The organism is Streptomyces sp. NPDC014995, assembly GCF_043080745.1.
In the GTDB taxonomy this organism is placed as follows: Bacteria; Actinomycetota; Actinomycetes; order Streptomycetales; family Streptomycetaceae; genus Streptomyces.
Map to the genome: position 1 here is coordinate 227,276 of NZ_JBIBVX010000014.1, position 57,671 is coordinate 284,946.

Annotated in this window: 44 protein-coding genes and 1 pseudogene (1 of these 45 cut by a window edge); 17 read left to right on the top strand and 28 right to left on the bottom strand. The window is 70.5% G+C overall.

What is annotated here, in order from left to right; translation table 11 throughout:
- A protein-coding gene (locus tag ACF1A1_RS27630; RefSeq protein WP_392003642.1) for an alpha-glucuronidase crosses the window boundary here: on the top strand, positions 1–458 show its 3' portion. It extends 1,579 nt beyond the left edge of the window; the window shows 458 of its 2,037 coding nt (coding positions 1,580–2,037); its start codon lies beyond the left edge, outside the window; the stop codon is at positions 456–458.
- Here ACF1A1_RS27630 and ACF1A1_RS27635 read toward each other — a convergent pair.
- Genes ACF1A1_RS27635 through ACF1A1_RS27660 form a run of 6 tightly spaced genes read right to left on the bottom strand, consistent with a single transcriptional unit; the run spans position 452 to position 8,233 of the window.
- A complete protein-coding gene (locus tag ACF1A1_RS27635; RefSeq protein ID WP_392003643.1) occupies positions 452–2,470 on the bottom strand; it encodes a beta-galactosidase in 2,019 nt (672 codons plus the stop codon). The genes ACF1A1_RS27630 and ACF1A1_RS27635 overlap by 7 nt on opposite strands.
- The gene (locus tag ACF1A1_RS27640; protein ID WP_392003645.1) at positions 2,467–3,150 is read right to left on the bottom strand and encodes a hypothetical protein; all 684 of its coding nucleotides are present in this window, start codon (positions 3,148–3,150) and stop codon (positions 2,467–2,469) included. The genes ACF1A1_RS27635 and ACF1A1_RS27640 overlap by 4 nt, the downstream gene beginning before the upstream one ends.
- Positions 3,147–4,658, bottom strand: coding sequence for a xylan 1,4-beta-xylosidase (locus ACF1A1_RS27645; RefSeq protein ID WP_392003647.1), 1,512 nt, complete (start codon positions 4,656–4,658; stop codon positions 3,147–3,149). The genes ACF1A1_RS27640 and ACF1A1_RS27645 overlap by 4 nt, the downstream gene beginning before the upstream one ends.
- The gene (locus ACF1A1_RS27650) at positions 4,655–6,310 is read right to left on the bottom strand and encodes an extracellular solute-binding protein (RefSeq protein ID WP_392003649.1); all 1,656 of its coding nucleotides are present in this window, start codon (positions 6,308–6,310) and stop codon (positions 4,655–4,657) included. Before ACF1A1_RS27650 ends, ACF1A1_RS27645 begins: the two co-directional genes overlap by 4 nt.
- Positions 6,311–6,368: 58 nt before the next feature.
- The gene (locus ACF1A1_RS27655; protein WP_392003651.1) at positions 6,369–7,250 is read right to left on the bottom strand and encodes a carbohydrate ABC transporter permease; all 882 of its coding nucleotides are present in this window, start codon (positions 7,248–7,250) and stop codon (positions 6,369–6,371) included.
- Positions 7,244–8,233: an ABC transporter permease gene (locus ACF1A1_RS27660; RefSeq protein WP_392003653.1), complete on the bottom strand. Its 990-nt coding sequence runs from the start codon at positions 8,231–8,233 to the stop codon at positions 7,244–7,246. The genes ACF1A1_RS27655 and ACF1A1_RS27660 overlap by 7 nt, the downstream gene beginning before the upstream one ends.
- Positions 8,234–8,513: 280 nt before the next feature.
- On the opposite strand from ACF1A1_RS27660, the gene ACF1A1_RS27665 reads away from it, so the two are divergent.
- Entirely contained in the window at positions 8,514–9,518 is a 1,005-nt protein-coding gene (locus tag ACF1A1_RS27665; protein WP_392003655.1) for an acetylxylan esterase, read from the top strand.
- 196 nt (positions 9,519–9,714) lie between these two features.
- On the opposite strand, the gene ACF1A1_RS27670 is transcribed toward ACF1A1_RS27665, so the two are convergent.
- Together ACF1A1_RS27670 and acnA are read right to left on the bottom strand one after the other, a co-directional pair.
- The gene (locus tag ACF1A1_RS27670) at positions 9,715–10,773 is read right to left on the bottom strand and encodes a lytic polysaccharide monooxygenase (protein ID WP_392003657.1); all 1,059 of its coding nucleotides are present in this window, start codon (positions 10,771–10,773) and stop codon (positions 9,715–9,717) included.
- A gap of 442 nt (positions 10,774–11,215) precedes the next feature.
- A complete protein-coding gene (gene acnA, locus ACF1A1_RS27675; RefSeq protein ID WP_392003659.1) occupies positions 11,216–13,933 on the bottom strand; it encodes an aconitate hydratase AcnA in 2,718 nt (905 codons plus the stop codon).
- A 546-nt stretch (positions 13,934–14,479) separates the two neighbouring features.
- Here acnA and ACF1A1_RS27680 point away from each other — a divergent pair.
- Together ACF1A1_RS27680 and ACF1A1_RS27685 are read left to right on the top strand one after the other, a co-directional pair.
- Positions 14,480–14,680, top strand: coding sequence for a DUF4236 domain-containing protein (locus ACF1A1_RS27680; protein WP_392003661.1), 201 nt, complete (start codon positions 14,480–14,482; stop codon positions 14,678–14,680).
- 64 nt (positions 14,681–14,744) lie between these two features.
- Complete coding sequence (locus tag ACF1A1_RS27685; protein ID WP_392003663.1) at positions 14,745–16,274, top strand: helix-turn-helix domain-containing protein; 1,530 nt, start codon at positions 14,745–14,747, stop codon at positions 16,272–16,274.
- Positions 16,275–16,417: 143 nt separating this feature from the next.
- Here the strand turns inward: ACF1A1_RS27685 and ACF1A1_RS27690 are convergent, their stop codons facing one another.
- Together ACF1A1_RS27690 and ACF1A1_RS27695 are read right to left on the bottom strand one after the other, a co-directional pair.
- Positions 16,418–16,621 (bottom strand): hypothetical protein, encoded by a 204-nt coding sequence (locus tag ACF1A1_RS27690; RefSeq protein ID WP_392003665.1) that lies wholly within the window; start codon positions 16,619–16,621, stop codon positions 16,418–16,420.
- Between the two features lie 119 nt (positions 16,622–16,740).
- Positions 16,741–17,137: pseudogene (locus tag ACF1A1_RS27695) on the bottom strand (transposase); the annotation flags it as partial.
- A gap of 155 nt (positions 17,138–17,292) precedes the next feature.
- On the opposite strand from ACF1A1_RS27695, the gene ACF1A1_RS27700 reads away from it, so the two are divergent.
- Positions 17,293–17,838, top strand: a complete 546-nt coding sequence (locus tag ACF1A1_RS27700; RefSeq protein WP_392003667.1) for a MarR family winged helix-turn-helix transcriptional regulator — start codon at positions 17,293–17,295, stop codon at positions 17,836–17,838.
- Entirely contained in the window at positions 17,831–18,679 is an 849-nt protein-coding gene (locus ACF1A1_RS27705; RefSeq protein ID WP_392003669.1) for a GRP family sugar transporter, read from the top strand. Before ACF1A1_RS27700 ends, ACF1A1_RS27705 begins: the two co-directional genes overlap by 8 nt.
- A 39-nt stretch (positions 18,680–18,718) precedes the next feature.
- Here ACF1A1_RS27705 and ACF1A1_RS27710 read toward each other — a convergent pair whose 3' ends face one another.
- From ACF1A1_RS27710 to ACF1A1_RS27735, 6 genes are all read right to left on the bottom strand, one after another.
- On the bottom strand, positions 18,719–20,155 hold the full coding sequence (locus ACF1A1_RS27710; RefSeq protein ID WP_392003671.1) for a gamma-aminobutyraldehyde dehydrogenase: 1,437 nt from the start codon (positions 20,153–20,155) through the stop codon (positions 18,719–18,721).
- A 5-nt stretch (positions 20,156–20,160) separates the two neighbouring features.
- Positions 20,161–21,063 carry an ectoine hydroxylase gene (thpD, locus tag ACF1A1_RS27715; protein WP_392003673.1) on the bottom strand — a complete coding sequence of 301 codons (903 nt, stop codon included), beginning with the start codon at positions 21,061–21,063 and terminating at the stop codon, positions 20,161–20,163.
- A gap of 18 nt (positions 21,064–21,081) precedes the next feature.
- Positions 21,082–23,061 carry a primary-amine oxidase gene (locus ACF1A1_RS27720; RefSeq protein ID WP_392003675.1) on the bottom strand — a complete coding sequence of 660 codons (1,980 nt, stop codon included), beginning with the start codon at positions 23,059–23,061 and terminating at the stop codon, positions 21,082–21,084.
- Positions 23,062–23,128: 67 nt separating this feature from the next.
- Positions 23,129–23,923: a thioesterase II family protein gene (locus tag ACF1A1_RS27725; RefSeq protein WP_392003677.1), complete on the bottom strand. Its 795-nt coding sequence runs from the start codon at positions 23,921–23,923 to the stop codon at positions 23,129–23,131.
- Positions 23,916–26,879: an amino acid adenylation domain-containing protein gene (locus tag ACF1A1_RS27730; protein ID WP_392003679.1), complete on the bottom strand. Its 2,964-nt coding sequence runs from the start codon at positions 26,877–26,879 to the stop codon at positions 23,916–23,918. The genes ACF1A1_RS27725 and ACF1A1_RS27730 overlap by 8 nt, the downstream gene beginning before the upstream one ends.
- Position 26,880: 1 nt before the next feature.
- Positions 26,881–27,972, bottom strand: coding sequence for an acyl-CoA dehydrogenase family protein (locus tag ACF1A1_RS27735; RefSeq protein ID WP_392003759.1), 1,092 nt, complete (start codon positions 27,970–27,972; stop codon positions 26,881–26,883).
- Between the two features lie 740 nt (positions 27,973–28,712).
- Here ACF1A1_RS27735 and ACF1A1_RS27740 point away from each other — a divergent pair.
- The 4 genes from ACF1A1_RS27740 to ACF1A1_RS27755 all read left to right on the top strand — a co-directional run bounded on the left by ACF1A1_RS27740 (position 28,713) and on the right by ACF1A1_RS27755 (position 33,269).
- Complete coding sequence (locus tag ACF1A1_RS27740) at positions 28,713–29,984, top strand: arginine deiminase family protein (RefSeq protein ID WP_392003681.1); 1,272 nt, start codon at positions 28,713–28,715, stop codon at positions 29,982–29,984.
- Positions 29,985–30,096: 112 nt separating this feature from the next.
- Positions 30,097–30,951 (top strand): class I SAM-dependent methyltransferase, encoded by an 855-nt coding sequence (locus ACF1A1_RS27745; protein ID WP_392003683.1) that lies wholly within the window; start codon positions 30,097–30,099, stop codon positions 30,949–30,951.
- Positions 30,952–31,752: 801 nt separating this feature from the next.
- Positions 31,753–32,121 carry a hypothetical protein gene (locus ACF1A1_RS27750; RefSeq protein ID WP_392003685.1) on the top strand — a complete coding sequence of 123 codons (369 nt, stop codon included), beginning with the start codon at positions 31,753–31,755 and terminating at the stop codon, positions 32,119–32,121.
- A complete protein-coding gene (locus ACF1A1_RS27755) occupies positions 32,118–33,269 on the top strand; it encodes a hypothetical protein (protein ID WP_392003687.1) in 1,152 nt (383 codons plus the stop codon). The genes ACF1A1_RS27750 and ACF1A1_RS27755 overlap by 4 nt, the downstream gene beginning before the upstream one ends.
- Positions 33,270–33,314: 45 nt before the next feature.
- Here the strand turns inward: ACF1A1_RS27755 and ACF1A1_RS27760 are convergent, their stop codons facing one another.
- Together ACF1A1_RS27760 and ACF1A1_RS27765 are read right to left on the bottom strand one after the other, a co-directional pair.
- Positions 33,315–34,862, bottom strand: a complete 1,548-nt coding sequence (locus ACF1A1_RS27760) for a serine/threonine-protein kinase (RefSeq protein ID WP_392003689.1) — start codon at positions 34,860–34,862, stop codon at positions 33,315–33,317.
- The gene (locus tag ACF1A1_RS27765) at positions 34,859–35,656 is read right to left on the bottom strand and encodes a serine/threonine protein kinase (protein WP_392003691.1); all 798 of its coding nucleotides are present in this window, start codon (positions 35,654–35,656) and stop codon (positions 34,859–34,861) included. Before ACF1A1_RS27765 ends, ACF1A1_RS27760 begins: the two co-directional genes overlap by 4 nt.
- A gap of 545 nt (positions 35,657–36,201) precedes the next feature.
- Between ACF1A1_RS27765 and ACF1A1_RS27770 the strand changes: the two genes are divergently transcribed.
- On the top strand, positions 36,202–36,771 hold the full coding sequence (locus tag ACF1A1_RS27770) for a hypothetical protein (RefSeq protein WP_392003693.1): 570 nt from the start codon (positions 36,202–36,204) through the stop codon (positions 36,769–36,771).
- Between the two features lie 48 nt (positions 36,772–36,819).
- Here the strand turns inward: ACF1A1_RS27770 and ACF1A1_RS27775 are convergent, their stop codons facing one another.
- Positions 36,820–38,415 (bottom strand): SulP family inorganic anion transporter, encoded by a 1,596-nt coding sequence (locus ACF1A1_RS27775; RefSeq protein WP_392003695.1) that lies wholly within the window; start codon positions 38,413–38,415, stop codon positions 36,820–36,822.
- A 360-nt stretch (positions 38,416–38,775) separates the two neighbouring features.
- Here ACF1A1_RS27775 and ACF1A1_RS27780 point away from each other — a divergent pair, with 360 nt between their 5' ends.
- Entirely contained in the window at positions 38,776–38,964 is a 189-nt protein-coding gene (locus ACF1A1_RS27780) for a DUF5999 family protein (RefSeq protein WP_392003697.1), read from the top strand.
- On the opposite strand, the gene ACF1A1_RS27785 is transcribed toward ACF1A1_RS27780, so the two are convergent.
- Positions 38,965–39,366, bottom strand: a complete 402-nt coding sequence (locus tag ACF1A1_RS27785) for a RidA family protein (protein WP_392003699.1) — start codon at positions 39,364–39,366, stop codon at positions 38,965–38,967.
- The gene (locus ACF1A1_RS27790; protein WP_392003701.1) at positions 39,363–40,493 is read right to left on the bottom strand and encodes an acyl-CoA dehydrogenase family protein; all 1,131 of its coding nucleotides are present in this window, start codon (positions 40,491–40,493) and stop codon (positions 39,363–39,365) included. The genes ACF1A1_RS27785 and ACF1A1_RS27790 overlap by 4 nt, the downstream gene beginning before the upstream one ends.
- A gap of 170 nt (positions 40,494–40,663) precedes the next feature.
- On the opposite strand from ACF1A1_RS27790, the gene ACF1A1_RS27795 reads away from it, so the two are divergent.
- Together ACF1A1_RS27795 and ACF1A1_RS27800 are read left to right on the top strand one after the other, a co-directional pair.
- Entirely contained in the window at positions 40,664–42,280 is a 1,617-nt protein-coding gene (locus ACF1A1_RS27795) for an AMP-binding protein (protein ID WP_392003703.1), read from the top strand.
- Positions 42,281–42,295: 15 nt separating this feature from the next.
- The gene (locus tag ACF1A1_RS27800; protein WP_392003705.1) at positions 42,296–43,120 is read left to right on the top strand and encodes a PaaX family transcriptional regulator C-terminal domain-containing protein; all 825 of its coding nucleotides are present in this window, start codon (positions 42,296–42,298) and stop codon (positions 43,118–43,120) included.
- 12 nt (positions 43,121–43,132) lie between these two features.
- Here ACF1A1_RS27800 and ACF1A1_RS27805 read toward each other — a convergent pair whose 3' ends face one another.
- A complete protein-coding gene (locus ACF1A1_RS27805; protein ID WP_392003760.1) occupies positions 43,133–45,394 on the bottom strand; it encodes a bifunctional salicylyl-CoA 5-hydroxylase/oxidoreductase in 2,262 nt (753 codons plus the stop codon).
- 170 nt (positions 45,395–45,564) lie between these two features.
- Positions 45,565–46,392 (bottom strand): enoyl-CoA hydratase family protein, encoded by an 828-nt coding sequence (locus ACF1A1_RS27810; RefSeq protein ID WP_392003707.1) that lies wholly within the window; start codon positions 46,390–46,392, stop codon positions 45,565–45,567.
- Between the two features lie 318 nt (positions 46,393–46,710).
- On the opposite strand from ACF1A1_RS27810, the gene ACF1A1_RS27815 reads away from it, so the two are divergent.
- Entirely contained in the window at positions 46,711–47,169 is a 459-nt protein-coding gene (locus ACF1A1_RS27815; RefSeq protein WP_392003709.1) for an ATP-binding protein, read from the top strand.
- On the opposite strand, the gene ACF1A1_RS27820 is transcribed toward ACF1A1_RS27815, so the two are convergent.
- The 3 genes from ACF1A1_RS27820 to ACF1A1_RS27830 form a co-directional block, all read right to left on the bottom strand.
- Positions 47,123–48,556, bottom strand: coding sequence for an amino acid permease (locus ACF1A1_RS27820; protein WP_392003711.1), 1,434 nt, complete (start codon positions 48,554–48,556; stop codon positions 47,123–47,125). The two genes, ACF1A1_RS27815 and ACF1A1_RS27820, sit on opposite strands and share 47 nt — an antisense overlap.
- A 142-nt stretch (positions 48,557–48,698) precedes the next feature.
- Positions 48,699–49,706 carry an ornithine carbamoyltransferase gene (gene argF, locus ACF1A1_RS27825; protein ID WP_392003713.1) on the bottom strand — a complete coding sequence of 336 codons (1,008 nt, stop codon included), beginning with the start codon at positions 49,704–49,706 and terminating at the stop codon, positions 48,699–48,701.
- Between the two features lie 97 nt (positions 49,707–49,803).
- Positions 49,804–51,027, bottom strand: coding sequence for an arginine deiminase (locus tag ACF1A1_RS27830; protein ID WP_392003715.1), 1,224 nt, complete (start codon positions 51,025–51,027; stop codon positions 49,804–49,806).
- A gap of 136 nt (positions 51,028–51,163) precedes the next feature.
- Between ACF1A1_RS27830 and ACF1A1_RS27835 the strand changes: the two genes are divergently transcribed.
- Together ACF1A1_RS27835 and ACF1A1_RS27840 are read left to right on the top strand one after the other, a co-directional pair.
- Positions 51,164–52,333, top strand: a complete 1,170-nt coding sequence (locus tag ACF1A1_RS27835; RefSeq protein ID WP_392003717.1) for an SPFH domain-containing protein — start codon at positions 51,164–51,166, stop codon at positions 52,331–52,333.
- On the top strand, positions 52,330–53,250 hold the full coding sequence (locus ACF1A1_RS27840; protein ID WP_392003719.1) for a hypothetical protein: 921 nt from the start codon (positions 52,330–52,332) through the stop codon (positions 53,248–53,250). The genes ACF1A1_RS27835 and ACF1A1_RS27840 overlap by 4 nt, the downstream gene beginning before the upstream one ends.
- Positions 53,251–53,495: 245 nt before the next feature.
- On the opposite strand, the gene ACF1A1_RS27845 is transcribed toward ACF1A1_RS27840, so the two are convergent.
- Complete coding sequence (locus ACF1A1_RS27845) at positions 53,496–56,090, bottom strand: polynucleotide kinase-phosphatase (protein WP_392003721.1); 2,595 nt, start codon at positions 56,088–56,090, stop codon at positions 53,496–53,498.
- The gene (locus tag ACF1A1_RS27850) at positions 56,087–57,571 is read right to left on the bottom strand and encodes a 3' terminal RNA ribose 2'-O-methyltransferase Hen1 (RefSeq protein WP_392003723.1); all 1,485 of its coding nucleotides are present in this window, start codon (positions 57,569–57,571) and stop codon (positions 56,087–56,089) included. Before ACF1A1_RS27850 ends, ACF1A1_RS27845 begins: the two co-directional genes overlap by 4 nt.
- Between the last annotated feature and the right edge of the window lie 100 nt (positions 57,572–57,671).

Sequence of the window (57,671 nt, forward strand, 5' to 3'; positions counted from 1 at the left end):
ACTACGGGCCGAGCGTGGACGGCTACGAGTACAGCCCGTGGGGGACGTACCACTTCGCGGACCGGGACGGGATCGGGGTCGACCGGAGCGCGGCGACCGGCACGGGGTACGCGGCGCAGTACGCGGGGCCGTGGGCCGAGCTGTACGAGTCGCCGGCCACCTGCCCCGACGAGCTGCTGCTGTTCTTCCACCATGTGCCGTACGGGCATGTGCTGCACAGCGGGAAGACCGTGGTCCAGCACATCTACGACACGCACTTCGAGGGGGTGGCGGAGGTGGAGGAGGCCCGGGAGCTGTGGGCCTCGCTCGCGGACCTCGTCGGCCCGGCACGCCACGCGCGGGGGACGGAGCGGTACGAGGAGCAGCTCCGGTGTGCCCGGGAGTGGCGCGACCAGGTCAACAGCTACGTCCTGCGCAAGTCGGGGGTGCCCGACGAGCACGGGCGGACCATCTACTGAAGGCGCAGGACGGCCACGCCCAGCGGGTCGAGGGTGAGGGGCTCGCCCCGTTCGACGCGCTTGCCGGTGAGGAGGTCGGTGGCGTCGGCGTGGGCGGTGAGGCCTGCCGCTTCGGGCGCGTGGTTGAGGAGGAACAGCAGCCGGGTGCCGTCGGGGGTGACGCGGGTGGCCGTCTCGACGGCGGGGTGCCCGGCGTGGGGGCCGAGCAGGTCGTGGCGGGCGAGGACGCGGCGTACGACGTGGTCGACGCCGGGCTGGTCGAGGGCGGTGGCCACGTACCAGGCCTCCCCCGCGCCGACGGCGTGCCGGGTGACGGCCGGGGTGCCGGCGTAGAAGTCGGCGCCGTACGTCCCGACGGGCTCGGCGCCGCGCGGCTGGACGATCTCGAAGACCAGGCGGGCCGTGGTGCGCAGCTCCCCCAGGTCGACGGGCTGGACGACCTCCTCGGGGCGGGCGTCCCACTCGTCGACGCGGATGCCGAGCAGCGGGGCGAGCGGGCCGGGCACGTCGGTGAGGAAGGCGCGGTCGTGGACGTCGCAGCGGGCGGTGAGGAAGGTGGCGAGGAGGGTGCCGCCGCGGCGGACGAGGGCCTCCAGGCGGTCGGCGAGGCCGTCCTCGAGCAGGTGGAGGACGGGGGCGAGGACCACGTCGTAGGGGGTGAGGTCGGCGGTGACCGGGACGACGTCCACGTCGGCGCCAGCCGCGCGGGCGGCCCGGTAGTAGGCGTGGACGACGTCCGGGTAGCGGACCAGTCGGGAGGGGCCGTCGGAGATCTCCAGGGCCCACCAGCTGTCCCAGTCGAAGAGGAGGGCGGTGCGGGCGGGGGTGCGGGCGCCGAGGGAGACGGCCCCGAACCCGGCCAGCTCGGCTCCGATCGCCGCCACCTCGCGGAAGACGCGGGTGTCGTCGCGGCCCGCGTGGCCGATGACGGCGCCGTGGTACTTCTCGCAGGCGCCGCGTGAGGCGCGCATCTGGAAGTAGAGGGCGGCGTCGGCGCCGTGGGCGATCGCCTGCCAGGTGGCGAGCCGCAGGTCGCCCGGCCCGCGCAGGGGGTTGACGTCGCGGCAGGCGGTGGTGGACGGGGTCTGCTCCATCAGCCAGAAGGGGGCGCCGTCCTTCAGGCCGCGCATCAGGTCGTGGCCGAGGGCGGCGCGGGTCGGCGGGGCGTCGAGGGGCGGATAGCTGTCCCAGGAGGCGAAGTCGAGGTGGGGAGCCCAGCGGTGGTAGTCGAGCGGGCGGTACAGGCCCATGAAGTTGGTGGTGACCGGGGTCTGGGGGTCGTGGACGCGCAGGGCCTCCTTCTCGGCGGTGAAGCAGCCGAGCAGGGCGTCCGTCATGAACCGCTGGTAGTCGAGGGTGATGCCCTGGAAGGCGGTGTGGTCGGGGCCGCGCCAGTGCTCGGTGAGGGCGCTCGGCGGCTCGATCTGGTCCCAGTCGGTGTAGCGGTGCGACCAGAAGGTCGTCCACCAGGCGTCGTTGAGGGCGTCGAGGGTGCCGTGCCGCTCGCGCAGCCAGCCCCGGAAGGCCTCGGCGCACAGCTCGCAGTAGCAGGCGCCGCCGTACTCGTTGTTGACGTGCCAGGCGAGCAGCGCCGGGTGTTCGGCGTAGCGTTCGGCGAGCCGGCCGGCCATCGCCGTGGCCAGGCGGCGGTACGCCGGTGAGCTGGGGCAGAAGGTGTGGCGCTGGCCGTAGCGGTGGCGGCGGCCCTCGAAGTCGGTGCGGTTGACCTCGGGGTGCCGCTTCGCCAGCCAGGGCGGGAGGGCGGCGGTGCCGGTGGCCAGGCAGACCCGGCGGCCCTCGGCCGAGGCGCGGTCGAGGATGCGGTCCAGGACGGTGAAGTCGTACGTGTCCGGGGCGGGTTGGGTCAGGGACCAGGAGAAGACGCCGACGGTGAGGGTGTCGATGCCGGCCCGGGTGAACAGGCGGTGGTCGTCGTCCCACACCTCCTGCGGCCACTGCTCGGGGTTGTAGTCGCCGCCGTACGGGACCTTCGGGGTGCGCGGCGCGGTCATGCGGTGAAGTCCTCCCGGGTCTCGGCGATCACCGGTCGGGCGGCGTGCAGCAGGGACAGCAGCAGTGGGGCGGCGAGCAGGGCGGGCAGGGCCTCGGTCAGCAGGGCGGTCATGGCGCCGGCCAGGACGAGCAGGGAGGCGGCGGCGAGGGTGGCGCGGCCGTGCCGCAGCAGGAAGTACCCGGCGAGGCGGGCGGTGTCGCGGGCGCGGAAGGCGAAGAGGGAGGTGAGGACGAGGGCATGGGCGCCCCACAGGAGGCAGGCGACGCCGATCACCCCGAGGAGCACCGCCCACCAGCCGGGCAGTTCGGTGGCGGCGAAGTGGGTGAGGGTGAAGGCGATCACGGTCAGCCACGCCAGCAGGGGCGTCCACAGCTTCAGCGCGGGGAGCGCGTTGAGGCGCAGGCCGCGCCGGTAGACGCGGGCCGGGTGCAGGTCGGTGAGGTCGTGGCTGCGGTGGTGCAGGGCGTAGACGGCGGCGGAGGCGGCCGGGCCGAGCGGGAGCAGGCAGAGGGCGGCGAGGGGCAGGTTGGCGGGGTCGGGGCCGAGCAGGAGCAGTCCCGCGAGGCCGGGGGCCGCGGTGGCCAGGAACAGGGCCTCGACGGTGAGGAGGGTGTGCACGAGGGCGGCGGCCCGGGAGAGGGTGCCGGTGCCGAAGTCCGCGGTCCGTACGGCGCTCATGGGACCTCCCTGCCGAGCAGCCGTCGTTCGTCCCACCAGGGCGGTGTCTCGTCGGTGAGCGGGACGAGCTCGACGAGGGTGACCTCGTGGCGGGCCAGGGTGAGACGCAGGTCGGCGCGGCCGTCGGCGAGGGGCAGGCGGTGGTGGCTGCGGGCGGGTTCGGCGGCCTCGTGCAGGATGTCCAGCCGCCCCGGTTCCGGTGAGCGCGGGCTGCCCATGTGCCGCCAGGCGGTGTACGCGTTGCCGTGTTCCTCGTCGACGGTGGAGCGCCGGACGAAGGCCTCGCCACGGGCCGCGAGGGGGACGGACAGGCGCAGCTCGTGCCGGTCCGGGCCGGGGGTCTCGCCGCTCGGGTCGACGGGCGCCCAGGCCAGGACGGTGACCCGGCCGTCGAGGTGGCGGGTGACCAGGTGGTCGTCGCCTCGGGCGAGCAGTTCGGGGCCCGTCCGGGCCATGAAGGCGTACAGGTGGTAGGCCGGTTTCCTGACCTGCCGGTGGGTGAGCAGGCCGAAGCCGCCGTGGAAGAGGGCGGTGGGTACGCCGGTCTCCTCGAACATGTCGCTGAAGGTCCAGTAGGAGAAGGAGTCGGCGAGATCGCCCCCGGCGGCGAGCACCGGAGCGAGGTAGGCGGCGTGGAAGGCCGTGTCGTGGACCGGGTTGTCGGGGCGGTAGGAGGAGTTGAACTCCGTGATGTGGACGGGGAGTCCGGCGTACCGGGTGCCGTGGAGCTGCCGCCGGGGGGTGGCGAACTGGTCGAGGAGGCGGTCGGCGGGGGCCAGGGTCTGGTGGACGCCGAAGGGGACGTGCTGGGCGGGGCCGGAGGTGTAGGCGTGCCGGGAGACGAAGTCCACGGGCACGTCGTGCGCTTCGGCGAACTCCACGAACCGCAGCAGCCAGTCGTCGGCGCCCGGGGAGATCGCGGGTCCGCCGACCCGGAGGGAGGCGTCCACCTCCTTCACGGCGTGCGCGGTCACCTCGTACAGCCGGTGGTACGCCTTCTCGTCCGCGTCCTGCCAGAAGTCGGGCAGGTTGGGCTCGTTCCACACCTCGATCGGCCAGGTGCGCACCTCGTCTAGGCCGTAGCGGTCGACGAGGTGGGCGAGGGTGGCGCGGACCAGGCCGGCCCACTCGCGGTGGGAGCGGGGCGGGGTGACGTTGCCGCGCCACCAGAACACCGTCCGGTCGCCGGAGGCCAGTTCGGACGGCATGAAGCCGAGTTCGAGGAAGGGGCGGATGCCGTGCGCGAGGTAGGCGTCGACGACCTGGTCGACGTAGGTGAAGCAGTGGTGGACCCGACGGGCGCCCTGGTGGTCGTACGGGCGGTACACGCCCATGCCGTCGCTGAGCAGGCCGTGGCCGCGGATGTACCGGAAGCCGATCTCGCGCTGGAGGAGGGCGAGGGAGTCCTGGTGGTCGCGGCGCAGGGCGAGTTCGGTCCGGCCGGTGCCGACGCAGTACCGCCAGGCGTCGGAGAGGCGGCCGGTCGCCTCCGCGGGGACGCGGATCACCCGTTCTCCTTCTTGAAGCGCTCGTACGCCTTGTTGTGCAGGTCGACGAACTGCTGCATGTTCTTCGCCTTCAGCTCGGAGACGTACGCGTCCCATTCGGACAGCGGGCGCTTGCCGAGGGCGAACTTGAGCGTGTTCTGGGTGACGTGGTCCCTGAGCGGCGTCTCCCAGAGCGAGGCCTGCTCCTGCTCCACGGACTGAAGGGGGTGGGCCGGTCCGATGGGCGTCTGCTCACGCTGGGCCATGGCGTCCTGGAACCTCTTCTCGTCCGGGCTGAACGAGGAGGAGACCAGCTCCCAGCTGCCGCCGTAGGTGAAGACGCCGTTGAAGAAGCCGTAGTCCTTCTGGAGGTCCTTCGGGGCGTCCGGGTCGGAGCCCATGAGGCTGATGCCGTCCTTCAGCCGGTACTGGCCGCCGGATCGGGTGTACGTGACGCCCTCCACGCCCCACTTGGAGAACCGCTGGCCCTCGTCCGAGTACCAGAGCCAGTCCACGAACTGCATCATCGCGACGAAGCTGTCGCTCTTCAGCGCCTTGCTGGAGACCATGACGCCGTTCTCCAGCCGGACGCCGCCCATCACCACCGGACCGGCGGGTCCGATCGGCACCGGGATCATCTCGATCCTCGCGCCCCTGACCTGCTTCTCCAGGTTGTAGCGGTAGTTCTGCACCAGCTCCTGGGGGTTGGCGCTGATCGCGAAGGACTTCTCGCCCAGCAGCTTCTGCACCGCGTCGTCGTCGTTCTGGGTGAAGCTCTCCGGGTCGACCAGCTTCTCGGCGACCAGTTTCCGCACGTACTCGATCATCTGCCGGAACGCGTCCGTCGCGCCGGTGAAGACGAACTCCCCCGCGCTCGCGTCCCAGCTGATGTTGTCGTACGTCCAGCCGGCCCTGACGCCGTACGCCTGGCCGAGATAGCTGAAGAGCGCGGCGGCCGGGTAGGGCGTGTTCTTGCTCCAGCGGTCGGAGAAGGGGTAGCGGTCGGGGTACTCCTGCTTGATCGCCTGGAAGACCGCGTACACCTCGTCCCAGGTGGTGGGCAGGCTCAGACCGAGCCGTTCCAGGAGGTCCGTGCGCAGCGACAGCGAGTAGCCGGACCGGGCCTTCTCGTGCAGGCCGGGCAGCAGGTAGAACTTGCCGTCGGACTGGCGGATGGAGTCGATCTCCGGCTCCAGCTTCCACCGCTTCACCTTGTCGCGGAAGTTCGGCATCAGGTGCACGTAGTCGCTGACCGGGAGGATCGCCCCCGACGACACGAACGCGACCTCGGAGGGGTGGTACGTCTTGGGGATCAGGAAGGGGGCGTCGCCCGAGCCGATGAGGACGCTGCGCTTCTTCTCGTAGTCCGTCAGGGGCACGGAGACGGGCTTGAGGGTGACGCCGGTGCGCTTGGTGAGCTCCTTCCAGAACAACCAGCCGTTCTTCATCGGGTAGACCGGGTTGTCGTTGTGCAGTACCGAGAAGGACAGCGGCCCGGCCGCCTTGAACTGCTGGCCGACGCGGTACTCCTTCATCGCGCCGTTCCGCTTCTTCGACAGGTCCTTGGAGTCGCCGCCGTCGTCGCCGCTGCCGCAGCCGGTGAGGGTGGCGAGGCCGACGAGACCCGCGGCGGCCAGGATCTGGCGCCGTGACAGTTGTCCTGCGTTCTTCACGGGAACTCCCTTGTTCCGTACGCCGGTTGAGGAGAGGTACGGCAATCGCCGGGTGCGATCAGCCCTTGACCGCGCCGAGCATCACGCCCGAGACGAAGTAGCGCTGCACGAACGGGTACACACAGAGGATGGGCAGCGAGGTCAGCACGATCGTGACGGCCTGGATGTTCGCCCCGACCTGGCTGAGCTGCGCGTCGGCCGCGCCGGCGTTGCCGCCCGTGGTGGCGCCGGAGATGAGGTTGCGCAGATAGACGGTGGCCGGCATCAGCTCGGACTTGTCCATGTAGAGGAAGGCGCTGAACCAGGAGTTCCAGAAGGACACCGAGTAGAAGAGCACCATCGTCGCGACGACCGCCTTGGACAGCGGAAGCACGATGCGCAGCAGGACGCCGTACGTGTTCAGGCCGTCGATCTGCGCGGCCTCCTCCAGGTCGCCCGGCAGGTTCTCGAAGAAGGCCTTCATCACCAGGAGGTTGAAGACGCTGATCGCGTTCGGGAGCGCGACCGCCCAGACGCTGTTCTTCAGGCCGAGGCTGGTGATCAGGACGTAGTTCGGGATCAGACCGCCGGTGAAGAACATGGTGAAGACGGCGACGCCGACCAGGAAGCCGCGGCCCCTGAGGTGCTTCTTCGACAGGACGTAGGCGTAACACGTCGTCAGCACCATCGCCACGACGGTGGACACGACCGTGTAGAACACGGTGTTGCCGTAGTTCCGCCAGAACATCGAGTCCTCGAACACGATCCTGTACGTGGTGAGGTTGAACCCCTCGGGCCACAACGTCACCTCGCCGGCCCGGATCTGCCGCTCCCCGCTGAACGAGCGGGCGATGATGTTGACGAAGGGGTACAGGGTCACGACCACGACCAGGGTGAGGATCACCCCGTTGATCCCCTGGAAGACGCGGTGGCCGCGGGTGGGCCGGTTGACGCTCACCACAGGCTGGTCCCCACTGTGCGACGCGAGAGCTGGTTGGCGGACGTGATCAGGACCAGGCCGATGATCGCCTCGAACAGGCCGATGGCGGCGGCGTAGCTGAAGCTGTTGGACTCGACGCCCGCGCGGTAGAGGTACGTCGGGATCACATCGGCGGTCGGATACGTCAGCGGGTTGTACAGCAGGAGGACCTTCTCGAAGCCGACCGCCATGAAGGTGCCGATGTTGAGGATCAGCAGCGTGATCATGGTGGGGCGGATGCCGGGCAGAGTGACGTGCCAGATCTGCTGCCAGCGGTTGGCGCCGTCGATGCGCGCGGCCTCGTAGAGGTCCTCGTCGATCGTGGTGAGCGCGGCGAGGTAGAGGATCGTGCCCCAGCCCGCGGTCTGCCAGATCTCCGAGCCGACGTAGATCGTGCGGAACCACTCGGGTTCCTGGACGAAACGGATCGGATCGTGGCCGAACCAGCCCAGGATGTGGTTGACCGGCCCGTCCGTGGCGAGCATCTGCATCGTGATCCCCGCGACGATCACGATCGACAGGAAGTGCGGCAGGTACGACACCGACTGCACGAACCGCTTCAGGGAGCGCCTGCGCACCTCGTTCAGCAGCAGCGCCAGCACGATCGGGATCGGAAAGCAGAAGACCAGCGTGAGTCCGCCGAGCCACAGGGTGTTGCGGAAGACCTGCCAGAAGGTGGGATCGGCGAGGAACATGCGCACATAGCGCAGTCCCACCCACTGCTCGCCGAAGATCGATCCGCCCGGCTCGAAGCGGCGGAAGGCGATCACGTTGCCGATCATCGGCAGATAGCGGAAGACCAGGAAGAACAGCAGCGGCAGCACGGCCAGCGAGTACAGCTGCCAGTCCCGGCGCAGCGCCCGCCGCCGGCCGCGGCGCGCGGGCGGGCGCACCGGGCCGTGCCGGGTCTTCCGCGGTGGTTCCTGGGTGCCTGGTGGTGGGGCCGACGTGGCGGAGGTGCTCATGCTCGGGCCTCCCGGGGCGTCCTGTGAAACGCGCGATCTCGAGACGCCCCCGTATGGCGCGCCTCGAAACTTTCGTGCCCTTACCGGTAACTCTGCGGCAACGTAAGGGCACACGGAAAGCGCTGTCAATGGGTGCTGCACGGCGGGCTGGTGGGACAGGACAGGCGTGGAATTCCCTCAAGGGCGGGGTAGAACCGGGGCGTTGAGTGCTACCGTCCTCCGCAAATTTCTGGAGCACGTACGCAACGATCGATCACCCCCGACCTGCGAGGTGCCGCCCGTGCCCGCGTTCGACCTGCCGCTGCCCGAACTGGAGCGTCACCGCCCCGACCCCGACGAGCCCGCCGACTTCGACGCGTTCTGGCGGGACACCCTGAAGGGAGCCGAGCAACCCGAGCCGTTGATGTCGGTCCGTCCCGTCGAGACCGGCCTGCGCCTGACGCGGACCTGGGACGTGACCTTCGGGGGCTTCGCGGGCGACCCGGTCCGGGCCTGGTTCAGCCTCCCCGCGGGGGCGCGCGAACCTCTCCCCGCGGTCGTCGAGTACGCCGGCTACGGCCGCGGGCGAGGACTCCCGCACGAGCGACTGACCTGGGTGAACGCCGGCTACGCACATCTGCTGATGGACAACCGGGGCCAGGGCGACCAGTACGGCAGCGGCGGCGCCACCCCCGACCCGCACGCCACCGCCCCCGGCGGACCCGGTCCGGCCGTCCGCGGTCTGCTCAGCCCGCACGACTACCACTACCGCCGGCTGATCACGGACGCGGTGCGCGCCGTGACGGCCGTCCGCGCGCTGCCGGGCGTGGACGGGACGCGGACCGCAGCCGTGGGCAACAGCCAGGGCGGCGGACTCGCGCTCGCCGTCGCGGGCCTGGTCCCCGACCTGGCCGCGGTCCTGATCACGGCCCCGCTGCTGTGCGGCATCCGCCGCGCCCTGGACCTCACCGACGCGGGCCCCTACGGCGAGATCTCCGCCTACCTCTCGGTCCACCGGGGCGCCGAACAGGCCGCCCACCGCACCCTCTCCTACGTCGAGGGCGTCTCCTTCGCCCGCCGCGCCCACGCCCCGGCCCACTTCGGCACGGGGTTGCGGGACACGGTGTGCCCGCCGAGCGGGGCGTACGCGGCGTTCAACCGGTACGGGGAGTCGGCGGGCACGGGTGTGCGCAAGGAGCTGCACGCGTATCCGTACAACGGCCACGAAGGCGGCGACGCGGTGCACGTACGCCGCCAGCTGGACTGGCTGGAGGCCGTGCGGGGCTTCCGTCCGGAGCCGGCGTGAACCCCTGCGCGTCCGAGTCGTCCGGCGGCCGCACGCCGACGCGCTCCTGCGCGCTCAGCGCCTGCCGCGGGCCGCGGTCGCGCGGAACACCCGCTCCGCCTGGGGGCCGTGGGCGAGATCGAGTGCTGCCCGGCGCCCGCCTCGCGGACCCGGCGGGCGACGGCTCACGCCCACCGGGTCCGCCCAAAGCGGTGGTTCAGCCGACCCGGCAGGGCAGGGTCGTCGCGCTGTCGCCGCCGGCTCCGGAGACGACGTACCCGAACGTCGTGCTCTGACCCGGACTCAGGGAGCCGTTCCAGTTGGCGTTGTGGACCATCACCGCCTGTCCGTTGTAGGTGGCGTTGCCGCTCCACAGGCTGTCGACCTTCTGACCGGCGGGCAGGGTCCAGTCGACCATCCAGCCGAGCATCGGGACGTCGCCGGAGTTGGTGACGGTCACCTCGGACTGGTAGCCGCCGTTCCAGCTCCCCGTCGTCCTGCGGGTGGCCGTGCAGGTGCCGGGGACGGGGTCGGTGGGGTCGCCCGGGTCGTGGATGCCCGTCACCTCGCCGTTGCCGCCGTCGAAGACGACGTCGGAGCAGGAGTAGAAGGTCTCCTGGCTGTCGGAGCGCTGCCAGACCATGTAGACGATGTGGCGCCCCGACTTGCCGGCGGGGAGCTTGCCGCTCCAGGAGTAGTTGGCCTCGACCGTGCCCGGGCTGCCGTTGAGCGGCGGGTGGTCGACGGAGAGGAAGGGCTGGTCCTCGATGTCGTCCCAGGTGAGGGTCCGGGTCGGGTCGAAGCCGTCCTTCGTGATGTAGACGTGGAACCAACCCGGGTGCGCCGCCCAGGCGTTGTAGGAGAAGTCGACCGTCGCGCCCGAGGTGAGGTGGGTGAGCGGCCAGTCGTCGCGGGGGGCGTTGAAGCCGGTGAAGTTGGTGTTGCCGCCGCTGCACAGCTGCCCGTCGGGCACGAAGCCGCGGGTGCGGCCGGCACCGTCGGAGCGCAGCACCGAGAACCAGTTGTAGAACGGCGTGGTCCCGCTGACCTGTTGGGCGTTCCGGCAGGCCGGGTTGACCGGCTTGATCTCACCGGTGTCGGTCAGACCGTCCTGCCAGCACAGGAAGGTGCGGCTACCGGGCTTCATGGGCGTGCCGTGGGCCTCCGCCTTGCCGCCGGCCGTGACGATCAGGCCGAGGGCGGGGACGGCGGCGAGGAGGGAGACGAAGACGAGGAGGAGGGCTTTGGTGCGTAATCCCGTTCTTGCTTTTGCCATGATCATGACAGCTCGCATGACGGATCCGTCCTTCCGTGTACGGACCGTGCGGGTATGGAGGTTGCGGGTGGTGCCGGTAGGAAGGTGCCGGTGTGCGGGGGGTGGGGTGGAGAGGCCGCGTGAAGCGGGAGCGTTCCCGGGGCGGGTTCCGGTCCACCGGTGTGGGAGCGCTCCCACCCCACCTGTGGCGGAAGATAGCGCTGCGCGGCGCACTTGTAAACGGGCGCGTACGGCGTTTCGCGCGGCCGACGGCGCACGGACCCGGAACGGGCCTGCACCCGGAGCCGGGAGCGGGCCCGGCAACCGGACCCCCGGACGGGGACGGCGCACGGACCCGGAACGCGCACGGCACCCGGAGTGGGAACGGGCACGGCGAAGGGCCGCACCCCCGTCACCGGGGATGCGGCCCTCGACTGCCCTGCCGGGCCGCCCGCGTGACCGCTTACTTGCGGATCAGGCTGCGCAGCACGTACTGCATGATGCCGCCGTTGCGGTAGTAGTCGGCCTCACCGGGGGTGTCGATGCGGACGACCGCGTCGAACTCGACGCCCGTGTCGGTGGTGACCTTGACCGTGCGCGGCGTGGTGCCGTTGTTCAGCTCCTCGACGCCGGTGAAGGAGAAGGTCTCCTCGCCGGTCAGGCCGAGGGACCCGGCGGACTGGCCCTCCGGGAACTGGAGCGGCAGCACGCCCATGCCGATGAGGTTGGAGCGGTGGATGCGCTCGTACGACTCGGCGATGACGGCCTTGACGCCGAGGAGGGCCGTGCCCTTGGCCGCCCAGTCACGGGACGAGCCGGAGCCGTACTCCTTGCCCGCGAGCACGACGAGCGGGATGCCCTGCTCGATGTAGTTGCGGGAGGCGTCGTAGATGAAGGAGACCGGGCCGCCGTCCTGCGTGAAGTCGCGGGTGTAGCCGCCCTCGGTGCCCGGCGCGATCTGGTTGCGCAGGCGGATGTTGGCGAACGTACCGCGGATCATGACCTCGTGGTTGCCGCGGCGGGAGCCGTAGCTGTTGAAGTCACGACGCTCCACACCGTGCTCGGTGAGGTACTTGCCGGCCGGGGTGTCGGCCTTGATGGCACCGGCCGGGGAGATGTGGTCGGTGGTGACCGAGTCGCCCAGCTTGGCCAGGACGCGGGCGCCGGTGATGTCGGAGACCGGGGTGGTCTCCATCGTCATGCCCTCGAAGTACGGGGGCTTGCGCACGTACGTCGACTCCGGGTCCCACTCGAAGGTGTTGCCGGTCGGGATCGGCAGCGCCTGCCACTGGGCGTCGCCCGCGAAGACGTCGGAGTAGGACTTGTTGAACATGTCCTCGCCGATGGCGTTCGCCACGACGTCGTTGACCTCGGCCTCGGAGGGCCAGATGTCCTTCAGGTAGACCGGCTTGCCGTCCTGGTCGACACCGAGGGCGTCCTTGGTGATGTCCACCTTCATGGAGCCCGCGAGGGCGTAGGCGACGACCAGCGGCGGGGACGCCAGGTAGTTCATCTTGACGTCGGGGTTGATACGGCCCTCGAAGTTCCGGTTGCCGGAGAGGACCGAGGTGACGGCGAGGTCGTGGTCGTTGACGGCCTTGGAGACCTCCTCCGGCAGCGGGCCGGAGTTGCCGATGCAGGTGGTGCAGCCGTAGCCGACGAGGTTGAAGCCGACCTTGTCGAGGTACGGGGTGAGGCCCGCCTTGTCGAAGTAGTCGGTGACGACCTTCGACCCCGGGGCGAGGGTGGTCTTGACCCACGGCTTGCGGGTCAGGCCCTTCTCGACCGCCTTCTTGGCCACCAGCGCGGCGGCGACCATGACGTACGGGTTGGAGGTGTTGGTGCAGGAGGTGATGGCGGCGACCGTCACGGCACCGTGGTCGATCTCGTACGTCGAGCCGTCGGGGGCGGTCACGGTGACCGGGTTGGACGGGGCGCCGTTGGGGGCGACGGCCGGGGCGTCGGAGGCCGGGAAGGACTCCTGGCCCGCCTCGTCGACGACGTCGACGTAGTTGCGGACGTCCAGCTTGAACTGCTCGGCCGCGTTGGCCAGGACGATGCGGTCCTGCGGGCGCTTCGGGCCGGCGATGGACGGGACGACCGTCGACAGGTCCAGCTCGAGCTTCTCGGAGAAGTCCGGCTCGGCCTTCGGGTCCAGCCAGAGGCCCTGCTCCTTGGCGTACGCCTCGACGAGCGCGAGCTGCTGCTGGGAGCGGCCGGTGAGCTTCAGGTACTTGATCGTTTCGGCGTCGATCGGGAAGATCGCGGCGGTGGAGCCGAACTCCGGCGACATGTTGCCGATGGTGGCGCGGTTGGCGAGGGAGGTGGCGGCCACGCCCTCGCCGTAGAACTCGACGAACTTGCCGACGACACCGTGCTTGCGCAGCATCTCGGTGATGGTGAGCACGAGGTCGGTGGCGGTGGTGCCGGGGTTCAGCTCGCCGGTCAGCTTGAAGCCGACGACGCGCGGGATGAGCATCGAGACCGGCTGGCCGAGCATCGCGGCCTCGGCCTCGATACCGCCGACGCCCCAGCCGAGGACGCCGAGGCCGTTGACCATGGTGGTGTGCGAGTCGGTGCCGACGAGGGTGTCGGGGTACGCCTGGCCGCCCCGCACCATGACGGTACGCGCCAGGTGCTCGATGTTCACCTGGTGGACGATGCCGGTGCCGGGGGGTACGACCTTGAACTCGTCGAACGCGGTCTGGCCCCAGCGCAGGAACTGGTAGCGCTCCTTGTTGCGGCCGTACTCCAGCTCGACGTTCTGCGCGAAGGCCTCGTTGGTGCCGAACTTGTCGGCGATGACGGAGTGGTCGATGACCAGCTCGGCCGGGGCCAGCGGGTTGATCTTCGCCGGGTCGCCGCCGAGCTCCTTGACGGCCTCACGCATGGTGGCCAGGTCGACGACACAGGGAACGCCGGTGAAGTCCTGCATGATCACGCGGGCCGGCGTGAACTGGATCTCCTGGCTGGGCTGGGCCTGCGAGTCCCAGTTGCCGAGGGCGCGGATGTGGTCGGCGGTGATGTTCGCGCCGTCCTCCGTGCGGAGCAGGTTCTCCAGCAGGACCTTGAGGCTGTACGGCAGGCGGGCCGAGCCCTCCACCTTGTCCAGCCGGAAGATCTCGTACGACTCGTCGCCCACCTGCAGCGTGCTGCGGGCGTCGAAGCTGTTCGCCGACACGACAGTCTCCTTCATTGATGTGCGCGTACCACCGCATCCTGCCGCCACGCGAGCTTGGCCGATCCGCTAAGGTCAGACTAAGTTAGGTAGCCCTTACTGGAGTGGCGGCTGCGGTGCGCCTCGGCAGATATCTCGATGTCGAGATAACTCTAGTACATGGGGGCTGGTTGGTCATGCCCGGGCTGCCCGTGGCGCCCCCCGTAACCGCGGCCGGGGCCCTTCCGGCCGCCGGCCGCCGCGGCGTCACCCCACCACGGGACGGCCGTACGCCGACACCGGACGAGGTCAGGACCGGACGCCGGACGGGTCGAGACCGGACACCGGACGGGTCGAGAACGGACGCCGGACGGGTCGGGACAGGACGCCGGACGGGTCGAGAACGGACGCCGGACGGTCAAGTCCGGACGCCGGACGGTCAAGACCGCCGCGCCGGGAAGCCGTTGGCGCCGCTTCGGCCCGGGGCGCGGCCATGAGGCGGCCGAGCGGGGGTAGACGAGAGCGGACGGGACATTCCCCGAGCACCAGCCGACCGAAGAAGGAGGCCCGATGCCCCTCACCTTCCGCAAGAGCTTCCGGATCCTGCCCGGCGTGCGCCTGAACATCAACCGGCGCTCCTGGTCCATCACCACCGGGGGCGGCACCCATGGCCCGCGTCACACGCACAGCAGCACCGGACGTCGTACGACATCGATGGATTTGCCCGGACCTTTCGGATGGCGTCGTACGCGTACCTCCAGGCGGCGTTGACGGGCCGTCACCCGAACGGACCCCCCGAGAGGCACCATCTCATATCTGAGATAACCTCAACCCCATGGCAGACGACTACCTCGTACGCATCGGCAGGCTCATCCGTGACGCCCGGCAGCACAGGGGCTGGACACAGGCGCAGCTGGCCGAGGCGCTCGGAACCAGCCAGAGTGCCGTCAACCGCATCGAGCGCGGCAACCAGAACATCAGCCTTGAGATGATCGCTCGCATCGGTGAGGCCCTGGACAGTGAGATCGTCTCGCTGGGCTACGCGGGGCCGATGCATCTGCGGGTCGTGGGCGGCCGGCGGCTGTCCGGCGCCATCGACGTGAAGACGAGCAAGAACGCGTGTGTGGCCCTGCTGTGCGCCTCGCTGCTCAACCAGGGGCGCACGGTGCTGCGCCGGGTCGCCCGCATCGAGGAGGTCTACCGTCTCCTCGAGGTGCTGAACTCCATCGGCGTCCGCACCCGGTGGGTCAACGACGGCGTCGACCTGGAGATCGTGCCGCCGGCCGAGCTGGACATGGGGGCGATCGACGCCGAGGCCGCCGTGCGCACCCGGTCCATCATCATGTTCTTCGGCCCGCTGCTGCACCGCATGGACCACTTCAAGCTGCCGTACGCCGGCGGCTGCGACCTCGGTACGCGGACCATCGAGCCGCACATGATCGCGCTGCGCCGGTTCGGGCTGGACATCGCCGCGACGGAGGGGCAGTACCACGCCGTCGTCGACCGCTCCGTCCGCCCGGACCGCCCGATCGTCCTGACCGAGCGCGGCGACACGGTCACCGAGAACGCGCTGCTGGCCGCCGCCCGGCACGACGGCGTCACGGTCATCCGCAACGCCTCCTCCAACTACATGGTCCAGGACCTGTGCTTCTTCCTGGAGGCGCTCGGCGTCGAGGTCGAGGGCATCGGCACCACCACGCTCACCGTCCACGGTGTGCCGCACATCGACGTCGACGTCGACTACTCCCCCTCCGAGGACCCGGTCGAGGCGATGAGCCTGGTGGCCGCCGCCGTCGTCACCGAGTCGGAGCTGACGGTGCGCCGGGTGCCGATCGAGTTCCTGGAGATCGAGCTGGCCGTGCTGGAGGAGATGGGCCTCGACCACGACCGCACGCCCGAGTACGTCGCCGACAACGGCCGTACCCGGCTGGTGGACCTGACCGTACGGCCCTCCAAGCTGGAGGCGCCCATCGACAAGATCCACCCGATGCCGTTCCCGGGCCTGAACATCGACAACGTCCCCTTCTTCGCGGCCATCGCGGCCGTCGCCCAGGGCAAGACCCTGATCCACGACTGGGTCTACGACAACCGCGCGATCTACCTCACCGACCTCAACCGCCTCGGCGGACGGCTCCAGCTCCTCGACCCGCACCGGGTGTTGGTGGAGGGCCCGACGCGCTGGCGCGCCGCCGAGATGATGTGCCCGCCCGCCCTGCGCCCCGCGGTCGTCGTCCTGCTGGCGATGATGGCGGCGGAGGGCACGTCCGTGCTGCGCAACGTGTACGTCATCAACCGGGGGTACGAGGACCTGGCGGAGCGGCTGAACTCGATCGGGGCGCAGATCGAGATCTTCCGGGACATTTGATATGCGAGTGCCGCCGCACCCCGTCTGACCTGCTACTTAGCGGGTCAGGATGGGGTGCGGCGGCATCTCTGGGACTGCTCTGGGACTTTGGAGCTGCGGCGGGCTACGGGCCGCGCTCAACGGCCCCTGCCGGCTGGCCGCGGCTACGCGAAGATCGCGTCGATGGCGGCGCTGCCCCGTGCGCCGGCTCGCGGCAGGAAGTGTGAGTACTTCCGCAGCGTGAACCCCGGGTCGGAGTGCCCTAGCCAGCGTGCCAGGGAGACGATCGATTCGCCAGCCTCCAGTTCCTCGGAGGCGAAGAAGTGACGCAGGGCGTGGAAGCCGTGCTCCCGGGACGGCTCCCACACGCGAGCACCGTCGGCGCCGCCTTCCTCCAGCGGTGCGATCACGCCCGCCGTGGCCAGCGCGGGCTTCCATACGTAGGAGTTGAAGTAGTTCCGGTTGATGGCCTTCCGCTCGCGCCGCAGGCGGTGTCGGCGGCTGCATGCACGGTTACGGCGACGTGGCGGGTGGCCCGTCTGCCCAGCCCTCCACCGTACTGCCGGGCCCCCGACCGAGGACCGTCCGCATTTGGGAAGGACACATCGTCGATGACCGCACACCTCGGGCTTGACCACCTGGCTCAGCCGCTCGGCGATCCGCCACCGCACCGGAGTCGACGGCCACGGCGACTGATTCACGAACTGCTGCAGGGCCTGCACGTTCCCGTCGGGCAGCTGCTGAGCCATCGGCTGGATCGACTTACGTCGGCCATCCAGCATCAGCCACCGCAGATAGCACTCGCCCCTGGCCCGCTGGTCCGTACGCGGCGCCAAGGGCTCTCCGGTCCACCAAGAGCAGAGCAAACGGCAGTTCCCCACCAGTACTGAACGCTCGTTGCCGGACCCTGGCCGGTCACCTAATCGCTCCGCCCCCTTCGCGCCGACGAGGCGAAACATCGACACGGAGCCGGATAGGTGACTCCCGCAGGTTTGCGCCGAAAGTGTTTCCCGCACCTCAGCGGGGTTATGCATGAGTCATGCATGACGACTTCCGTACAGCGAATCTTCTGGGGGCCGCCACGCTGGCCCTCAGTGACGTGGTGGTAGCCGAGGCGACCAGGGCGGCCAGCACCAGTTCGAGCGGGGCTGCCGCGCTCGTGGTGTTGTCCACGGATCCCGGCTTGAGCGTGACCGAGCTGGGGCGGCGGGTGGGGCTGAGCCAGTCAGCGGCGGCCCGTATGGTCGGGGGCCTGGAAAGTCAGGGACTAGTACGCAAAGAAGCCAGCTGGGGCGGGTGGGTCCGCCTCCGACTCAGTGAACTGGGCGAGCAGGCGGCGCACACTCTCCTCGCCTGCCGGGGCAACGTGTTGCGGCAGGCCCTGAGCCACCTCGACGAGGGTGAGCGGGAGCAGCTCGGCACGTTGCTGAGCAAGCTGCTGACGGGCCTGTACCGGCAGCCTGGTGACGCCGAGAAGATCTGTCGGCTGTGCGACCGGAGTGCGTGTGTCGAGGGTGGTGAAAATTGCCCAGTGGGCCAGGCGGACCGGGACCACCGGGCGAGCCGCGAGCGTGAACATGGGTGAACTGCTCGCTCTGCTGTCCGCCCTGTGTTTCGGCATCACGCATTTCATCAACGGGCTGGTGTCGCGCAGACACAATGGCCTGACCGTGGCGCTGCATGCCCAACTGGGCGGTACCTTGATCGCTTTGCCCCTGGCACTGTTCCTGGACGCCGGATCCGCCACGCTCGCCGATTACGGGTGGGGAGCGATGTCGGGGGTGGGGACGGGAGTGGGTGTGGCTTTCCTGTACCGCGCGATGTCGCAGGGTGCGATAAGCGTGGTCGTCCCGGTCAGCGACGTGGGAGCCGTGGCCCTGCCGGTCCTGGTGGGGGTGAGTTTCCTTGGGGAACGCCCGGCGCCCCCCGCATGGGTAGGAATCGCCGCTGTCCTACCGACACTGTGGCTGGTCTCGCAGAGTACGCAGGAGCCGGACGACAAGCGGCGAGGGACGGTGTCCGCCGGGGTGCCCAGTGCCCTGGTCGCCAGCGTGGGGTTCGGTATTCAATTCCTGGCCATGGCACAGGTGGACAAGGACAGCGGCTTGTGGCCAGTGGTGCTGAGCCGGGTAGTCTCTGTCGCGGTCATCGCCGCGGTCCTGGGATCCTACGGTGCGGGCTGGATGTTGACGGGACGGCCATGGGCAGCGACCGTGACGGCCGGCGCGCTGGGAACAGTCGCGATCGTGCTGTACCTGGAGGCCACCAGGCAGCAGCTCATGGCCATCGCCACCGTACTCTCCGCCCTCTACCCTGCTATCCCCGTCCTCCTCGCCCTGGTGCTCCTGAAGGAGCGCCTGAACCGCCGTCAGGCCGTCGGTCTGGCCTGTGCGGCGTTCGCCATCGGGCTCATCGCGCTGCAATGAAAGCGCCGGCCCTCTGTCACCGAGGGCCAGCGGGTGCGGCTACGACCCCAGGTAGGTCATGACGTGCTTGATCCGGGTGTAGTCCTCCAGGCTGTAGGACGAGAGATCCTTGCCGTAGCCGGAGTGCTTGAACCCCCCGTGCGGCATTTCGGCGGCGACCGGGATGTGGCAGTTGATCCAGACACAGCCGGCGTCGATCCTCCGGGCCATGGTCATTGCGCGTCGGTGGTCCCGCGTCCAGACCGAGGACGCGAGACCGTACCGCACTCCGTTGGCGAGGCGGAGGGCTTCTTCGTCACCGCTGGAGGGTTGGACGGTGATGACCGGTCCAAAGATCTCCTCCTGAACAGCCCGGTCCTGCTGCCGTAGGCCCGTCACCACGGTGGGCTGGTGGAAGTATCCCTGGCCCGGTAGGGCCTTTCCCCCGCTGACCACCTGGGCGTGTGAGGGGAGGTTTCGGAGATGGTCCTGGACCCGGGACAACTGCACGGCGCTGTTCAGCGGGCCGAAGAAGACAGTCGGGTCGTCGGGGGCACCGGTGGTCAGACCTTTGACCTCCTGTGTGAGCGCAGCCACGAACTCGTCGTGCACAGACTGGTCCACGATGACCCGGCAGGCCGAGGCGCAGTCCTGTCCGGCGTTGAAGAGGGCTGCCTGGGCGATGCCCTGGGCAGCCTGGGCCAGATCAGCATCGGCGGCAACGACGACCGGTGCTTTGCCGCCCAACTCCAGGTGAAGGCGTTTGACATCCGCGGCGGCGGCTCCGGCCACCTCGGTCCCCGCCCGAATGCTGCCGGTCACCGACACCATGGCCGGCACAGGGTGCCGTACCAGTCGGCGCCCTGTCTCCCGGGAGCCGCAGACGACGTTCAACACGCCGTCGGGCAGGAACTCGGCGGCCAGTTCGGCGAGCATCAACGTCGTCAGGGGTGTGGTGTCGGAAGGCTTCAGGACCACTGTGTTGCCCGCCGCCACGGCGGGCACGAACTTCCACACGGCCATCATCAGCGGATAGTTCCACGGCGTGACCTGGGCACATACTCCGAGCGGCTCCCTGCGCACGAACGAGGTGTGCTCCGCGATGTACTCCCCCGCCGACTTGCCCTCCAGGAAGCGCGCGGCTCCCGCGAAAAAGCGGATCTGGTCGATCATCGGGCCCATTTCCTCGGCCGCCGTGACATGCAGAGGCTTGCCTGTATGCACTGCCTCCGCGCGGACGAACTCGTCCGCACGTCGCTCCATAGCATCAGCTATGCGCATCAGGCTGAGCTGCCGCTGCCCCGGAGCGACGTCCCGCCATTTCTCGAATGCGGCATGTGCAGCGGTGAGGGCTAGATCGACGTCCGCGTCGCCGGACACGGGTGCGCTGCCGGTGACGCGGCCAGTCGACGGGTCGGTCAGGTCGAGCGTTTCCTCGGACATCGCCTGGCGGTAGCGTCCGCCGATGAAGTTCTGCAGTGCTTGCTGCGCAGTCACTGTCCTCACCTCGGCACGGGTGTGAAATCACGGCTGGCGATGTACGTCGGCCGTGGGGCGGGAGCGCCGAAGGGTTCCTTGAGGACGTTGTCGACGCTGTTGAAGACGATGAAAATGTTGGACCGCGAGTACGGCGTGATGTTGCCGTTCGACCCGTGCATGCAGTTGGAGTCGAAGAAGGTGGCTGATCCGGGCGCCCCGGTGAACTGCTCGATGCCGCCCGCCTTGTGAGCGAGCTCACGCACCGAGTCTTCGTCCGGCATCCCGACAGCCACGGAGTGGGTGCGCAGGGAGTTGCGGTGGTGATCGTCGGGTGTCCGGCCCACGCACGGCACGAAGGTGCGGTGCGAACCAGGAATGATCATCAGGCTGCCGTTGTAGGGGTAGTTCTCGGTCAGGGCGATGGAGACACTCACCGCTCGCGGCGCCGGCATGCCGTCTTCCGCGTGCCATGTCTCGAAGTCGGAGTGCCAGTAGAAGGGGCCCCCGCCGAAGCCCGGCTTGTAGTTGACCCGGCTCTGATGGATGTACACCTCTGAGCCGAGCATCTGACGGGCAGGGCCCACCACCCGGGGATCGGCGGTCAAGCGGGCGAAGACCTCGCTGATGCGGTGCACTTCGAAGACCGAGCGGACCTCCTGCGACTTCTCCTCGATGACGGTGCGCTCGTCCTCGCGCAGGGCGGAGTCGGCGGCGAGACGTGCCGCTTCCCCCTGGAGGACCTCGACCTCCTTCCGGGTGAGGAGAGCCTGTTCCGCGTGAAAGCCGAGCCGGTCAAACGCATCCAGTCGATCGGCTGACAGCGGGCCGTCCTCGGCGGTGCCCCAGGCCGTCGGATCCTCGCGCGCAAGGGCGGGGGCGGGAGAAAGCAGACGAGTGGGGTAACGGTCGGTCAGAGTGGTGCTCATGTTGCCGGTGCCTTTCGTCTAGAAGGGGTTCTGGTCGTGGCAGGCTGTCGTGCTGCCGCATCCATTCGGCGCGGGCACGTCCAGGGCGGGATTGCCGTCGAAGAATCCGTTGGGGCGCAGAGCGAAGCCGGTGCTCACCACGGGCATGGCGGGCCAGTCCTCGGGGCGCACGATGTGGTGCTCGCCGAAGGTGTGCCACACCACCACGTCGGTGTCGGCCAGCGGCCGGTCCTGCCGCACGAAGGCGGGCAGTCCCTCGCCGCCACGGCTTTGGTTGGGGTAGTCGCCGGCCGCGTAGAACTGTGTGGGGTCGTACGCGGTCACCCACAGGTGTCCGTAGCAGAAACGTGCCCGCTCCCATGCCTGGCTGCCCTCTGGCTGCATGGGCAGAAGACCCGAGTCGGGCACCAGCTTGTACCCCACTGGCTGCCCGAGGCCGTTGTGTTGGTGCGGATTGACGATGTTCCAGAACCGGCCCGTGGCGGCGTGCGCGGTTCGTTGCTGTGCCTGCTGCTCGGATTCCAGCAGCCGGTGCCGTGTGCGCCAGGCATTGGCGTGCGGATTGTGCTCGTCGACGGGGAGCGCCACGGAGTCGACCTCGTAGACCGAGTTGCGCGGGCCGTCGATGGCCATGTCGAGACGCATGGAGAAGAAGTGCTGGTGATGGGGGCCGTAGAGGCCGGGGGCGACGGCGGTGCCGTATGGCGGGCACTCCCCCTTGAAAGCCCCGGTGGAGACCATTCCGGTGAGCTTGACCTCGAACTTGATCGTTCCGTCCAGGTAGAGGTACCAGAAGTAGCCGTACTGGTAGTTGCCCAGGACGGCGAAGGAGGATATGACCAGCCGACGTTGACGCCTGGTCACCACCTTGCCGGTGCGGAAGTCAGTGTGCTTCCACGCGATGTTCATGTCCTCTTCGTGCATGCACACGGCGTTGGGCAGCGTGACGGGTTCGCCGTCCTGGTCATGCACCACGGCGTCGAAGTAGTGGATCTCGCCGAGGCAGTCGCAGCCCAGTTCCAGAGCGTTGACCATGAACCCGGCACCGTACTCGCCCTCGTCGAAGGCGTTCTTGCGGTAATGGGTCAAGCCCGGGTCTCCGTAGGGGGTGTACATCTCGGCCAGCGAGGCGCGGTGCAGGATGGACCGGATCCGGCCCTGATCCTGGTAACCCACCTGGTGCAGGACGAGGCCCTCGCGCACGGTGAAACCGATGCGGAAGTGCCACTTCTGCCACTCCACCGCGTAGCCGTCCACCGTGAAGCTCGGTCCCTCGGGCTGCGTGATGTCGATGGGCTTGAGGTCCTGGCGCTCCTCCACCACTGCCGGCCAGTTGTTGTCGGGAGTGCGCACCGCCGGGTCGTAGTTGCCCGACAGCGGAGGCAGCGGCACAACCCCCTTGTCCGTCACCTCGAGCACCTCCATGGTGTCGAGGTCGATCAGCGCCACGAGGTTCTCCACGGGGCGGGCGTATCCGTTGTCCCCGGGAAAGGCACGCACGTAGGTCAGCGGGCAGGCGAGTCGGCGACCGGAGGCGTCGTCCAGTTCCCCGGTGTATCCGGTGGGCCAGGCGTCCACCATGGCCAAGGAAAAGTCCTCCACCCCGCGCCGCCGCATGGCCTGCTGCCAGCGGGAATCGGAGCGTACGGCGGCATCGCACTGGGCGAACTCCTCTTCGGTGATGGCCGTCTGCACGCCCGGCAGGTACCGCCAGTCGACGACCTTCGCCGCGTCCAGGGAGACGACCGCCTCGTAGGACCTGCGCCGCTTGCGGTCGCGCAACACCATGAAGACGTTCCTGGGGAGAGCCTCGTGACCGTCGTGGTGCAGCAGGCGCTGCTTGTCGGGTTCCTGGAGAGAGATCATCACGAAACGGGTGTCGGCTGTGAACTCCTGCTGGGCTTTTACCACCTTCACCGCTTGGCGGATCTCCTGCGGGGTCAGCGGGGCCAGAGGGTGAGGGGCGGTGGACGTGTCGCGGGTCGACATGGTGGTCATAGGCCCTCCGTAAGCCAAGGGGGGATCTGTGTCGGCAAGCCAGGGGGAATGCGGTGCCGGGTGCCCGTCAGCGCCGCAGCGTCCGCCCTGCGTTCACTGCCTCCTGCAAGTCGTCCCGCAGAGCCCGCAAGAGCGGGCGGCGGGCGTCGTCGAGGTAGAAGTGGTCGCCCTCGAACACGCGGTGCCGGACTGGACGCACATTGGTGGCCCTGTCCCACTCCGTCAGTTGGGCGCGGCGCACGCCGGCGTCCGTGTCGCCCACGTACACGACCAGGGGACAGTCGAGCGGGGCGGCGGTGGCGTGCACATAAGTCTCGGCAGCGGTGAAGTCCGCACGCAGGACGGGGAACATCATGCGGACGAGTTCGGGTTCATCCAGGGCGGCGTCCGCGATGCCACCGAGGCGGACGACCTCGGTGAGGAACTCCTCGTCGGGCAGGGTGTGGCAGGGGCGCACCGCTGTGGCAGCCCGGTGCGGGGGCGCGCTGCCGGAAACGATCAGCAGAGCGGGCGGGTGGTGTTTGTCGCTCAGGATGCGTGCCGTTTCATAGGCCAGTACGGCGCCCAGGCTGTGCCCGAAGAAGGCGTAGGGAACGTCGTGCTCCTGGTCGAACAGGACCGGCCGGAGGCCCTCTGCGGCGGCCCGGGCCAGTTGCGCCAGATCCGAGATCGGCGGTTCGCCGTACCTGCTGTCGCGGCCCGGCAGGACGACGGGCAGGACCTCGACGTCCGGGGCGAGCTCCGGCATCCACGGCCGGTAGGCGAGTGTGCCCCCGCCGGCCTGCGGGAAGCACACCAGGCGGATGCGGCACACGTCGCGAGCCGCACCGGAGCGCACCACCCAGTCGCCCGGATTAGACATGGCCGCCTCCCGACTCATCACTTGGCTGGTCGTGTATCACCTTGACGAGATCCCTGATTGTGGGTGCGGCGAAGAACTGCTCCAGGCGGACGTCGATACCGCACTCCGCGCGTACGCGCGACACAAAGCGGGCCGCGTGCAGTGAACTTCCCCCGACCGCGAAGAAGTCGTCGGTCGGGCTCATGCTCTCCACACCGAGCACACGGGTGGCCAGTGCCGTGAGGTCACGTTCGTCAGAGCTGCCGCCCAGTGTCGACTCGCCGTCCCCCGGGGCGGACTGCTCGGTACGGACCGGCGGCAGGGCCGCATAATCGATCTTCCCGTTCCGCGTCACGGGCACTGAGTCGACGACGGCGAGCGCAGAGGGGACCATGTATTCCGGTAGCGAGGAGCGAACATGCTGCAACAGCCCGCCAACGCTGGGCTCGCCGGCGGGAGTCGGCACGATATGAGCCTCAATGCGCCCGCTCATGACGCGGACCACCGCTGTCCGCACTTCGGGATGCCGCTCCAGGGTGCACCGGATCTCGTCCAGCTCGATCCGGTGCCCGCGTACTTTGACTTGTCCGTCCGACCTGCCGATGAAGTGCAGTACCCCGTCACGGCTCATACGGACCAGGTCACCGGTGCGGTAGAGACGCCCATGCGGCCGTGAGGTGAACGGATCGGGTACGAAGCGCTCCGTGGTGAGGTCTGGCCGGTTGCGGTAGCCGCGGGCAACGCCTGCTCCCCCTACATACAGTTCACCGGGATACCCCGGCGGAACAACCGCGCCCGCCTCGTCAAGGACATGGACGCTGACATGGGTCAGGGGGCGACCGATCGGAACTTGCGACAGACCGTCCTGCGGCCGGCAGTGCCAGGAGGTCACATCGATGGTGCATTCGCTGGGGCCGTAGAAGTTGTGGAGCTCGGCTGATGATTCGAGTGCGTGAAAGCGTCGGCAAAGCTCAGGAGAGAGCGTCTCGCCTCCGCAGAAGACGTAGCGCAGACCGGAGATGTCGGCGAGCGCCGGGTGCCGCTCCTCCAGCAGCACGTCCAGCAGGGAGGGAACACAGGCGAGGACGGAGACGCCGGTATCGCGCATCACCTGCAGCAGCCGGTGTGGATCACGAGAGAGGCCGGAAGCTCCCAGGACGAGAGTCGCCCCTGAGATCAGCGGGGTGAAGATCTCCCACACCGAGATGTCGAAACTCAACGACGTGTGGTGCAACACCGCGTCGCCCGGTCCCAGGGGAAAGGTTGCGGCGTCCCACTGCAAACGGTTGGCCAGGCTGCGGTGCTCGACCTCGACCCCCTTGGGCGTCCCAGTGGATCCTGAGGTGTAGATCAAGTAGGCGATGGAGTCCGGACGAGCCCGCGCGGCGGTTGCTCCGGAGTGCATCGGGCCGGGCGAGGACTGCATCCGTTCCCGTGTCAGGACGGGAACAGGCAGGTCGAGGAGTCGGCTGCTCGGATGCTGATCGGTGATGACTGCGGCGGCTTCGCTGTCCCGCACCATGAACGCGATGCGCTCCGGCGGGTAGCCGGGATCCAGGGGGAGGTAGGACGCTCCCGCCTTGAGGACGGCGAGTATGGCCACGATGGTGTCGGTGCCGTGTTGCATGTGCAGGCCGACGGTGTCGTCGGTTCCGATGCCCTGTCCCCGCAAGGCGTGTGCGAATCGCTCGGCTCGGGTGTTCAGCTCCCGGTACGTGATCTCGCCCGTCGGCGTGCGCAGTGCTACGGCCTCGGGGTGGAGGACGGTTGCCTGCTCGACCATCTCATGTACGCACGAGCCGGACGGAAGAGCCTTGTCGGTGTCCCGGATGACAGCCGGTTCCCGCCGTTGCGCCAGCTGGTGGGGATGGGCGCCACGGTGCAGGCCGAGGCCCCGCATCGGATCACTGTCTCCTGGCGGCGCGGCAGAGGTCCGGGCACGGGGCTGCGCCCCCAGCCCGAGCCGCACCGCTTCGGCCAGAAGCAGGCGATAGCCGACAGCCACCGACTGACCGTCCTGCAGCCCTGAGGCCCCGTGGACATGGACAGCGTGCTGCACGCACTCACATAGCAACGGCCACACGGCATCGGTCACCGCGGCCGCGTCGGCGTCGATGGCGGCGAATCCGGCGGCAGACGCAGCGCTGTGCGGCCTTCCGAGAACGCACTCGTCGAGCCTGAGCAATTGGGCGTTGTTTTCCAGACGCAGCGCCTCCAGGCGTGCACGCTGTGTGGCCAGGGGGAACGACACCGCCTGCTGCGTCCCGATGGGCCGCCCGAACTGCCGCCGGGTGCGTGCTCGACCGGTGGCCATCTCCAGCGCGGTCAGCGCCATGCCGAGGAAGTGCGCGTTGCGCGATAACGCCGTGGCGGCCCACAGCGAGGCGGCTGGCGCCCGGAACATCTCCTGGGCACCAGCTGCGTCAGGGTGCAGTTCCCAGAGGTCCCCGCCCGGAGTGGGCCGGCGAACCGCGTCGGCCGCCGTCGCTTCGACGCCACGGACCTGTTCCGGCGATCCGGGCACTGGCAGGAGCACGTAGCGGGGAAGGCTCTCGGTGAAGCGACAGCCCGTCTGCAGCCTCCTGCTCGAAGCTCGCCGCGCGTCATCTGGAACCTGCTGCTCCTGCGCGGAGGAAGACCCGTGCATCTGGGTGGGGGTGACCAGGCCGACGGCCGACGTGCCGTCGATGACGGAGACCGCTTCGCGCGGTGCGGCAGCGGCCAGAACCGGCGCGGCGACGACCGCGTCGATGACGTCGCTCGGCGCCCAGATGCGGCCGAGTTGTTCGGCCAGCAACGCGGTCTCGGCCCACATGAGCCCCATACCGCCTTCATCCACGCTCAGACACATGTTGGTCCATCCCTGACCTGCCAGCGCATCACGAGCGGTTGCCGCAGTCGCGCAGGCGCCCGGGGAGGTCAAAACCTCGGCGAACTCATGGACGAGCTGCTGCTGCCATCCCGTCAGATTCGGCATGTCAGTTCCCCTCCTCCCACGGATCGCCGCCGTCCAGGAGATCGGTGGCCACGGTGGTCAGCTGAATTTCCGAGGTGCCGGCGGCCAAGGTCAGCCCAGGAGCCTCCCGCGCCGCCAGAGCCAGATCGGGGAAGTGCGCGTCCCCGTTGGCTACCGGACCGAGCAGTTCCCAAGCCAGCCATGCCACGCGCTGGGCCAGCTCGCTGGTCCACCACTTGGCCGCAGCTGCCGCCGCGGCGTTCAGACCGCCCTCGGCAACGCCCTGCACCGCCCGCCACGCCAGCAGCCGGCTGGAACGGATCTCGGCGTCCAGGCGCCCCAGACCGTGTTCGTCCTCAGCTCGGACCAGCTCTCCGCGCGCACGGAGGCCGGCGACGAGCTGGTCGAACCACCGCCGGGCCCGTCCGGCGAAACAGATACCTGTCCGTTCCAGCCCCAGCGCCTCAGCCAGCAGGGACCACCCCTGGCCCGGCTTTCCCACCAGAGCATCCGGCGGAAGGACGACCTCGTCGAACCGGACGGAGAAGAACTGCTCCGGGTTGAACGTGCGAATGGGCTCGACCTGTACCCGCGGATGGTTCAAGGGCACGATGAACAAGCCGGTGGCGGCATACGAGTGGTCGCGCCGGCCTTGAGTGCGCGCCGCGCAGATACCGAACTGTGCCCTGGACGTGCGGGCATTCCAGATCTTCGACCCGGTGATGCGCCAACTGTCGCCGAGCGATTCGGCAGTCGTGGTGATACCACCCAGGTCGCTCCCCGCATGCGGCTCGGTGAACAGCACGGAGAACACGATTTCTCCCGCAGCCATGCCCGGGCAGTATCGCCGCCGCTGCTCCTCGCTCCCGGCGGCCAGGATCGTGGCCCCTGCGTTGTCGATGGTGTTCACTCGCACACTGTCCGGAACACCGTGCAGAGCGAGTTCCTCGGCCGTCACCGCGGCGGCATACGCACTCGCCTCATGCCCGCCGTACTCACGTGGCCAATGCGGTGCCAGCCAGCCGCGCGCCCCAAGCTCTCTGTACACCGTCTCGGCATGCGGGCATTCCTCGTGAGAGGGCGTCGCCCATATGCGTTCAAGTTCATCGCGCATATCCGGGCGAGCCAGCAGATCTCGAATTCCGTTACGTAATGCCGACTCTCCTACAACTAAACCATCAGTCACAAGATCTCCGTCTCGGAGCTAAGAAATCACGCCGCACGCAGGGCAGGCGCACACCCATGGAGTCGAGTCCGTTATGCGTGCTGCTCGGACAAGCTCGCCGCACACAGAGGCACTGATCTGGGCCTACCTCAGTGTGCGGGGAGGAGCCACGCCGATGTCAACCCCTCGCGATCCACTTCAGGTTTCCACACCGAAGATCGATAACAGGACCTTCCCAATACAAAAATTTCAAACGCGCGAGTTTTCGCCTCACCACTCGACGAACGCGTCACATGCCTTCTCGATTCCTTTACATCTCCACTTTCTTGCAGATCAGAACATCTATTGACAGTCCCTTACGAAGCCAGCGGCACTGCCCGACTGTTGACAGCTACATGAACCCGTTCCTACCGTTGAATCTCAAGCGACGCCGATACTGACCTCTCATCAGGTCATTGCGGCCGTCTGACGGGCCGGTATCGCCCGCGGCCCTGTCGGGGGGCTGTAGTTGGCTGTTGCATCCCCCGGCCATCTCCCGCAGGCAACCCGGGCCGGCCTCTCGCCTATCAAGGCGACCCTGCACAGGAACAGCGCCATAAACCCACCGATCCGGCTCTCTCCAGAAGGTGGCCGTGAAGCGTTCCTTGGCACCCTCTTCTCCTCCATTCCGCCCCCTTTCCTCACCTCTGATGACAGTCGGGTCGAGCAGTGACGAGCAGCCACCGCCCGACGCGCATTACCGCGCCTTTCTAGGCACTGAGGTCGGCAGCGAGGTGGGCACCTTGCGCAGGGTCCTCACCCATCGGCCGGCCCGCGAACTGCAACGGCTCCTCCCGAGCAACCACACCGACCTCCTGTTCGACGAGATTCCTTGGCCAGAAGCGGCGCAAGCCGAACATGACCGATTCACTGGGCTGCTCCAGGAGAACGGCGTCGACACCGTGGAACTGTCGTCCGTTCTGACCGCCGCCCTCGCGGCACCGGATGTGTGCCGACAGGTCGCTTCGGCCACCGCTCGACCGCAGCAGCTCGGCCGAGCCGTTGCCGCCGCCGTTCATGACCTGCTGACCTCTGCTACTGCGGCGCGGACAACCGAACTCCTGCTCACCGGTGTGACGTTAGGAGAACTGACGGCGTATTCGCCCCACAGTGTCAGCAGCGCTCTCAGCGCCAGAGGCCGGCCCGCGGACTGGTTCGTCCTGCCGCCACTGGTGAACTCCATGTTCGTCCGCGACAGCAGCAGCTGGATCGGTGATCGGTATAGCGCCAATTCCATGGCAAGTCGAACTCGCAGGCTGGAGAGCCTGCTGCTGAGCGCAGCAGCCGACGCCGCGGGTGCTCGGCGCATCCCGGAACAGGAGCCCTTCGAGCCTGCCGCATTGGAGGGAGGAGACCTTCTTCTGGCAGGCGCGGGGTGCGTGGTGATCGGCGTCGGCGAACGGACCACGGCTGCCGCTGCCGAGCAGACGGCTCAGGCCCTGCTGACCTCCGGCCTGGCCACTCACGTCTTCGCTGTCTTGCTGCCCGACGAGCGACGGTGCATGCACCTGGACACCCTCATGACGATGGTCGATCAGGAGAGCTTTCTAGTCAGTCAAGTGCACCTGGATCAGTGCAGCTGGTTCTCCCTCAAGCTGAACGCTGACGCCACGGTGCGAGCCGCCAGCCTGGAGGACCCTTTCGGGGCTCTGGCCACCGCCATAGGGCTGAGCGGTATTCGGCTGATCGAGACCGGTGACGACAAGTTCGCCGTACAACGCGAGCAGTGGAGCGATGCCGCCAATGTGCTCACGCTCCGCCCAGGGAAGGTCATCGCCTACGACCGGAACACCATGGCCAACGACCGACTCAGTGCGGCGGGCATCGACGTCCTCACCATCCCCAGCGCTGAATTGGTCCGTGGTAGAGGCGGTCCGCATTGCCTCTCGTGCCCACTGGTACGCGATCCCCTTCCGGCCTGAGAAACGCCACAGCACTTCAAGCGCGCTCCTCCGTGCGGCGGAGAACTCCTGCCCCCCCCACACACACAATGCCTTGCCTCCTCAATCCATCCACCAGAGAGAAGGAATCACCATGACGACCTACGAGCAGCGAGCCGGCCTCGTCGGCGAGGGTAACCACCCCGAGGAGGAGAAGGCCACAGTCAAGTCGGTCTACCAGCAGGTCGCCGACGAGTACGACGAGCGGATACCCGGTCTCGGCCCCAGTGACGACATGTTCACTCAGTCGGAGCGCGACTTCCTCATAGGCGCCATTCGTTCCGGCGAGAAGGTTCTCGACATCGGATGCGGTACTGGCCGATTCACTGTACCCATGGCCGAGAAGGGAGCGGACGTCAGCGGACTCGACATCTCGCGTCCCATGCTGGACGTGGCATCGCGAAAGCTGGCCGAACGCGGCCTGACCGCGGACTTACGCGAGGGCGACATGGCTCACCTGCCCTTCCCGGACGCTTCCTTCGACACCGTCACCAGCATGCTGGCCCTGATGCACATCCCCCTTGAAGACAGGCCGGCCGTGTTCGGCGAGGTCGCCCGTGTGCTCCGTCCCGGTGGCAGGATGCTGCTGGGCGTGAAGAACTCCGTCTTCGAGGAGATGTTCACCGGCGACCGCTTCGCCTCAGTCGACGTAACCGACGTGGCGGGCAAACAGCTCCTCTTCACCAAGACCCGCAGCGGAGAGGAGTACGTAGCCCCCTGGTACAGCTTCAGTCCCCAGGACCTCAACACCCTGTTCGCCACCGTCGGGATGACCGTCACCCGGCTGCGTGGCAATTCACCTCTCGCTGTCTGGCTGGCTGACGAAGTGCTGCGGGATGAGTCGGTCAGGGCCTTCGTCAGCAAGACCGAGCGCTTCCTCGCCGAGGTGCCCCCCTTCAACCACTTCGGCTATCACCTCTTGGCCGAGGCCATCAAGCCCAGGGCGTAGCCAGGACGGAGCGGTGGCCAGCCTCTGCCCTTCTCGACGGGACAGACGCTGGCCACCGGTCCGATACGCCGTCAGTCTGGGACAGCACTGAGGGCCTTTCGGCGTCAGGATGATCCGATCGACACGGTGCCACTGGACCCGGTTGAACCGGAGGAAGCGGGGCAACCGGACACGCGCAGCGGTCATTCGGCGTCAGGAGATCCCGGGTTGAGTTCACGGTGGTCGCCGGACTCGTAGCAGAGGTGGGCCAGCGCGGCCAGCCGCAGAGTCCTGACCGGCCGCGAGCCGTTCGAGAAGCGCGTGTGGCCGTTCGTGCAGGGCGGATCACCAATGCACCAACATCAGCCCGCACCGCGCCGGCTCGCCCTGCACAGAGCCGAAAGATTGACTGCGGGCAGTGGGAGTTCCCTGGACTTTTCTGGGACTTCCGGCTGCATCAACGGGTACGAGCGTGAGACATCCGAAGGATCATTCGTGCAGGTCAGCGACCTACGACCGTATAACGCCACAGGTCACCGCGGCCGCTGGTCTCTTCCGGGACATCTGAGCACCCTTCACCGGAGTGCCGCCGCGCCCTGCCCGACCTGAACGGATGTCGGTCGAGAGGCGGTGCGGCGGCACCCTGCCCGTCATGGCGGCGTGGCCGCGCTCTGTGGGAAACGACCAACGGCGGCTCCGGCTGGGATGGCGGCGGCGCCCACCCCTGACATCCGTCAGTACCGGGCTCGTCTCGCGTCTTCCTACTGTGTCGGTGCAGCCACCGGCTGCTTCGACACCAGGACGACTCCGGAAGGCATCATCGTGCGCAGACTCCTCCGCGGTGCGGCCGCGCTCGCTCTCGCGATCGCCGCCATGACGGCGGGCGGTGCGTCCCAGGCCCATGCGGCCGGCTCGTGGGCCAACTGCCCGTACGGCGCGGTGTGCATCTACCCGCAGAACCAGGACCCCGCCATCAGCCCCAGCCACGTCTTCTGGGCGTACGGGCCGCACCGCATCTACAACCAGTTCGGCTACCACTGGGTGCTCAACAACCAGTCCGACTACGCGTTCGCGCACCTGTGCAGGAGCGTCGGCACGGACTGCTACGACACCGTCTACGCCCAGCACGGCCTGTACTTCAATCTCGATCCCATCAACTCGGTCACGCTCTCCGAGTGGCGGCCCACATGAGAAGACCGCGTACGGCGCTCCTGGCCGCGTTGCTGCTGACGTGGGCCGGGACGGCGTCCGCCGTGGCCGACGCACCGGCCGCACGGCCCGCGAGGAGCACCGTGCGGGCCGCCGCCCAGGTACCGGACGGTGTCACCGCCGGGGTGGCGGTCTTCGACCGCCGGACGGGGACGTTCACCGAGCAGCTCAACGCGAGCACGCGGTTCCGGTCCGCCTCGGTCGTCAAACTGCTGCTGGCCCTGGACGTCCTGTGGAACCGCGGGCCCGCCTACACGGTCCCGGACGCCGACCGGGCCCGGCTGGAGCCGATGCTGCGCAGCAGCCAGGACGCGGCGGCCGACCACTACTGGGCGGCGAACGGCGGCTCGGCGGTCATCAGCCGGATGGTGACGCGACTGGGGCTCAGCGACACCGCGCCGCCGCCCGCCGGGTACGAGGGGTACTGGGGCTACACCGCGCTCTCCGCCCGGGACACGGTGACGATCTACCGCTACGTCCTGGAGCAGGCGCCCGCCCCCGTGCGCGACTTCGTCATGGGCAACCTGCGCCGGTCCACGCGCTGCGCCTCGGACGGCTTCGACCAGCACTTCGGCATCGCCGGGGCGTTCGAGCAGCCGTGGGCGGTGAAGCAGGGCTGGTCGGGCCGGTACGCGGCGGGCACCTGCGGTCCGCAGGGCACCGCGGCGGCGGAGCCGGCACCCGCCGCGGCGGGGGTGGACCTGACCCGGCCGGCGCTGCACACCACGGGCACGGTGGGTGCCGACGACCGGGCGATCGTGGCCGTGCTCACCCTGCACCCGGCCGGTACGTCGTACGGGAAGGCGTACACGGACGTCGGGCGGCTGACGCGGTCGCTGAACGTGCCGGGCGCCGCACGGCCCGCCGGCACGTGGTACGGCACCTGGGGCGAGGGCGTGAACGTCCGCAGGGCCCCCTCCACCGGTGACGACGCGCTGACGCGGCTGCCCGCCGGGGTGGAGGTCCTGGTGGGCTGTCAGCGGCGGGGCCAGGTCGTCACCGTGCCGCCGTACACCAACGACTGGTGGGCGTACCTGCCCCAGTACGGCGGCTACGTCTCCAACATCTACATCAGCTCGCCGGACAACCGGCTGCCGGACGTCCCGGAGTGCGGCGACCGGCAGCCGTGACGGGCGGCGGGAGCCACGGTGGGTGAACCGGGACGGGGGTCCGGTTCACCCGCCGTACTCGGCGAGGTAGCGCAGCACCTTGTCGACGTGCGGCCGGACCCGCTCGGGCACGCCGCCCTGTTCGATGACGGTGCGGTCGCTCGTGCGGTAGCCGGCCGCGACCAGTGCGGGCAGGTCCTTCTTCGGCATCCCCGCCTCCTTGAACCGCTGGTCGAGCCAGCACACGTACCCGCTCATGGTGGCGATCGCGTCCGGCGGCGACATGTGGTCCTTGTCGCCGTCACCGTCGCCGTCCACGGCCCAGGCCCGGAACACCGACGGCGTCCACATGGCGATGCCGAACTCGTCGGTGGCCGGGCGGGCCGCGTTCGCGTCGAAACCGCTCTCCGCCTTGAGCAGGGCGGCGAGCAGGGCGGGCGTGATCTCCTCGTCGGTGCAGCGGTGGGCGGCCTTCGTGATGACCGGGCGCAGCGTCTCGGGCACGTCGGAGTCCGCGGGGATCTCACCGGGTGCCGCGCTGCGCGCGCCGGTGACGGCGGCGGGGACTTCGCGGCTGTCGTCGCCCTCGGAGTCCCCGCCGCCGAGCAGGAGCGTGCCGGTGACCACGGCGGCGGCCAGGCCCGTCAGGGTGGCGGCGACGGCGAGGACCGGGCGTCCGCGCCGGCGGCGCGGCCCGCCCGCCAGCTCCTCGACCCGCGCCGCGACAGTCTGCGCCGTGTGCGGGAGGCGGGAGGCGTGGTCCGGGGCCAGGCAGTCGGTGATGAGCCGGCGCCAGCCCTCGTCGAGGCCGGCGTCCAGACGCAGCGGCGCGGTGCCGCGCGCGTAGGTCTGGGCGGCCAGCGACCGGGCCCGTGCGGTGGCGCCGGGAAACGGGTGGAGGCCGCCGGTGAGCACCTGGTGGGCGAGGACGCCGAAGGCCCAGATGTCGGCGGTCGGCCGGATGACGGAGCCGCGGACGCCGGTGCGCTGGGACCACCACTCGGGCGGCAGGTGGTCGAGGGTGCCGAGTGGCGGCAGGTGGGCGTGGCTGCCGTCGAGTTCCGTGGCCAGCCCGAAGTCCGCGAGCCACACCTGCCCGTCCGCGGCCAGCAGGACGTTGGCGGGCTTGAGGTCGCCGTGCACCCAGCCGGCGCCGTGCATGTGGGCGAGTCCGGCGGCGACCCCGCGCAGGACTCGGTCCGCGTCGGCGATCGGGCGGCCGGTCCCGGCGGCGTCCAGGACGTCCTTCAGGCTGGCCTCGGCCCGGTCCATGACCAGCGCGATGGCTCCGTCCAGCGCGGGCAGGTCCGGGGCGTCGACGGTGCACACGGCACGGGTGCGGACCAGGTGGGGGTGGTTCGCCTCGGAACTGAACCGCACCTCCCGTTCGACGAGTTCGCCGAGTGCGGCGCTCTGGCCGGGGGCCAGGGCGTCGGTCGGCAGCACCTTCACCGCCGCGGGGGTGCCGTCGGCGACCGTACGGGCCTCGTAGACGGTGCCCCAGCCGCCGGAGCCGATGACCGCGCCGGTCTCCCAGCCGTCGATGCGGAAGCCCTCCGGGAGGCGGGGCGGCTGCGGGGTTCCCAGGGGGTCCTGGGCCTCGGACGACGTCATGCGCGGGCCTCCTGCGGGGCGGGGCGCCCGGCACCGCGGGGCGGCAGCAGGGCGAGGTGTTCCTCGCGGACCAGACCGAAGCGGAGCGCCACGGACGCGAGTCGGGCACGCTTTGCTCCGGTGCGGGTGCCGTCGGCCGTGGTCTCGTCGCCGAGGTCGAGGCGCAGCTTGGCGAAGGTCAGGTAGTCGATGTGGTAGTTGACCGCCGAGCGCGTCAGATCGTGGCAGGACTCGAGTGGACGCAGCCGCTCCACGATGTCCCCCACGCCGGGCAGGGCGGTGTCCGAGGCGTCACGCAGCCGCTGTTCGCACAGGGCGACCAGGACGAGGAAGTACTTGGACGTGGGGTCCAGGGCGAAGGGGTGGACGGTCTGTTCCCCGGTGCCGTCCGCGCGGTCCTCGCCGAGGTAGGCGTGCTGCGGGGCGAACACCTTGAAGTCCGCGGTCCCCGTCAGCGCGGGCAGCACCACTCGGGAGAACTCGAACGGCACGGGCGCGCCGAGGCGGCCCGGCGCCACGGTGATGTACTCGCCGGCGCCCTCGAGGTTCTCCACCACGTAGGAGACGCTGCGGCTGAAGTTGGACAGCCGCCAGTAGTCCCCGGCCGCCTCCAGCTGCCCCGCCCGGCGAGAGATGCCGGGATCGGTCAGGGGTATGGTCACTCCCCCGCCACCGGTCGGCCCGCGTCCGAAGTCGACGACCTCTCCCGGCCCCAGGTGCAGCAACTCGGGTCTGCCGGTCCCGGTCCCGGCCGACTGCGTGGGACCCGGCAACTGGACGATGATCGTTTCCATGTCTGACTCCCCCGATTCACCGCGTGGATTGTACGCGCGGATGTTCACTCGCCGCCGTCCCGACGGCCTCGGTGCCCACCCCTCCCACGCGGACCGGCCGGCACCGCCCACCGCACCGGGGCGCCCGCCCCTGACGGGGTGCCGGTGCCGCACGGTCCGGGGTGGTGCCCATGGTGAACTCCCGTGGGGCGTACGGACATCCGGCGCGCCGGTCGGGCGGGTGGACGTCGGGCGCGGCGGGCCGGATGCCGGGCCGGCGCCGAGCCGGCGTGCCGGTGCATTCGGCGTTCACCGGCTGCGGGAGCCGGGACGCGGGGAGTCGCGCCAAGGGAAACGGTGAGGCGCGACGGAGGGATCAGCGGTCCCCGGACCGAGGTCGGCGCGGCAACCCCCTGATGAATGTCAGGACCGCGTCGGCGTGCCCGCGTGCTTGTTTTGTGTCCATGAGCAAGTGCACGCCGTGGTGGTAGTCACCTCGGTCGTGGGTGCGTCGTCGCCCTGACGCCTGCCACCACCGTGCTCAGCCGGGCCTCGTCGTCGAAGACGTGCAGCCGTCCGCCCGGGGCTGTTGCGGCGCCCTGCACTGCCATAACGGCGACGGCGACAGGACCCGGCTCAGGACGGCGGCCGACCACGCCGGCGCGGCCCGGCCCGCGCCAGCGCGTCGGCAGGGCGAAGGTCGCGCATCCGGGCGGAGGGCCCGCTGTGCCGGCGACCTCGATCCGGTCGCGGCCCTGGACCGGCCCTGGGCCCGCGAGGTCGTGGAGGAGCCCGACCCCGCCGCCCGGCTCGCTCGCCAGGCCGCCGGCGCCCGCCGCGTCCTGGAGCGTGCCGCGCCGGTTCCGGAGGTGGTCCGCGGCGCGGCCGATCCGGAGTCGGCCGGGCTCCGGCGGGCCAACAAGGAGCAGCGCCACACGGTCCGGTTCCGCTTCGCCGAGGCCCTGACGGCCAGGACCGGCGGCAGGCTGCGGGGCGGCCACGACGACGCCGACGACGCCCTGGCCGCCCTCGGCCCGGAGACCTACGGCCTGCTGGTCACCGGCCGGGGCTGGTCCCCGCGGCTCTGGGATCGGTGGGCGGCGGACACGACGCTCGTACGCCAGTTGCTCGCGTGACCACGCGCAAAGGGGCCTTCCGGCGGGTGGCGGCCCCGCCGGACGGGGCTAAGGGAGTCCGATCAGGCGGTCCTCGACGACGCTTTCGAGCTTGTCACGCTGTTCCTCGTTGGCCAGTGCGACCAGCCGGGCCGCGACGTGCGGGGGCAGGTCCTTGATGCCGAGTTCGACGCCGGACTTGTGCGAGTGGTCGATGAAGGTCAGCAACGCCTTCGCCCCCGACATGTCCATGTAGCTCACGTCCTTCAGGCTCAGCGACAGGTTCGACCGGTCGTTGCGCAGTGTGGAGAAGACACGGTCGACGGAGAGGAACGACAGCGGCCCCTCGATGCGGTAGGTGTCGGCGCCGTCGTGGACGACCGAGGCCTGCCGCCGACGCGACTTGACGACGTGCACGGCGAGCGCCAGGGCCACACCGACGGCGACCGCCACGGTCAGGTCGACGAGCACGGTGACGATCATCGTCGCGAACATCACGACGACGTCACCCCGCGGCGAGACATGCGCTTTGCGCAGGCTCTCCCAGTCGAACATGCCGATCGCGGTCAGTACCAGGATCCCGGACAGCACCGCGAGCGGAATGTACTGGACGACGGCCCCGAGGCCGACCACGAGAACGAGGAGAATGACGCTGTGCGTGGCCGCCGACAGTGCGGTGCGGCCACCGCTTCTGACATTGACCACGGACCTGACGGTGGCGCCGGCGCTGGCCAGGCCGCCGAACAGTCCGCTGACCGCGTTGCCGAGTCCCTGGCCGATCAGTTCCTTGTTGCTGCGATGCCGGTTGCCGGTGATGTTGTCCATGACCACCGAGGTCAGCAGTGAATCGATGGAGCCCAGCAGCGCGATGCTGAGCGCGGGCAGGACGAGGGTGAGGATCAGCGAGCCGCTGAACTCGGGGATGTCGACCGAGGGAATCGACTCCGGAATACGGCCTATGTAGTCGATCGCCGTGTTGAGCGCGACCGGTCCGACGCGCACGTCCTGCAGGAACGGGTCCGCGAGCCGCAGGGCCAAGGTCATGATCACGAGCGCGATCAGGCTCGCCGGAATGGACTTGATCACTCGTGCGGACGCGAGCATGAGCACGATCGTGCCCGCCACCACCAGAAAACTTCTCTGCACCTGGTCCAGTTCGCCCAGGATGATGATCAGCGCGATGCCGCCCATGAAACCCGACACCACGGGGTGCGGTATGTAGCGGATGAACGATCCGAGCCTGCACAGTCCGAACAGGATCTGAAACCCGCCGGCCATGAAGAACGCGATGAACGCGGATTCCAGTCCGTGTGCGGCGATGACTCCGGTGGCGACGACGGTGATGGGGCCCGTGGGGCCGGTCACCTGGCCGGGCGTACCGCCGAACAGGGCCGCGAAGAATCCGGCGAAAATCGCGCCGTACAGTCCGACGAGTGCTCCCTCGGAGGTGCCGGTCGCCGCGATACCGAATGCGATTGCCAACGGCAGCGCCACGATGGCCACCGTCAGGCCGGCAAGGATTTCCCGCGCGATGCGCTGGTACATCAGCCCCCATTTCGGTCGACAGCATGCTGGATTCGCCCCATAGGGGGCTGAGTTGCCGACCAGACTTCCCGGCGCTCCGACCCTAAAGAGTACGCATAGGTTATCTAAAGGCAAGACCAAGAATGGCCATATGCGATGTGCTGGCATTCCACCGGCAACCGGCGCGGGCGTGCTCCGAGGAATGCCGTCACACGATCGACCGTCCGGGCGGCCCCGACGATCCGGGCCGGCGACCTGTGCCGCCGAGGGCGGCGGACGGGGGCGCGGCGCGCCGCGCCCGGATCCGCGCCGTGGCCGTCACCCCTTCGGTGGTGAGTCCGCGGCGGTGGCGCGTCCGCGACCGGGCGTCGGCGAACGGTCGTGGAGTTGTCCTGGTGCTGTCACGGTCCACGCCGTCCTCTGGCGACGCCGTCCCGGCGGGCGCATGGTCGGAGCACGGGGCCCGCCGAAGGGCCGGCCCCACCGACGTGGAGGTGCGCCATGTGTAACCACCGGTCCCCCAGCGCTCGCGCGGACGCCGCGCACATCGTCGCCGCCCACCCCGAGCAGGGCTGGAGCCTGCTGTGCGACGGCACGCTCGTCTTCGACGACTCCGGCGAGCTGCTGCCCGACGGCCGGGTCGTGGCCCCGCACCGGGTGACCACCGAGCAGCTGGCCGTCGCCGCCTGATCAGTCCGCCAGGACGGCGAACCCGTCGAATTCGACCAGGGCCCGCTCGTCCCACAGCCGCACGATCCCGACGACCGCCATCGCCGGGTAGTCCCGGCCCGCCAAGTCCCGCCACACCCGGCCCAGTTCGGCGGCACGGGCCCGGTACGCGGCGACGTCCGTGACGTACACCGTGACGCGCGCCAGGTCCGAGGGCGCACCGCCCGCCGCCCGAAGCGCGGCCAGCAGATTGCCGAGCGCCCGCTCGAACTGCTCCGGCAGCGTCTCCCCGACCACCTTGCCGTCGGCGTCGAGCGCGGTCTGCCCGGCCAGGAACACCACCCGGGAGCCGGTGGCCACGACCGCGTGCGAGAAGCCGGTCGGCGGGGACAGCCCGGGCGGGTTGACCCGCTCGGCGGTCACCGTCCGGCCTCCAGGTCCGCGTACAACTCCTTCGCGATGACGGCGCGTTGGACCTCGCTCGCCCCCTCGTAGATGCGCGGTGCGCGGACTTCGCGATAGAGGTGCTCCAGCAGGTGGCCCCGCCGCAGCGCCCGCGCTCCGTGCAGTTGGACGGCCGTGTCGACGACGTACTGCGCGGTCTCGGTGGCGAGCAGCTTGGCCATGGCGGCCCGGCGTGGCACGTCCGGGGCTCCGGTGTCGTACGCCGTCGCCGCCGCGTAGACCATCAGGCGGGCCGCCTCGGTGCGCAGGGCCATCTCGGCGACCTGGTGGGCGACCGTCTGGAGGTCCCTCAGCTTGCCGCCGAAGGCGTCGCGTCCCGCGGTGTGGGCGAGGGTGGCGTCGAGGGCCGCCTGGGCCATGCCGACCGCGAAGGCGCCGACGCTGGGGCGGAAGAGGGTGAGGGTGCCCAGGGCGACCCGGAAGCCGCGGTCCGGTTCGCCGAGCACGTCGGCCGCGGTGACCGGGACGGCGTCGAAGTCGAGGGCTCCGACGGGGTGCGGGGAGAGCAGGTCGAGGGCGGAGCCGGTGAGGCCGGGGCGGTCGGCGGGGACCAGGAAGGCGGTGACGCCCCGGGCGCCGGCGCCCTCGGTGGTGCGGGCGAAGACGGTGTAGACGTCGGCCTCGGGAGCGTTGGAGATCCAGCACTTCTCGCCGGTCAGGCGCCAGCCGTGCGGCCCGTCCCGCTCGGCGGCCAGGGACAGTGCGGCGGCGTCCGAGCCGGCGCCCGGCTCGCTGAGCGCGAAGGCGGCCACCGCGCCGCCGTCGGCGACGCGGGGCAGCCAGCGGTCCCGCTGGGCGGCGCTCCCGTGGGCGTGGACCGGGTGTGCGCCCAGCCCCTGCAGGGCGAGCGCGGTCTCCGCCTCCGTGCAGGCGTACGCCAGGGACTCGCGCATCAGGCAGAGGTCGACGGCGCCGGAGGTGAACAGGCGTGCCAGCAGCCCCAGGCGGCCGAGTTCGGCGACGAGCGGGCGGTTGACGCGGCCCGGTTCGCCCTTGTCCGCGAGCGGGCGCAACCGGTCGGCGGCCAGTGCGCGCAGTTCGGCACACCAGGCGGTCCGCTCCGGTCCGAGTGAGAATGCGGGCATCGCCGGGCCCCTCTCTCCGAAGGCCTCTCTGGGCCCTCCCTCTGCCTCCCCCGACGGTATCGCGAACCGTTGACTGTCGTCACCAACACGATACGCTCGGTGCGCGAGCCCACCACGACGCCCGTCACGGCGCCCCGAAGGCGCCCACCAAGGCAAGGGGGCGACCCGCCATGAACGTCTCGGCCCACGTCGACACCTTCGCGCGCGACCACCTCCCGCCGCCCGGTCAGTGGCCCGAACTCCGCTTCGACCTGCCGGAGCTGCGCTACCCCGAACGGCTGAACTGCGCCGCCGAACTCCTCACCGGCCCGGCCCCGGACCGCCCCGTCTTCCACACCCCCACCGGCCCCGCCTGGACGTACGGCGAGCTGCGCGCCCGCGTCGACCGGCTGGCGCACCTGCTCACCGGTGACCTCGGGATCGTCCCGGGCAACCGGGTGCTGCTGCGCGGGCCGACCACGCCCTGGCTGGCGGCCTGCTGGCTGGCGGTGCTGAAGGCGGGCGCGATCGCGGTCACCGTACTGGCCCAGCAGCGGCCGCACGAGCTGCGCACGATGTGCGAGATCGCCCGGGTACGGCACGCCCTGTGCGACATCCGGGCGGTCGACGACCTCGCCAAGTCCGAGACACCCGGTCTGCGCATCACCACCTACGGCGGCGACGCCCCCGACGACCTGCTGCGCCGGCCCGCGCCGGACACGCCGTACCGGGCCGTGGACACCGCCGCCGACGACGTGGCGCTGATCGCCTTCACCTCCGGCACCACCGGACGGCCGAAGGGGTGCCTGCACTTCCACCGGGACGTGCTCGCCGTGGCCGACACCTTCTCGCGGCATGTGCTCAGGCCCGAAGCGGACGACGTCTTCGCCGGCAGTCCCCCGCTCGGCTTCACCTTCGGCCTCGGCGGCCTGCTCGTCTTCCCGATGCGGGCCGGCGCGAGCGCGCTGCTGCTGGAACAGGCGGGCCCCCGGCAGCTGTTGCCCGCCATCGCCGGGCACCGGGTGTCCGTGCTCTTCACCGCGCCGACCGCCTACCGCGCGATGCTCGACGACCTCGACGGACACGACCTGTCGTCGCTGCGCCGCTGCGTGTCGGCCGGCGAGAACCTGCCCGCGGCCACCTGGCGCGCCTGGCACGAGCGGACCGGGCTGCGCCTGATCAACGGCATCGGGGCCACCGAGCTGCTGCACATCTTCATCTCCGCCGCCGACGAGCGCGTCCGGCCCGGCACCACGGGCGTGCCCGTCCCCGGCTGGGACGCGCGCGTGCAGGACGAGCAGGGCGAGCCCGTCCCCGACGGCCGGCCCGGACTGCTCGCCGTGCGGGGCCCGGTCGGCTGCCGCTACCTCGCCGACCGGCGTCAACCCGAGTACGTACGCGACGGGTGGAACATCACCGGCGACACCTACGTCCGCGAGCCCGACGGCTACTTCCGGTACGTCGCCCGCGCCGACGACATGATCGTCTCGGCCGGGTACAACATCGCGGGCCCCGAGGTCGAGGAGGCCCTGCTGCGGCATCCGGACGTCGTCGAGGCGGCGGTCGTCGGGCGCCCGGACGAGGCGCGCGGGCAGGTCGTGGTGGCGTACGCCGTGCTGCGCGCGGGCGTGCGGCGGGACGCGGAGGCGCTGCGCGCCTTCGTCAAGGCCGAGCTGGCGCCGTACAAGTGTCCGCGCGAGATCGTCTTCCTGGACTCCCTGCCGCGCACCGCGACCGGCAAACTCCAGCGATTCCGGCTGCGCACCGGCGGTGACGCCGCTGCGGACACCGATGGTGACCAGCAGTGATGCCGACGACCTAAGATGATCAACGTGTCCGATCAGCCCGCACCTCGGTCTCTCATCGTCACGCTCTACGGCGCGTACGGCCGCTTCGCGCCGGGCCCGGTGCCCGTCGCCGAGTTGATCAGACTGCTCGCCGCGGTCGGCGTCGACGCGCCCTCCGTGCGCTCTTCGGTGTCCCGGCTGAAACGGCGCGGACTGCTCCTGCCGGCCCGCACGGCTCAGGGCGCCGCGGGCTACGAACTGTCGCCGCAGGCACGGCAGTTGCTCGAGGACGGCGACCGGCGGATCTACGCCGCCGCGCCGCCCGAGGAGGAGAGCTGGGTACTGGCGGTGTTCTCCGTGCCGGAGGCGGAGCGGCAGAAGCGGCACCTGCTGCGCTCCCGGCTGGCCGGTCTGGGCTTCGGCACGGCCGCCCCCGGCGTGTGGATCGCGCCCGCCCGGCTGTACGAGGAGACCCGCCACACCCTGCGCCGGCTGGGCCTGGACCCGTACGTCGACTTCTTCCGCGGCGAGCACCTCGGCTTCGCGCCGACCGTGGAGTCCGTCGCCCGCTGGTGGGACCTGGCGGCCATCGCCAAGCAGCACGAGGCGTTCCTCGACCGCCACGAGGGCGTCCTGCACGCCTGGCAGCGGCGCACGGACACTCCCGAGGAGGAGGCCTACCGCGACTACCTCCTCGCCCTGGACTCCTGGCGGCACCTCCCCTACGCCGACCCCGGACTGCCCGCCCGTCTGCTTCCCGGGGACTGGCCGGGCGCGCGCTCGGCGGCCGTGTTCCGGGGGCTGCACGAGCGGCTGCGGGACGCGGGGGCGGAGTTCGCCGGGGTGCCGCCGACCGCCTGATCCTCTCGGTCGCTACAGGGACAGACGGGGTTTGGGCGCGTCCGTGCGCCCGGTGCGCGGCGGCCGGCTGCCCGCCCGGTACGGCGCCGGCCAGACGACGCCCGGGCCGTCGTAGCCCTGTTCGGCGGCGGCGTGCAGCGTCCAGTGCGGGTCGTACAGGTGCGGGCGGGCCAGGGCGCACAGGTCGGCGCGTCCGGCCAGGATCAGCGAGTTGACGTCGTCCCAGGAGGAGATCGCGCCGACCGCGATCACGGGAATGCCCACCGCGTTGCGGATCCGGTCGGCGAACGGCGTCTGGTACGACCGCCCGAACTCCGGTGTCTCCTCGGCGACGACCTGCCCGGTGGACACGTCGATCGCGTCGGCGCCGTGCGCGGCGAACGCCCGGGCGATCTCCACGGCGTCCTCGGCGGTGGTGCCGCCCTCGGCCCAGTCGGTGGCGGAGATCCGGACCGTCATGGGCCGTTCCTCCGGCCACACGGCCCGGACGGCGTCGAACACCTCGAGCGGGAAGCGCAGCCGCCGCGCGAGCGAGCCGCCGTAGGCGTCCGTGCGGCGGTTGGTCAGGGGGGAGAGGAAGCCGGACAGCAGATAGCCGTGCGCGCAGTGCAGTTCCAGCAGATCGAAACCGGCCCGCACGGCCCGCCAGGCGGCGGCCGTGAACTGTTCGCGCAGGTCGGTGAGCTGGGCCCGGCTCAGCTCCCGGGGCAGCCGGCTCCCCGGCTTGTACGGCAGCGCGGAGGCGGCCACCAGGGGCCAGTTGCCGTCGGGCAGCGGTTCGTCCATGCCCTCCCACATCAGCCGGGTCGAGCCCTTGCGTCCGGAGTGTCCGAGCTGGACGCCGATCGCGGTGCCCGGCGCCCGTGTGTGCACGAAGTCGGTGATCCGCCGCCACGCCTCGGCCTGCCTGCCGGTGTAGAGGCCGGTGCAGCCGGGCGTGATGCGCCCCTCGGGGGACACGCACACCATCTCCGTCATCACCAGCGCGGCCCCGCCGAGGGCGCGGGCGCCGAGGTGGACGAGGTGGAAGTCGCCGGGGAGGCCGTCGGTCGCCGAGTACATGTCCATCGGGGAGACGACGACCCGGTTGCGCAGGGTCAGGCCGCGCAGCCGGAAGGGGGTGAACATCGGCGGTGTGCCGGGCGGGCAGCCGAACTCACGCTCCACGGCCTCGGTGAAGCGCGCGTCGCGCAGGCGCAGGTTGTCGTGGGTGACGCGGCGGCTGCGGGTGAGCAGGTTGAAGGCGAACCTGCGGGGCGGCTGGCCGACGTACAGGGCGAGGTTCTCGAACCACTCCAGGCTGGCACGGGCGGCGCGCTGGGTGGAGGCCACGACGGGCCTGCGCTCCTCCTCGTAGGCGCTCAACGCCCGCTCCAGGGACGGCTGCTCGTGCAGGCACGCGGCCAGGGCGAGGGCGTCCTCGACGGCGAGCTTGGTGCCGGAGCCGATGGAGAAGTGGGCGGTGTGGGCGGCGTCGCCCAGCAGGACGACGTTGCCGTGCGACCAGCGTTCGTTGATCACCGTGCGGAAGGTGGTCCAGGCGGACTTGTTGGACCGGAGCGGCCGGCCGCCGAGCGCGTCCGCGAAGATCTTGGCGCAGCGGTCGGCCGACTCCTGCTCCCCCAGCTCGTCGAAGCCGGCGGCTCTCCACACCTCCTCGCGCATCTCGACGATCACCGTGGAGGCGTCGGCCGCGTAGGGGTAGCCGTGCAGTTGCATCACGCCGTGCTCGGTCTCGGCGATCTCGAAGCGGAAGGCGTCGAAGGCGAAGTCGGCGGCCAGCCAGACATAGCGGCAGTGGTGGCTGACCACATGGGGGCGGAAGACATGGGAGTAGGCCTCGCGGGTGGTGCTGTGCACACCGTCGGCGGCGACGACGAGGTCGTACGCCTCCGTGAGCCACCCCGGGTACGGCGCCTCCGTATGGAAGCGCAGGTCGACACCGAGGGCGCGGCAGCGCTCGTGCAGGATCTCCAGGAGCCGCTGCCTGCCGAGGGCGGCGAAGCCGTGGCCTCCGGCGGTGTGGCGGGTGCCCCGGTGGACGATGTCGATGTCGTCCCAGCGGACGAAGTGCCGTTGCAGGGCCTGGTACACCACCGGGTCGGCGTGTTCGATGCCGCCCAGGGTTTCGTCGGAGAGGACGACGCCGAAGCCGAAGGTGTCGTCGGGGGCGTTGCGCTCCCAGAGGGTGATCTCCCGGCTGGGGTCGAGGCGTTTGAGGAGGGCGGCGGCGTAGAGGCCGCCGGGGCCGCCGCCGACGATCGCGACGCGCAGGGGGCGGCCGCTCCTGTCACGCGCGTCCGGGTCGTGCGCGTCCGGGTCGTGCGTGTCCAGGTCGTGCGCGTCCGGGTCGTCTGTGGCTGCTGGTCGCGCGGTACCCCGCGTCCCCGGGGTGGGCGTCCTCGCGCCGGCCGCGGACGGTCGCCGCCCCTGCGCCGCCATCCTCACCGCCCCTGCCATTTCGGGGGGCGCTTCTCCGTGAAAGCCGCGTGGAACTCGGCGTAGTCGTCGCCGTTCATCAGCAGGGCCTGGGTGGCCGCGTCCAGTTCGACCGCTGCCGACAGCGGCATGTCCAGTTCGGCGGTGAGCAGTGCCTTGGTCTGGGCGTACGCGAGGGCCGGGCCGTCGGCGAGGCGGCGGGCGAGCCGGTGTGCCGCCTCGTCCGCCCGGCCGTCCTCGGCCAGCTCGCTGATCAGGCCGATCCGCTCGGCCTCGGGCGCGCGCACCGGCTCGCCCAGCATGAGCAGCCGGGTGGCGTGGCCGAGACCGACCACCCGGGGCAGCAGGTAGGCGGCGCCCATGTCGCCGCCGGAGAGACCGACGCGGGTGAAGAGGAACGCGAAGCGGGCGGTGGGGTCGGCGACCCGGAAGTCCGCGGCCAGCGCGAGGACGGCACCGGCGCCCGCGGCCACCCCGTGCACCGCCGCGATCACCGGGAACGGGCACTCCCGTACGGCCCGCACGACCTGCCCGGTCATCCGGTTGAAGTCGAGGAGCTGGGCGGTGTCCAGGGCGAGGGTGGCGCCGATGATCTCGTCGACGTCACCGCCGGAGCAGAAACCGCGTCCCTCACCGGCCAGCACCAGGGCGCGCACCGAGCGTTCCCGGGAGAGTTCGGCGAGCAGGTCGCGCAGGTCGGCGTAGGCGCCGAAGGTGAGCGCGTTGAGTTTCTCGGGGCGGGCGAGGGTGACGGTGGCGACGCCGTCGGCGTGGGTGACGCGGAGGTGGTGCCAGTCGGAGGTGCGGGCGGCGGAGCCGGTGAAGGGACTCATGAGGGCGGCCTCCTCGACGAGTGGTCGCCTCAAAAATTATCACCTTTATGTGACTGTCGTCAGGAGTGCGCGATAAGCGGGGCGGGTATGCGACGGGGGTGTACCGCGTGACCGGTCCGCGTCACAGGCGTCACCGGTCGTCGATAACGCGGTAACAAGGGGATCTTGGGTGCGAGCGGGACCGTTGAGCCGGGTAAGCCGCCGGTGACGGGGCCGGAGGTCCCGAACGGCGACCGCCCTGCGCCTGGCCGGAGGCCGCCGTACCATTCCTGAAGTTGAAAGCAGGACAACCTGATGCCGAGTACAGGAACCTGCGCCATGAACGGACTCGCCTTGCACGAACGCCCTGCCTCTCCCGCCTCCTGGCGCGTCGCGCTGCCGCACTCCGCCGCGGCGGTGCCCGTGGCGCGCGCACTGGTCCGTACGGCGCTGGCCGAGCTGGAGCACGGGGCGGACAGCGACACGGCGGAGCTGCTCACCGCCGAGCTGGTGGCGAACGCGGTGGAGCACACGGCCGGGGACGCACCGATCGAGCTGGTGGTGCAGTTGCTGCCGGCCGGCTGCCAGGTCGAGGTGCACGACCCCGACCCGGTGCCGCCCGGCGACCTGACGCGTCCGCCCGGCGGGGAGCCCGACCCGTGGCAGGAGCACGGGCGCGGGCTGCTGCTGATCCGTTCCCTGAGCTCGTCCTGCGGTCACCGCCCCACGGAGTCGGGCAAGGCGGTGTGGTTCAGACTGGCTGCGGTTCCGCCGCAGTGGCGTCCGCGTCCCGCGTGACCCGCGGCAACCGGGAGTTCCGGCGCCCGTAGAGGGCGTACAGCACGAGACCTGCGGCGAGGAACAGGGCGAACTGGAGCCAGGTCGTCCAGCCCGTCTCGTACATCAGGTACAGGCAGCAGCCGACGCCGAGCAGGGGCAGCACGGGGACGAGCGGGACGCGGAAGGTGCGGTCCAGGTCCGGTTCCCGGCGGCGCAGGGCGATCACCGCGATGTTGACGACGGCCATGATGGCGAGGGTGCCGATGGTGCACAGGTTCATCACGGCGTCGAGGGAGGCGAAGGCCGCCGGGAGCGCGAAGACGACCGCGACGATCAGGGTGCCGGCGACGGGCGTGGCGGTGCGGGGCGAGACCTTCTCGAAGACGCGCGGGACGAGTCCGTCGCGGGCCATGGACAGCAGGATGCGGGTCTGGCCGTACATCACCGCGAGGACGACGGACGCGATGGCGACGACCGCGCCGAAGGCGACGATCCCGCCGCCGACGGAGGAGCCGGTGACCTGGTTGACCACGTACGACAGGGCGGCGGGGCGGCCGGCGACCTCGTCGCTGCCGACGGCGCCGATCGCGGCGAGCGCGACCGCGCAGTACAGCAGGGTGACCAGGCCCATGCAGACGAGGATCGCGACGGGAACGTCCCGGCGGGGGTTCCTGGCCTCCTCGCCGGCCGTGGTGATCGCGTCGAAGCCGATGTAGGAGAAGAAGGCCGCGGTGGTGCCGGCGCCGATGCCGCCGAGGCCGGCCGGGGTGAAGGGCGTGAGGTTGCCGTCCCGGAAGGCGCTGAGGCCGATGGCGCAGAAGGCGACGAGGATCGCGAGCTTGAGCACGGCCATCGCGGCGGTCGCCCGGGCGCTCTCGCGCACTCCGCGGACGAGGAGGACGGCGGCCATGGCGATGACCAGGACGGCCGGGAGGTTCACGATCCCGCCGTCGCCGGGTCCGCCGGAGAGGGCCGCGGGCAGCCGCAGGCCGGTGAGGCTCTCCAGGAGTTCGTTGACGTACTGGCTCCAGCCGACGGCGACGGCGCTCACGGACACGCCGTATTCGAGGAGCAGGCACCAGCCGACGAGGAAGGCGGTGGTCTCGCCCAGGCTCGCGTAGGCGAAGGAGTACGAGGAGCCGGAGACCGGGATCGCGCCGGCCAGCTCGGCGAACGCCAACGCGGTGAACACGCAGGTGATCGCGGCGAGGACGAAGGAGAGGACGACGGCCGGACCGGCCTGGGCGACCGAGTCGGACAGGCCGACGAAGATGCCGGTGCCGACGATCGCGCCGACGCCGAAACAGACCAGCTGGAAGAGGCCCATCGTGCGGCGCAGGCCGTGGCCTTCGCGGTCGGCGCCGGATTCGGCCACGAGAAGGGCCGGGGACTTGGTGCGGGGCATGCGGGTGGTGCTCTTTTCCGGTGGTGCGGGTGCGACGGGGTGTGTCGCGGGCGACGCGGTCGCGTCGCGCGGCGGCCACGGAAGGGGTGTTCCGGGCCGCCGGACAGCATAAGGCCTGGTGAAGGTGTGTTTCGTAGCGCTCTCAGGCCAGCGTCGCCACGAGCACGGCCTTGATGGTGTGCAGGCGGTTCTCGGCCTCGTCGAAGACGACCGAGTGGGCCGACTCGAAGACCTCGTCGGTCACTTCGAGGCAGTCCAGGCCGTGGGCCTCGTGGATCTCGCGGCCGACCTTGGTACCCAGGTCGTGGAAGGCCGGCAGGCAGTGCAGGAACTTCACGTCCGGGTTGCCGGTCGCCCGCAGGACGTCCATGGTCACCGCGTACGGGGCGAGGGCGGCGATCCGCTCGTCCCAGACCTCCTTGGGCTCGCCCATGGACACCCACACGTCGGTCGCGACGAAGTCGGCGCCGCGCACCCCCTCCTCCAGCGACTCGGTGAGGGTGACACGGGCCCCGCTGGTCCCGGCGAGTTCGCGGGCGCGGTCGACGATCTCCTGGGCCGGCCAGTAGGTCTTGGGGGCGACGACGCGCACGTCCATGCCCAGCAGGGCGCCGGTGACCAGGTAGGAGTTGCCCATGTTGAAGCGGGCGTCGCCGAGGTAGGCGAAGGTGATCCCGTCCAGCGGCTTGCTGCTGTGCTCGGTCATCGTGAGCACGTCGGCGAGCATCTGGGTGGGGTGCCAGTCGTCGGTGAGGCCGTTGTAGACGGGTACGCCGGCGAAGGCGGCCAGCTCCTCGACCTTCTGCTGGCTGTCGCCGCGGTACTCGATCCCGTCGTACATCCGGCCGAGCACCCGCGCGGTGTCCTTCACGGACTCCTTGTGGCCGATCTGCGAGCCGGACGGGTCGAGGTAGGTGGTCGACGCGCCCTGGTCGGCGGCGGCGACCTCGAACGCGCAGCGGGTGCGCGTCGAGGTCTTCTCGAAGATCAGGGCGATGTTCTTGCCGCTCAGGTACCGCGTCTCGGTCCCGGCCTTCTTGGCGGCCTTCAGCTCGGCGGCCAGCTCGATCAGGCCGCGGAACTCCTGCTGGGTGAAGTCCAGCTCCTTGAGGAAGTGGCGGCCGGCGAGGGCGGTCGGGACTGTCGCCATGGGGCGCTCCAGAGATGCGGTGAGGACATGCAGTGACTGGGACCTTGGAAGTCTATACGACGTTCAGCATTTGTATGCGGCTGCATGCGCCCGTCTCCTACACGGCCGCCCGTTCGACCGGGCAGCTCATACAGCGCGGCCCGCCCCTTCCCCGGCCCAGCTCGCTGCCGGGGATCTCGATCACCTCGATGCCCTGTTTGCGCAGGTGGGTGTTGGTGGTCGCGTTGCGTTCGTAGGCGATGACGACACCCGGCTCGACGGCGAGCACGTTGCAGCCGTCGTCCCACTGCTCGCGCTCGGCCGCGTGCACGTCCTGGGTGGCGGTGAGGACGCGGACCTCACTGAGGCCGAGGGCGGCCGCGATCGCGCGGTGCATGTGCTCCGGCGGATGGTCGGTGACCTTCAGTTCCTTCTCGCCGACGCCCGGTTCGATGGTGTACGAGCGGAGCATGCCGAGGCCCGCGTACTGGGTGAAGGTGTCGCCGTCGACCATCGTCATCACGGTGTCGAGGTGCATGAAGGCACGCCTTTTGGGCATGTCGAGGGCCACGATCGTCTCGGCCGAGCCGGCCGCGAACAGCTTGTGGGCGAGCATCTCGACGGCCTGCGGCGTGGTGCGCTCGCTCATGCCGATGAGGACCGCGCCGTTGCCGATCACCAGGACGTCCCCGCCCTCGATGGTGGAGGGGTAGTCGGCCTGCCCCTCGGACCAGACGTGGAACGTTTCCGCACGGAAGAGCGGGTGGTAGCGGTAGATCGCCTCGAAGTGCACGGTCTCGCGCTGCCGGGCCGGCCAGCGCATCGCGTTGATGGAGACGCCGTCGTAGATCCAGGCCGAGGTGTCGCGGGTGAAGAGGTGGTTGGGGAGCGGGCGGAGGAGGAAGTCGTCGAGTTCCATGACGTGGAAGCGGACCGAGGTCGGCTCCGGGTGCGCCTCCAGGAACTCGCGCTTGGTGATGCCGCCGACGAGGAGCTCCGCGAGTTCGGGTGCGGGCAGGTTCTCGAAGGCGGCGCGGAGGTGGTCGGTGGCGAGCACCCCGTACTCCTTCTCGTCGAAGACCCGGTCCAGGACGAGTGATCTGGCCGCCGGGATCTCCAGGGCCTCGGTGAGCAGGTCGCCGAAGAGGTGGACGGCGACGCCCCGGTCGCGCAGTACGTCCGCGAAGCCGTCGTGCTCGGCGCGCGCCCGGCGCACCCACAGCACGTCGTCGAAGAGGAGGGCGTTCTTGTTGCTGGGGGTGAGCCTTTTGAGCTCGAGATCCGGCCGGTGCAGGATGACGTGGCGCAGCCGCCCGGCCTCGGAGTCGACGTGGAATCCCATGACTCCATCCTGACCACCGGGGACCGCCTTCACCCGCCACTGGACCGATTCCGCCCGCCTTGTTTTCGTCCTCTTGACGACAAGTACGTCCGACGATTATCGTCTGCTTGACGAAAATCGCGAACGAGGGGGACTCGTGGCCGACATCACCCGGCGTCTGGGCTTGCGCCATCTGCGGGGCGCTCCGACGGCGCACATCCGGCACCACCGCTCCGGCAGGCTGGTGCACGACGGTCCGGGGCTCAGCTTCTGGTTCCGCTCGCTGACCGCCGCGCTCTCCGAAGTTCCGGTCGACGACCGCGAGTTGGCGATGACCTTCCACGCCCGTACGGCGGACTTCCAGGACGTGGCCGTGCAGGCCACGGTCACCTACCGCATCAGCGACCCGGCCGTCGCCGCCGCCCGCCTCGACTTCTCGATCGACCCGGACACCGGGGCCTGGCGGGGCGCGCCCCTGGAACAGCTCGGCACGCTGCTGACGGAGACGGCGCAGCAGCACGCGCTGGACGTGCTCGCCCGTACACCGCTGTCGGCGGCGCTCGTCGACGGGGTGACGGCGGTGCGCGAGCGCGTGGCGGCGGGGCTGGCGGCGGAGCCGCGACTGCCGGCCACGGGGATCGAGGTGGTCGCCGTGCGGGTCGTCGCGCTGCGGCCGGAGCCCGAGGTGGAACGGGCGCTGCGCACCCCCGCCCGCGAGCAGATCCAGCAGGAGGCCGACCGGGCGACGTACGAGCGGCGGGCGGTGGCCGTCGAGCGGGAGCGGACGATCGCCGAGAACGAACTGGCCAGCAAGATCGAACTCGCCCGGCGCGAGGAGGGCCTGGTCGAGCAGCGCGGTACGAACGCCCGGCGCGAGGCGGAGGAGAGCGCGGCCGCGGACAAGGTACGGGCGGAGGCGGAGGCCTCGCGCACGGTACGGCTGGCGGAGGCCGAGGCGGCCCGGTCCGTGCGGCTGGCCGAGGCGGAGGCCGCGCGCGCGGTGAAGCTGGCCGAGGCGGAGGCGGACAAGCAGGTCCGGCTGGCCGACTCCGAGGCACGGCGCACCGAGCGGCTGGCGGAGGCGGAGTCGGCGCGCACGGTCCGGCTCGCCCGCGCGGAGGCGGAGGCGGCGCGCGAGGTGGGCGAGGCGCGGGCCCAGGCGCAGGCGGCCTGGCTCCGGGTGCACGCGGACGTCGATGTCGCGACCCTGCACGCCCTCACCGGCACCCGGCTCGCCGAGAACCTGCCGCACATCGACAGCGTGACGATCTCGCCGGACGTGCTGACCGGGCTGCTGGCCAAGCTCGGTGCCGGGGACCGGGAGTGAGCCTCGCCCCGCGGGCCGTGCTGGTCCACCGCACCAGCGAGTACGAGGAGTTGGTGGCCCGGCACGGCACGCACGGCCAGGCCGCCTTCTTCCTCGCCTCGCGCGGCCGGGACATCGAGGAGGTCGCCGAACGGCACCGCCGCACGCGACGGGCGCTGGCCGAGGTGACCGCGGCGATCCCACTCACGTGGCGCCAGACGCGGGTCGAGCGGGCCGACTTGGACCGGTTCCTGTTCGCGCCCGAGGACGTGGTGGTCGTGGTCGGGCAGGACGGGCTGGTGGCGAACGTCGCCAAGTACCTCCAAGGGCAGCCGGTGGTGGGGATCGACACCGACCCCGGACGCAATCCGGGTGTCCTGGTCCGCCACCGGCCGCGGGACGCCGCTGTGCTCCTCCCCTCGGTGCTCGCGGCCGGTACGGGCGTGGACGAGCTGACCATGGTCGAGGCCGTCGCCGACGACACGCAGCGGCTGGTGGCCCTCAACGAGATCTACCTCGGCGCGGCCGGTCACCAGACCGCCCGGTACCGCCTGGGCCTCGAGGACGACGGGGGTGTCGTCGAGGCCCAGGCCTCCTCCGGGGTGCTCGTGGGCACGGGCACGGGGGCGACCGGGTGGATCCGGTCGGTGTGGCAGGAGCGGGGCGGGAGCGGGGGCGGGGGCACGGGCGGCCTGCGGCTGCCGGGGCCGTCGGAGCGACGGCTGCTGTGGTTCGTACGGGAGGCGTGGCCGTCCCCGGCGACGGGGACCTCGCTGGTGGCGGGGGAACTGGCGGCCGGAGGGCGACTGGCGCTCACCGTCGAGTCCGAACGGCTCATCGCCTTCGGGGACGGGATCGAGAGCGATGCGGTGGAACTGACGTGGGGGCAGACGGTGCGGGTGGGGGTGTGCGGGGAGCGGTTGCGGTTGGTGGGGTGAGGGGTGCGTGCGCCTGGCCGGCAGCGGCTGCCGTCGGTGAGTGGGTCGGGGTCGTGGGGCGGCTGCGGGAGCAGTAACGCGGTTGCCGTGCATGAACAGCGAGGTGCGGATCAGCCCGACAGGGCGGTGCCCCGCGGGGTGCGGACGAACGCCTCCTCGAAGGAACGTCGCGGCACGGCCTCCTCGGGGAGGCGGACACGGCTGCTGCCGGGGGGCGACTCCCCCGGCAGCAGCCGCTCGCGTCCTTACAGCCTCGGGTCCACCGGCTCCGACTCCAGGGCCAGGACCGCGAACACCGCCTCGTGGACCCGCCACAGCGGCTCGCCCTCGGCCAGTCGGTCCAGGGCCTCCAGGCCGAGGGCGTACTCGCGGATCGCGAGCGAGCGCTTGTGGTTGAGGAAGCGCCCGCGCAGGCGGGTGAGGTTGTCGGGGCGGGTGTACTCCGGACCGTAGATGATCCGCAGGTACTCGCGGCCCCGGCACTTGATGCCGGGCTGGACCAGACGGCCCTCGCCGCCGCGCACCAGCGCGCCGAGCGGCTTGACGACCATGCCCTCGCCGCCGCGGCCGGTCATCTCCAGCCACCAGTCGACGCCGGCCCGGACCGACTCGGGGTCGGCCGTGTCGACGTACAGGCGCCGAGTGGTCTGGAGCAGGCCGGTGGTGTCGTGTTCCACCAGCCGGTCGAGGAGGGCCAGCTGTTCGTCGTGGGGCAGGGCCGCGAGGCTGCGGCCCTGGACGGCGAGGAGCTGGAACGGGGCCAGGCGTACGCCGTCCAGGCCGTCCGTGGTCCAGCAGTAGCGCCGGTACGCCTCCGTGAACGCGGCCGCGTCCGAGGCGCGTTCGCGCTGGCGGAGAAGGAGGTCCGAGACGTCGACGCCGCGCGCCGCCGCACCCTCCAGCGCGGCCAGCGCGCCCGGGAAGGCGGCGCCGGACGCCGCGCCGACGGCCGCGTACTGCGACCGCAGCAGACCGGAGGCCTTGAGCGACCACGGCATCAGTTCGGCGTCCAGCAGGAGCCAGTCCGTGTCGAGTTCGTCCCACAGGCCGGCTTCGCCGACCGCGGTCCGCAGCCGGCCGAGGATCTCCTCGGTCACCGTCTCGTCGTCGAAGAACGGGCGGCCGGTCCGGGTGTAGAGGGATCCGGTGGGTCCTCCCCCGCTCCCGGCCGCGCCCGGGCCCGAGGCACCCCCCACCCCGAAGCGCCTGCGGGCCGCTTCCGCGTCCCGGCAGACCAGCGCCACCGCCCGCGAGCCCATGTGCTTCTCCTCGCACACGACCCGCGCGACGCCGTCCCGCGCGTACTGCGCGAACGCCTCCGCCGGGTGCTCCAGGTAGCCGTCGACCTGCGACGTCGCCGTCGGGGCCATGGTCGGCGGGAGGTACGGCAGCAGCCGCGGGTCGACGGCGAAGCGGCTCATGACCTCCAGGGCCGCCGCCGCGTTCTCCTCGCGCACCGAGATCCGGCCCTGGTGACGCGTCTCGACGACCCGCCGGCCGTGCACGTCCGCCAGGTCCAGCGGCCGCCCGTCCTGCCCGCCCGGCGCCTCCGACTTCAGCGGCTTGGCCGGCTCGTACCAGACCCGCTCCGCCGGTACGTCGACCAGCTCCCGCTCCGGCCAGCGCAGCGCGGTCAGCTTGCCGCCGAAGACGGCGCCGGTGTCCAGGCAGATGGTGTTGTTCAGCCAGGTCGCCTCGGGCACCGGGGTGTGGCCGTACACCACGGCCGCCCGGCCCCGGTAGTCCTCCGCCCACGGGTAGCGCACCGGCAGGCCGAACTCGTCGGTCTCGCCGGTGGTGTCGCCGTACAGCGCGTGCGAGCGGACGCGGCCGGAGGTGCGGCCGTGGTACTTCTCCGGCAGGCCGGCGTGGCAGACGACCAGCTTGCCGCCGTCGAGGACGTAGTGGCTGACGAGGCCGTCGAGGAACTCCCGCACCTCGTTCCGGAACTCCTCGCTCTCGCCCTCCATCTGCGCGATGGTCTCGGCCAGGCCGTGGGTGGGCTGGACCTTGCGGCCGCGCAGGTGACGACCGTACTTGTTCTCGTGGTTGCCGGGGACGCACAGCGCGTTGCCCGACTTGACCATCGCCATGACGCGGCGCAGCACGCCCGGGCTGTCGGGGCCGCGGTCGACGAGGTCGCCGACGAAGACGGCCTGCCGACCCTCCGGGTGGACGCCGTCGGCATAGCCCAGCTTGCCGAGCAGCGACTCCAGTTCGGAGGCGCAGCCGTGGATGTCGCCGATGATGTCGAAGGGGCCGGTGAGGTGGGTCAGGTCGTTGAAGCGCTTCTCGGTGACGACGGTGGCGTGCTCGACGTCCTCGACGCCGCGCAGGACGTGGACCTTCCTGAACCCCTCGCGCTCCAGGTGCCGCAGTGACCTCCGCAGTTCGCGGATGTGGCGCTGGATGACCCGGCGCGGCATGTCGGCGCGGTCGGTGCGGGCCGCGTTGCGCTCGGCGCAGACCTCCTCCGGCACGTCCAGCACGATCGCTATCGGCAGCACGTCGTACTGCCTGGCCAGGTCGATCAGCTGACGGCGGGCGTCCTGCTGCACGCTGGTCGCGTCGACGACGGTGCGCCGGCCGGCCGCGAGCCGCTTGCCCGCGACGTAGTGCAGGACGTCGAAGGCGTCCCGGGAGGCGCTCTGGTCGTTCTCGTCGTCGGCGACCAGACCGCGGCAGAAGTCGGAGGAGATGACCTCGGTGGGCTTGAAGTGCCTGCGGGCGAAGGTGGACTTGCCCGAGCCGGAGGCACCGATCAGCACCACGAGGGAGAGGTCGGTGACGGGCAGGACGCGGCCCTGCTCACGGGGAACCCGGGTCTCGGTCTCGGTCATGCGGCCTTCCCCTCCTTTTCGTTCGTGGTCTTCGCGGTGGCTGCGCGCATCTCGAAAACGGCCATCTGGGTGGGCGGTCCCACCTCGGGGTCGTCGGGGCCGACGGGCCGGAACGCGACGTCGTAGCCGTACCGTTCGGCCACCGCCGTCGCCCAGCCGCGGAACTCCTCGCGGGTCCACTCGAAGCGGTGGTCGCCGTGCCGGACGTGCCCGGCCGGGAGGGTCTCCCAGCGGACGTTGTACTCGACGTTCGGGGTGGTCACCAGGACCGTGCGCGGGCGGGCGGCGCCGAACACCGCGTACTCCAGGGCGGGCAGCCGGGGCAGGTCGAGGTGCTCGATCACCTCGCTGAGCACGGCGGCGTCGTAGCCCTTGAGCCGCTTGTCGGTGTAGGCGAGCGAGCCCTGCAGGAGCCGCACGCGCGAGGCCTGCCGCTCGCCCATCCGGTCCAGCTTCAGCCGCCGGGAGGCGACGGTGAGCGCCCGCATCGACACGTCGAGGCCGACGATCTCGGTGAACCGCACGTCCTTCAGCAGCGCCTGCACCAGCTGGCCCTGCCCGCAGCCGAGATCGAGCACCCGGGCGGCGCCGGACTCCTTCAGCGCCGTGACGATCGCGTCCCGGCGCTGCACCGCGAGCGGGGTCGGCTTCTCCTCGGTCTCCGCCTCCGCCTCGACCGCGTTGTCGATCTCCTCGACCTCGCTGTCGTCGGCCTCGGCGAGCCGCACCAGCTCCAGTCGCTCCATGGCCTGCCGGGTCAGCGACCAGCGGCGCGACAGGTAACGGCTGGTGATCAGCTTCTGTTCGGGGTGGTCGGGCAGCCAGCCCTCACCGGCGCGCAGCAGCTTGTCGACCTCGTCGGAGGCGACCCAGTAGTGCTTGGCGTCGTCGAGGACGGGCAGCAGGACGTACAGGTGCCGCAGGGCCTCGGCGAGGGTCAGCGCCTCGGACTCCAGGACGAGACGCACGTACCGCGAGTCGCCCCACTCCGGGAACTGGGTGTCCAGCGCGACCGGTTCGGCGGTCACCGTCCAGCCGAGCGGCTCGAAGAGATCGCGTACGAGGTCGGGGCCGCCGCGGGCGGGCAGCGCGGGTACCTCGACGCGCAACGGACGCTGCTGGGCGGGGAGTTCGGGCTTGGCGGCGCAGACGCCCCGCATGGCGCTGGAGAACACGCCGCTCAGCGCGACCGCGAGCAGGGAGGAGGCCGCGTACGGGCGGTCGTTGACGTACTGCGCGAGCGCCGCGTCGGGAGCGCCTCCGCGCCCCTTGCCCTTGCCGCGCCGGACCAGTGCCACGGCATCCACCTCCAGCAGGAGCGCCGCCGTGCAGCGCTGCGCGTCCGCCTCGGGGTAGAGGACGTGCGCCTTGCCGTAGGAGGTGGAGAACGCCTGCGCCTTGTCGGGATGCTTGTGCAGCAGGAAGCCCAGGTCGGTGGCGGGGCGTTCGGGGGTGCCGGTGGTGCTGATGGTCAGGAACATGCGGAGGGCCTCTCCGGCGGGTGGGTCGACGGACGGGGTAGGACGGTGGACGGGACGAGTCCGGTCCATGGAGCGGGAGCGATGTGTGGGTGAGCGATGA

Coding starts and splice junctions, on each gene's coding strand:
- ACF1A1_RS27635 (WP_392003643.1), bottom strand. CDS start 2,470: ATGACCGCGCCGCGCACCCCGAAGGTCCCGTACGGCGGCGACTACAAC.
- ACF1A1_RS27640 (WP_392003645.1), bottom strand. CDS start 3,150: ATGAGCGCCGTACGGACCGCGGACTTCGGCACCGGCACCCTCTCCCGG.
- ACF1A1_RS27660 (WP_392003653.1), bottom strand. CDS start 8,233: ATGAGCACCTCCGCCACGTCGGCCCCACCACCAGGCACCCAGGAACCA.
- ACF1A1_RS27670 (WP_392003657.1), bottom strand. CDS start 10,773: ATGGCAAAAGCAAGAACGGGATTACGCACCAAAGCCCTCCTCCTCGTC.
- ACF1A1_RS27680 (WP_392003661.1), top strand. CDS start 14,480: ATGCCCCTCACCTTCCGCAAGAGCTTCCGGATCCTGCCCGGCGTGCGC.
- ACF1A1_RS27685 (WP_392003663.1), top strand. CDS start 14,745: ATGGCAGACGACTACCTCGTACGCATCGGCAGGCTCATCCGTGACGCC.
- ACF1A1_RS27700 (WP_392003667.1), top strand. CDS start 17,293: ATGCATGACGACTTCCGTACAGCGAATCTTCTGGGGGCCGCCACGCTG.
- ACF1A1_RS27705 (WP_392003669.1), top strand. CDS start 17,831: ATGGGTGAACTGCTCGCTCTGCTGTCCGCCCTGTGTTTCGGCATCACG.
- thpD (WP_392003673.1), bottom strand. CDS start 21,063: ATGAGCACCACTCTGACCGACCGTTACCCCACTCGTCTGCTTTCTCCC.
- ACF1A1_RS27720 (WP_392003675.1), bottom strand. CDS start 23,061: ATGACCACCATGTCGACCCGCGACACGTCCACCGCCCCTCACCCTCTG.
- ACF1A1_RS27725 (WP_392003677.1), bottom strand. CDS start 23,923: ATGTCTAATCCGGGCGACTGGGTGGTGCGCTCCGGTGCGGCTCGCGAC.
- ACF1A1_RS27730 (WP_392003679.1), bottom strand. CDS start 26,879: ATGCCGAATCTGACGGGATGGCAGCAGCAGCTCGTCCATGAGTTCGCC.
- ACF1A1_RS27735 (WP_392003759.1), bottom strand. CDS start 27,972: ATGCGCGATGAACTTGAACGCATATGGGCGACGCCCTCTCACGAGGAA.
- ACF1A1_RS27740 (WP_392003681.1), top strand. CDS start 28,713: ATGACAGTCGGGTCGAGCAGTGACGAGCAGCCACCGCCCGACGCGCAT.
- ACF1A1_RS27745 (WP_392003683.1), top strand. CDS start 30,097: ATGACGACCTACGAGCAGCGAGCCGGCCTCGTCGGCGAGGGTAACCAC.
- ACF1A1_RS27755 (WP_392003687.1), top strand. CDS start 32,118: ATGAGAAGACCGCGTACGGCGCTCCTGGCCGCGTTGCTGCTGACGTGG.
- ACF1A1_RS27760 (WP_392003689.1), bottom strand. CDS start 34,862: ATGACGTCGTCCGAGGCCCAGGACCCCCTGGGAACCCCGCAGCCGCCC.
- ACF1A1_RS27765 (WP_392003691.1), bottom strand. CDS start 35,656: ATGGAAACGATCATCGTCCAGTTGCCGGGTCCCACGCAGTCGGCCGGG.
- ACF1A1_RS27780 (WP_392003697.1), top strand. CDS start 38,776: ATGTGTAACCACCGGTCCCCCAGCGCTCGCGCGGACGCCGCGCACATC.
- ACF1A1_RS27790 (WP_392003701.1), bottom strand. CDS start 40,493: ATGCCCGCATTCTCACTCGGACCGGAGCGGACCGCCTGGTGTGCCGAA.
- ACF1A1_RS27795 (WP_392003703.1), top strand. CDS start 40,664: ATGAACGTCTCGGCCCACGTCGACACCTTCGCGCGCGACCACCTCCCG.
- ACF1A1_RS27800 (WP_392003705.1), top strand. CDS start 42,296: ATGATCAACGTGTCCGATCAGCCCGCACCTCGGTCTCTCATCGTCACG.
- ACF1A1_RS27810 (WP_392003707.1), bottom strand. CDS start 46,392: ATGAGTCCCTTCACCGGCTCCGCCGCCCGCACCTCCGACTGGCACCAC.
- ACF1A1_RS27815 (WP_392003709.1), top strand. CDS start 46,711: ATGAACGGACTCGCCTTGCACGAACGCCCTGCCTCTCCCGCCTCCTGG.
- ACF1A1_RS27820 (WP_392003711.1), bottom strand. CDS start 48,556: ATGCCCCGCACCAAGTCCCCGGCCCTTCTCGTGGCCGAATCCGGCGCC.
- argF (WP_392003713.1), bottom strand. CDS start 49,706: ATGGCGACAGTCCCGACCGCCCTCGCCGGCCGCCACTTCCTCAAGGAG.
- ACF1A1_RS27830 (WP_392003715.1), bottom strand. CDS start 51,027: ATGGGATTCCACGTCGACTCCGAGGCCGGGCGGCTGCGCCACGTCATC.
- ACF1A1_RS27845 (WP_392003721.1), bottom strand. CDS start 56,090: ATGACCGAGACCGAGACCCGGGTTCCCCGTGAGCAGGGCCGCGTCCTG.
- ACF1A1_RS27850 (WP_392003723.1), bottom strand. CDS start 57,571: ATGTTCCTGACCATCAGCACCACCGGCACCCCCGAACGCCCCGCCACC.